Here is a 53,127-nt window from a genome sequence, read left to right as displayed (position 1 = left end):
TCAGAGATGTGTTTACTGAGGTAGATGGCCCAGGTGCCATTCCGAGAGAAAAGTTGTCTGAGTGATCGCAAGTGCATGACCACTAGGGTAATGCAGAATTGTCAGCACACTGTGAAGGTTAAGTCTCTTTGCTTTCGAGCGTAGCTCGCTCAGGCGGCTATGCCGCCGCTTGTGTCCTACCACCACGCACAATCATATAATGATTGGTACTGATGGCAGTGTGGTCCTTAACTGTTTGAAATGTGGTTCGTCACTCCCTGTATGGCGTGATATTTGGGAGGGCATAAAGCAAGGTGTTCAATCCTATTCTAGCGTGAGCTCATGTTAGAGCTCACGTACTCATTAATACTTACTAATAGCGGATACCCCGCGCGTTGCCAGTTCACTGGCAGCGCCAGAAGAATAAGCAACTCAACCTATTCTGAAGAGGTACTACTATGTCTAACCAACACTTAGCGTTAACGATTGTCGATTCTCAAGTGCAAATTGAAGCAGATTCTCTTGCTTCTGTATTTCTAAGCTTTGATCGTATGAAAAATTACGTGAGATTAGATAAGCAGATAGCCTATGAAATCTTGGACAAAATGTATAAGAGAGCGTGTGAAGCAGAAGAACGTTTTCCTGCTTTAAAAGGACCGTCGGTTAACAAGCGAACTTATCTGATGTCCGTTTGTGCCGATGTTCGAGAGTTCGCCATCGATATCGAGTTAGAAATGCAAGCCTACGAACACAAGCTTGCCTCTAACTAAACACAACAATATGAATAGACAACAAACAGCCCTTTAACGACTTATCGTTAAAGGGCTACAACCAATCATTACAGCGGTACTACTCCGCAGGCAACGCCAGTTCGACTGGCCGCAGCCAGCCGAATTAGCAAATTTTCATCAATTTACTAATTCAAGGAGTAGCGACATGGCTACAAAAAAAACAAACAGAGACTTTTACCAAGACGTCACCAATCAAATCATTGAAGCGTTAGAGCTGGGCATAAAGCCCTGGTCTTGTCCTTGGGATATGACTCAATCATCAGGCATTCCGAGTAATTCTGATACTGGTAAAGAGTATCAAGGCATGAACATCATGCTGCTTTGGATGAGTGCTCAAATGAACCGTTTCTCTTCTTCACAATGGTTGACCTTCAAGCAAGCGAAATCGCTTGGTGGCCAAGTTAGAAAAGGAGAGAAAGGGACGCATATTTTCTTTTACAAACAAGTAGAGAAAAAGAGCAAAGACCTGAAGGATGAAAATGACACCTACTCTATGTTGAAAACCTATGTGGTGTTCAACCTCGATCAAATTGATGGCATTGATAGCGAAAATAACATGGAAAATGTTGTTCGTGACGACGTCACATTAGTCGATGAAGTGGAGTGTTTTATTGACAGTTTGGGGGCGAAAATCAGCTACAGTGGTCAAAAGGCGTTCTATCGACCATCGACCGATGAAGTTGTGATCCCCGAGCGTCAGCGATTTCATTCTACGGACGATCTGTACGCCACCATTATGCACGAGTTAACGCACTGGACAGGTCATTCGACTCGTTTAGATAGAGATAACAAAGGCAAGTTTGGTAGCAAAGATTATGCGTTTGAAGAGTTGATAGCAGAGCTAGGAGCCGCGTTTCTAATGGCTGATTTTGGTTTCATTGGAAAGGTGCAACATGAATCTTATATTGCGAGTTGGTTGGAAGTTTTAAAAAATGATAAACGTTATATTTTTAAAGCCGCAGCACAGGCCAGTAAAGCACATCAATACCTAAAAGCGTTAGTTGAACAAGATATCTGTTTAAAAGCCGCTTAACTAAATTGCCCGATAACATCATTATGTTATCGGGTTTTTTCATTCATGGACGTCAGCTAAGTGCCTTTCGAGTGCAGAGACCAATCGGCAGTGTTCATCCGCCGTGAAGGGCTCAGCACTGTCTAAGATGGTGGCTCTTAATATTCGCTTGGTGGTTTCCTGTGACGTGTGGAGATACTGCTGGGTGACGAACATGAGTTTGGAAAACGAGGGGCGATTGAGAACGAGTGGTTTACGACCGTGAACTCGCAACTCAAATCGTTCGAGGACATAGTCATCTTCATCATCTTCTAAACACACCCAAGGATCGTGATTGTCTCGCATTTGGATAACGCTCTATCGTACTGGATGGGGAGGTGGTGTATTTATCTTAGCACCTTCCATGGCGCGAAGATAAATCAGCACTTTGAAGGAAGGTTAACATCATCACGCGCTGTGATGTTTGTTCAGTGTTAGAGTTCGCCTCGATCACGGTCAGGTTTGCCGTTTTGGTCAAAATAGCGCACCTTACATTTCGGAAAGCCACTGCATCCCCACCAAAATGATCCTTCTTTCTTGGCTGGTCTTCGCACAAGCGGATTGCCACACTGTTTGCAGAACTCTTCTGTGCTTGGCACAACGCTTTGGCGTGGCTTGGGGTTGACGTTTGGCTTACCGTTGTCGTCAGGGAACGTCGTCTTACAGTCAGGGTAGCGATTGCAAGCATGAAATGGTCCATGTTTACCAGGGCGTTTAATGAGAGAGCCTTGCTGGCAGGTTGGGCAAGTCACGCCGCAGCGCTTCACGAAAGGCACACCGTGCGTTTTGACGTGCTCGACTTGGAGATGGATATACTTGTTTACGTCACTTAAGAACGATTCAATATTGAGTTGCTGCTTCGAAATCTTATCTAAGCTGCCCTCCCAAATAGCGGAAATGTCTGGCCGTACAATCTCATCAGGGAGGAGGGCGCAGAACTCTTGTCCCGCTTCCGTCGTTTTGTAGACCGGGTTTTTGTAGCCTTTCTCTTTGCCTAAGCGAACAAGGTGTGTCAGCTTACCTACCTTTTCAATATGGCCGCTTCGCGTGGCTTCTGTCCCGATGGACCCGTTTTCCCCGGCCGTGTCTTTGTCTTTCGCCTCCAGTGTTTTGCGCAATTCGGGGTCTTTAATGAACTTGGCCGCTTGGGTCATGGCTTTGAGTAAGCTGGCGTCATCAAAGTATTTTGGTGGTTTGGTTTCACGCTGCTCCATATCCACTTGTGTACACGAGCCTTGCGTACCTTTGACCATCGAGGTGAGATCTAGGGCGTTTTGATTCGGTTCGTCTTGATGTTCACCTTTAAATAGCACTTCCCACCCTTGTTTGCTGAGTGTGGTTTGGGTGGCACGGTAGCAGCGACCGGTGCAATCCACATCGAGCGCCACTTTGTCGCGTACGGAGCCAGGATAGAACAACGCAATAAAGCGTTTGGCCACCAATTCATACAGGTTGCGCTCACGGTCGTTAAGCTCGATACCCGCGCCGCTTTTCTCGGTAGGTACAATCGCGTGGTGCGCTTCTATTTTGCTGGCATTAAAGGCTTTGTGACTAGAGGTCGTCGCGGCGTGTTCAATGGCGGTATCAAGGTGTGACAGTGTCCCTTTTATGGCCGCAAAGATACTGGAACGGTTCTCCAGATGCGCATCGGAAAGGTACTGGTTATCACTGCGCGGATAGGTCAGCAGTTTGTGCTTCTCATACAGCCCTTGCAAAGTATCTAGCACGTCTTTCGGTTTATAGCCCCATCGCTTTGACGCTTCAATTTGCAGCTTTGACAGGTTGAATGGCATTGGTGGTTGGCGGTGTTCCGTTTTTTGTTCAATGCTGGAGATATGCGCATTTGCTCCGGTGTCCGCTTCTTTGGTCGCCGCGACTTCCAGTGACGAAATCATACGACCTTTGTCATCGAGATCGAATGCTTCATCAGGAATGAGCTTGCCTTTGATTATGTTGCCACCTATATCAAAGTGACCAAATAACTCGTAGTAAAAGCTCTTCTGGTGATTTTGGTTTGCGAGGGTGCGCTCGTTAATCATGCCTATCATCGCCGTAATGACTCGGCCAATATTGAGCACTTCATCAAAACCTTTCTCTCTCGCTTTAAGGGTATAGGCGCGAGTCAGGTTATAACCGAAGGTTTGGTCGGCGATAGCGCGAGCTAACGCTTTTTGGGTCAGTGGTTGGAAGTGTTCATTCGGCTGTAAGTTTGCCAGCGCTGCTTTCACCGGCTTATCGTTCAAATCGGCAATCAAGACACGTTGCACCGGCTTGGTGTTGTTGGCGTAAGTCAGCACCTCATCGACCAACAAACAGCCTTCCGGGTCGGGGTCGCCAGCGTGAACAATGCTGTCTGCTTTGTCTATCCAGTTCAGCACGATTTTGAGCTGCTTCGCTGCGCCCTGGCGCGGCTTCATTCTTGGCGGGTAGTGTGTGCTCAAAGGTAGGTATGACAAGGCCCATTTTTTATGTTCAATGTTGTAATCTTCTGGGTCGCACAGGGCAAGTAAGTGACCAACGCACCACGTCACCACCTCTTGACCATGTTGATAGTATCCGTCTTTTTTTTCGGTGTTGACGTCACCGCCGAGACCTTTAAAGATGGCCGCCGCCAACGACGGCTTTTCTGCAATAAATACGCGCATGATGTTTTCTCCAGATGTCAGTGTCCCTCGATGCGACGCATCGATAGGGAGGCGTGAGTGATGAAATTATTGAAGGGTGAGGGTTTTGAGTTCGTCGAGCGTGAAGATACGCACGAGCTTTGAACGGTAATGTTCAAACGGGTGTTTCGATTCGCTAAAAGGAATGTATTCAATGCGGTCAAAGCGCTTGATTAATAGCTGGCGAATGTCGTTATTGAGCACCACATAAAACACCGCGCTCCAGTATTTTTTCTTTTGCGCGAGAACGTGGCTTTTAAGGATTGAGCGATAACGAGAGACCGTTTTTAGAGTGCGCTCTGTTTCAATGGCGATGGTAAATCCGTTAGGTGCTGTGATGGTGGCATCTGGGCGATGTTCGACATCATATTCTTTTCGAAAGGAATATTGATCGGCGTTACGCCAGTTCGTCCAGCCATTCCGCTGCAAATAAATCTGTGCTTTTTGATTCATGAGCTTGTGCTCCAGCGTACCGAATTTTACGCGGTAAGGATCGAACGCACGAAAATCTTCGTTGATGTTCTGAATGTTTTGTATCAGTCCTAAATCGGTGATCCCCCAGATTGAAATTTTACCGGTTTGAAATTCAAACTCATGTTTGTGGATATAGCCAAGGCCTACCAGTTTATTGAGCAACCGATATAAGGGATTTTTGTCCTTGTACTCCAGTAGCAGCATTAAAATTTCGAAGTTTGTGTATGACTCTTCTTTAAGGAATTGGATCACAGTCGCCATTTTTTCATAATGTCTTTGGTAGCGGTCAGCCTTTGAGGTGATCAATTGGCTCATATTGAAGCCTCCGCTTCTTTGCGCACTTTATGAAAAGAAAGACAGGTAACATTCACTTGGTTGAGGTTTCGAGTGATCTGTTTCGCCATTTTATTGCGTCGTCGATCGTATTCTGTTTCGGTGAGCTCGCCGTTCAATCTTGCCTTGTAAAGCGTGTCGAAATAACGGTCTGCGGCCATAAATACTTTCATGAGCATGACACTGCCAGGTGTGTATAACCGTTGTTCTGTTTCTGCCTCTTGGAACGCTTGAGTGGAGTGTGTGTTGATGTCGAGTTCGCCGATGTTATTAATGAAGTTTCGGTGGCGTTGATTGATGTCGTCACGTAGTGATCGTATTTTTTCTAACAAACTTTCGGCAGTGACCTTCGCCAGTTGTGTTGTCACGTTTTGAGCGGGTCGTGATGCGAAGGCTTCCACAGAAAAAAGACTTTGATAAACAAAAAGCCCGTCAATAGGTTTATCTAATGGACGGGCTCGATTGGTGTAGGTTTTATGATCCCAGAGAGACAGCAGTCGTTTAGTGCGTAGTTCCATTGGATAATGCCTCCTGTTTAGGTTGAGGTTTCTTTTTTGGTGTCCAGTTGTCGTCCATTGGGTGGACAACAACCGGTATCCCCATCAGTTCAATATCTTCTAATGCATACTCTTGGCTGTTACCCAAAATGGTTGTAGGCACCGTGACACGTTTTTCTTCTTGTTGTGAACCGAGAAATATTTTTCGTTTGATGTAGCGAAACCATGAGTGCCATTGTCTGGTGTTGACTATCATTTTTTGAGTCCTTCGATTTGTTGTTCTAACGTTTTAACTGCTGCCTCTATTTCCTTTTGTGATTGAATTGCCTCTGTCGGGTTCTTGTTAGGGGGCAGAGGAGTGACCGCATCCAGATCAAATTCTTCATTAGTGTCGAGAGTTTCTGTTTCTGAGAGCGATGCTGTTTCAACTTCAATGTTGTTCTCTTCTCCGATATCTTGGCGCTTTTTAGAAGCTGGCGCTTCATTGTGTTCTTCGACTTTTTCATCGTCACTGGCGGTATGAACTTGTGTTTCATCAAACGTGACGAGGGTTTGTTTTTGTACTTTGATCGGCGCAATCAAGGATGGTTTGGGAACGTCATTCATTGTGAAGATATAGCTCACAAAGTTGGGCAGGTTGAGCAACATGTTGGTATCGACATATTGTCTTTCGGCCATTCTGATGTTGCGTTTATCATCGACCACTTCATTGAGCGTTTTGCTGGATTCGACATAGCGAGTCTCGTCATCCACTAAGATGGTGCCGGACATTTTAGACACCCATTCGGCGGTGTCGGGATCTTGTAAGCGATACACCAATTTGAACTTGGTGTTCTCGACCACTGCACCTACCACGGCATCACCGTTAAGATCGGCCGGACAGTCTTTTAAATCGGCAATCGATTGGTGGGCAAGAAGCATGTGCACGCCTTTGTCGCGTGCGGCGCCTAAACCTTCCATCGCTGGTTTTGAAATGTGGTATTTCAATTCATCCAAGAAGATGGCAATGGGACGCGGCTTACCCGCCACACGGTCGCGCATTTCAGCAAGCTGAAATAAACGGATTAAGATCATCTTCTGCGTGATCAATATCTTCGAATTACGCATTGAGCCAATGACGTAACAACAGCCGCCATGGTCGAACACATCTTGCAGTCGCATGCCACCAACCGCATTAATGGACTCGACTAACGAGAGTTCTTCGAGTTTGCCGTAGAACGCTTTGATGGTGTCTTCAAGACCTTGAACATAGAGTGAACTGAACAGTCCTTTGAATGACTGACGCTCTTCTTCCGTTGCCTTCATTGGGGCTTCTCTGGCCGCTTTTCTGTCGTCGATACGATAGAAATCAGCCACGTCGCCTTTCTCGGCAAGGCTGAATCCAGCCACCATTATCTCTTCGATTTGTTCCGGCGTTGCATCCGCTAAGAGATCGAGTTGAGGCACTTTTTTATTCAGGTCAATCAGGTAGAAAGGTTTGCCCGCTTTTTCACAGGCGTACTTCATCAAATGCGGTGCCCATTCATCATTTTTAGGATCCATCACAAACACGCCTTCATCAGCAAGGATAAGTTGATACAAGATCAATCCTGAGGCGACCCCTTTACCGGCACCCGTGGTGCCGATGATGTCCGCGTGCTGTTTTTGGAAGTCAGCCAGTGGGATGTATTGCGGTTTATGTACGCGATCCAATCCGACAAACACGCCTTTATTGAGATCAATGTAGTCTTCGGGATCGTACGCCAGCGTTTCCGGTAAAAAGTGCTTTACCGTGCGCACGTCGGTGCGTTCATCACGCGCCATTTGCGTGCGTTTGGTGAACTTAGATTTAAGCTGGTTCAGATGTGGTGTCGCGACTCGGCGAATGGCAATGTGGGTGCCCGCACCAACGAAGAACAGCGGAATATAGAAGTACGAGATAAACGGATACACCAATTCTGAAACGGGTACGTAGCTGGCGGTTTGCACCACAGCAATCAGTGTTGGGATGGTGACGTTGGCGAGTGTCCCAAGCAAAAAAAGTAAGATCGCAACGAAGATAAACAGGCGTCGCAATAGGGATCCTTTTTCGTTTTTTTCCGGTTTATCAAAGTAGATCGTTGGGGAGATCAAACCGGAGAGAAAACTGAGTACGCTGGCATAGTAAAACGTCAGCAAATACAGTTGAGAGAGTGCCAGTAAAGACAGATCTAAAATGGGATTGATGATCATATCAAACATGATATTGATGCTCCTTAGTTGAATATCATCGGCTACAGTTATCGGCTACTCATATCGGCTACAGGGTGTAGCCGATATGAGTAGCCGATGGATGCCCAAGCCTTTACGCTGAACGCTCCAAGGCATGGGGTTATCCCGAAGGGGATAATCATCTCAAAAGCTGCGCTTTTTCAATGAATTAGAAGGCTCATGCTCGGGGCTGGACGCCCCTGTGCTGATCCTTCTAATTAAAGGCCGAAAACCGCCTCGCTACGCGAGACCAAGCCCCTCTGGAAGGTGAATTAACACTCATTTGGCAGTCGGCGAGCTCCTGTGCTCAAATTCGCGTTATTCAACTAACCAGACGAGCTTGGTCTCGCCTACTCAACGGTTTTCGGGGGCAAGCCCCCAAAACAAAATCGACCTCTGGGGAGGTCTCGCTTTAATCGCTGGACGCTGAGCGTTTTGTTTCGGCTCCCCCGCCTGAAACGGCGGTCGGGGACTCCCTTGTCTCAGGTTCTCCGCTGAACGCTACGACCCTAATTTTCATTATCAATCAAGCCCCGCAGAGGGGGCGCTCGGGCGATTGAATGAAATTAGGGCTAGCAATCTAGGCGCACTCAAAGCAGAGCTTTTCGTTTGCTGAGATTGAAAAAAAGCCCGCGCTGTTTCGCTCAATTTGTCTTGCCAAAGTGGGGCGTGGAACGCCGGAATCCACACTTTGGCGGCGACGCATTTCGCGTTTTTGCTGGCGGACTTTTTTAAGCGCTCACTCCTCGTGCATCGAATTTTCCTTTCTCTTTAACAATCCTTTGGGATTGAAATTTGAAAGGGAAATTGACACGATACGTTCACGAAAGGACAACACGTCCCATCCTCAAGGATGGTCATGTTGCGTGTTCGTCATTACCGCTATTTAACAATCCTAGGGGATTGAAATGGCGCAATGAGTGGTGCGCGTGAAGCGCGCATTGAGAGAGGGGAAGAGACGGTGTTAAGGTGAAAAAACGAAGTTAGGATTGCGCGATAAAGTCCGAAAGTTCGAAGCCTTCATCGAGTAAACTTTGCAATTCAGTTGGCACCTCACCCACGCCATCCCACGTTTTGTTGTCATCATAAACGTAGGTGTTTGATGGCGTGTTGGTGCTGCTTTTGCTTGCCTTACGAGGTTTCTTTTTCGGCTTCATTAGATCACACAACTTGTCAAAGTCGAGTCCCTTATTAATGATTTGCTCGCGCATCGCTTCGAGCTCTTGGCGCTCTTGCTGCTCTCGCTCGGCTTGTATTTGAGCTTCCAGTTCTTTCTCTTGTTTGAACTCAGTAATGACAGTTAAGACGCGTTCAAGCTGCTCAACACTGGCGTGTTTGAGCACCGTTTTCGCTTGCCTTGGGGTGCTGAGTTTTTTGATGATGTCTTGCATAGTCGATACTCTTTTTATGGATTAAGAGGTTGAGGGTTTGGGGCGGTTTCACGCAATTTAATAGCTTGCTCCATCGTCGCTTTATCTTGCTTTAAAAAGGATTCGGCTTGCTTTCCATATTCCTTGTCAAATGGTGGGTAATAGAGTTCATGCCAAGTGCCACAACGCAACTCTCGGTCGCTATACATGTCAATTTTGCTGCATGGTGGACGTTTTCCTTTGTATTCTTTTGCGCCAAATTGAGTGAGGAAATTCATGATCGTTTGGTGATCTAAACAGATGGCATCATCGAATAAAGCTTCCGCTTTGAACTGTAGATACACGGCCAAGTCAGTGGCGTTGACCCATTGTTTTGGAAACGTAAAGTATCGACTCTGATCACCAATATCATAATGATGATGAAGTTTATAAAGGCATTCGTTCAACGGTGGCTCTGGACGATAACAATCCTCAAAGGATTGTTCCGTTTGCAACCAGTGATCTTCAAAGGATTTTTTACCCTCATCTTTTAAAAGACGAAGTGCCAAAGCGGCAATGAACGCGTGAGAGTATTTTGGGGCGCAAAATCCGTTAGTGTTGAGCGCGCTGAAGGTATACTCACTGACGTCTTCATCCATTTGTAAAGCAAGCCCTAGCTGTTCAATTAGCGTTGCTCTTTCAAGGTTTACCTCACCAGTAGTGATGCTTTGATCAAATGTAAGGTTGACGACATGCTGAATGAGGGCGCCAGTGATGGTTGATAAATTGAGTGTTCGGTTATTTTTCATCTGATCCACTGCTCCATTTTGTCGCTTTCCTTCGCTTGTAAGAAAGGTGGTTTTGGACGAGAGCGATATTGCTGCATGGTTCGGGGGGCTGACCTTTTGTTTTCGAGAAGATGCTCAAGAAAATCATCGTGCAGTGAGGCATGACTTTTTGACCAGTGCGGCGCTATCTGTGTGAAGAAGTGTGTTTGGTGCTCTATCTCAAACAGCAACTCTCTGTACTCATCGAGGTGTTTTTCTAGAGGTATCTGATAATCAAGGTGTGAACTTGAGATCAAATCTGGGGCGATGATTTTTAGCTTTTGAAATAGCTTTAGCATGGTGGTTTGAAAATACTGAATACTCATAACTATTCACCTTTTATGGTCCTGTTTGGGGTTATGTTTGAGTTTGGCCGCTCACGCACTTACCCATCTCTCCACAATCGGCTGGAAATAAACCCTGGAGGTTTCCAGTCTTCCTCATGATGGATAGTTGGATAAGTGAGACGGTGGATGGAAAAAGTTTCGTGAGGTGCTAATCTGAGTGCGGAAGTTATCGCGCTGTGCATTTCGTTGATCGTGTTTTAACTCTCGCAGGGCGCGATGATTTCCACCGCGATATCGAGCGCTGGAAATATCAACGCATTGATACTACTGTTACTAGTGACGGTGTGGCTTGTTTCTTTCTCGCAACTCAGGGCAGGTTTCATCGTCTCCTTTATTTTGTTTGTTCATCCTTCCACAAGTTGATCTTACCGTTGGTTTCGTTTCCTTTCCGTGGGCGAGCTAGAAGCTGTTCATTCACTTCATTACAGTGACGTCCAGTTTTGATATGAGCGTCCAAACCGTGAATGATGAGGCTGGCTAAGTGCCATGCTTCCACCATGTCGTACACCTCAGGCTCGTTTAGATCTTCTAAATTTTGTTCGTGACAGGCCGTGATGGTGATAGGCATACATTGTGACTTGTCGTCACTGAACAAGTCACAAGACAACATTTCATATCCATCATGGCGATAGCCCCATAAGCGACACTGTATTGGTTTCTTCTGGAGCGTTTCTTTTGCTTCTGCTACCACTTTGCCTGCAAAGGCATGAAGTTCATCGTTGGTTTCAGTAAATCCCGATGGTCCTAGAGCGCTGATGAGAGTCATTTGATATTGCTGTTCTTCGAATGCTTGAAGTTCTTTCTCTTCTTCGTCGGTCAACTGAATGGTTGAGTTCATCGTGCTGTTTCCTTTATTGGTTACGTCACTCATTCGCCACACCCCGCTGGGCAGCAACCGAGCTCAATGCCGTGAGAACAATAGCGAGTGTCTTCATCCCATTCTGGCGTGGAATTTTGTACAACATTGGGTTGGTCACGCTCGTAGCCATGCCCCTCTGCAAGCGCTATCACGGTTTCTTTTTCGTCGTCAGGTAGACGTTCTAGAAGTGCATTTACAGAGGATTGAAAGCGTCTGCTATAGAGCTCAAAGCTGAGTCCACAGCCTCGATGAGCTTCCTTGGCTAACTGCTCAATGAGGGTTGCATAGTTTGGTTTATCGTTAGTCATTGTGACTCTCCTTTTTTGCTATGTTTTCTTGGCTTTGTTTATATTTTCTGCAATAAATAGCCTGAAATTGGGTGGAATAGGATTAAGTGATGGCATCTGTCGAAGAAGGTTGGAGTATTGAGTACGGAGATTTTTTAGACCCAGAGACGGCTTACGAGCTTTTTTGGGGTGGTGCTATCCGAGATAAGCAACAGTTCATTTGTCCATTTTGTGGTGCGGACATGACTTGCATTAATCTTGATGCGGAAGAACAAGATTGGATAGTTCATCCGCACTATAGAGGGCGGCCTCGGCATAAGGATGGATGTGAGGAAAACCGCTCTAAATCGTCAACGCCTTTACCTTATGAGAAACAGAGTAAAGATATAGATAAAACCGATGAGCTTTGCTTCAAACGACCTAACAGTTTCTTTTCTCCTCGGCAACAAAACCAACATCCGAACTCGTCAATTCGGTCTATAAATAAAAGGAAGCGTTCAACAACGCAGCGTCGATATTCGATTCGTCCTTTAGTTTCAAAATTCATTGCATACCGAACTCAAGGAACGGTGGCTGATAACTTTGTTTCTATCGAAGGTGAAAAGTGGACATATGAGTCGTTATTCAAGGGAGTTTATTACCAAGAACAACTTGTCACTGATCGTCCGGTCATTTATTGGGGAACGGCCCGAGTACAATGGATTGAAAAATCACAAAGCTATCTGCTGACCTTTTGTAAGCCTTTCGTACATCAAGGGCAAGAAATACACCCTTCTCTTTTTATACCTAAGTGGTTAATTGATAACTACCCTGTAAAACGTCTGCTTGAAAAACGGCTAAATAAGGCAATTGAGAATAAGAGTGACAATCGAGCTTTCACCTTTATTTACGGCCCACCTATTGAAAAAATGGAATCAAAATCTGGGCGTGTTTTCCTCAACTTTGAACTGAATAGTCTTGATTTAATTGAGATTCGAAGTTTGTCGTTATTTGACCATCTATGACGAGAAAGGGAGAAGTCAGCATATCTAAACACTTCAAGAGCTCTTGTATGCTGTCTATGTGTGTTATCAATAGGTCGTTTGTCAGAGGGGCGGCTATATCATGGCGATTGTGGGCTGCATTACATCTTAACTTTTCAAGCGAGATGAGAAGGCTTATGGAGGCTACCCAAGCCCCATGCTCGGCAATCATGCTGCTGTAACGATAAGCATAGGTTTTGAACCATGGCGTTAACTCAGGAAGTTGCAACAGCATTTTAATTTGGTTCGCTATTAATGTGAGAGAAAATGAACTTAAAGCGTTGCCTTCTGGGTGAAACAAGAGGGCATCATGGTGTGAGCAAAAGGGACAAACTTGGACGTAAATCGCACCCAGTATGTCTCTTAATCGGATAAGCCATTCATCTGTTATTGCATGATGGTTGAGGCGGATTGATATTGACAGTGTCGGTTGTCCATCAACCAAAATCCCCCCGTAATTCATCTGAGATTCTAGTCTTGTAAAGCGTTTAATCGGATCGGTGTTAATGAGAGCTGCGTTGATGTCAGTGATAAAACTACTACAAATTAACCACAGCTCCTCTAGAGAGTCTTGCTCGTTCGCCCAACGAAATTGATGCCCTACTGGGAGTAAGATTTCTGATTGATTGAGTAACCGGTTGACAGTTTCAGTATGCCTTTGAATATTGTGTCTGTGCATTGTTTAATCTCTCTTCTATCTCTATTGTGCACGGCGGGCTTCTTTGAGCATCCGCAGATGGTCAACGTAGTAGCGCCAATTCTTCTTCGTTAATGGCTCTTCTGGTGTGAAGCGTTTGTCTTCACTGGTGAAGGCAAACAACCCTTTTCGATTCATCAGTGTGGTGATGGCATCGATGCCATCCCAACGTAAATAAGCGGTGCGGGTTTGGTAATGTCTGTTGTCAATATCAAAGCACGCAGGTGCCTTGACCAGAGCGGCAAAGGCCACATCTTGAGTTTCTATTGGAGGGGCTAATGTGCTGCATTGGCGTTTGATGACGCTGTCTGAAACCACAATTGCCTTGATACCCAAATCGATGACGTTCTTGCCATCAATGTGAATAAGCCATTGGTCAATGGCTTCGCTGATGTCCGCTTTGACTTCTTCTGCGGTGTAGTTCGCGTGGGTCTGAGGCTTATAGGCGCCATACATGAGGCGATAGGTGAGGTGTGATTCATCAAACTTGGGTTGGTCTGTCACGCCTTCCTTGATAGCGATGATTTCCTTGCAATCGGCAAGAAAGGTTTGGTCGTTGGAGGTGGGAAGTAAAACGTATTGCATGGGGGAGCTCTTTTTGATTGAGATGTTAATTAAGAGAAGGTAGGGTGTTATGAAAGAGGTGGCACCAACACTCCAAGCGTGAAATTCATTCACGGTTTGGTGTCATTTCTTTTACTCGGCGCTGCGTGTGATGCGGTGACGGGGGTTTTATCACGCATGTCTGCCTCTTTTCTCACCCGTTGCCAATAAGCGGCAAACTCAGATGAAGCTTGTTTTAATGTGGTTTGGCTTGGCACATTGAGCCGTCTCATCAGCTCGATATCGCATTCTAAAATGGGGAATTCATTGTCCATTTCGTTCACATCCTTGATGTTGTTAGAGAAGAGCGGAAGTTGTTAGGATTTCGCGCCTTCTACAAGCGCGATTTCCATGAAATGTTCAGCCCAAATCTGGCGCTAATCATAAAGCCCTTGAGTTGAGATACTGGATGGTGCTGCGCGTACACGTCGGGTGATGCTGCTGTTGATGTACTTTTTGACGTATCCATTTCTAAAGCCGCGGTTAGGATTGCCAGTGTTGTAATAGGAGAGCGCGATTTGCAGCGCAGCGCCCGGCTCTGGATTTATTTTCAGTGCGCGTTGGTAGCTTTCATGAAGAATTTTGGAGCCAATCTGGATGTTTTTGCAGGGGGTAAACATCTCTTCAATTGTGACGCCGTAAGCCTTGAGGTTGCTTGTGTTGATTTGCATCAGGCCCAAATCAACAGAGTGGCCAAGAGAGAGGTAGTAGTTCGCCAAGTCGATGGCTTCCTCTTTTGTTCTCGGCTGTTTAAATTTGGGTGGGCTATGACCTGGAAGCTTATTGACGTTGATTGCGAAGGGTTTGAAGCTCGATTCGTTTTTTATGACTTGTTCGATGGTGGTCGGGTGGACTTGATAAATGCAGTCGGTGTATGGGGTGATGTCTATCATAGGAAGCTAACCTCCTTTAAAAGTCAGTATGGGTGTTGCCCGCCCGAGAATGGCCTCAGTGCTAACGGCGCCAAAGTAGCGGCCATCGAAGCTCTCAAAGGGAGCGAAATCTGAAAGCAGCAAGACTTCGCCTTTATTCAGAGTGAGGTCTTGAGGCTTAGGTAATGTTCGATGAAGACTATCTGCAGCATGGATTGGGTATTGCGTGAGTGCTTCACCGTTTATGCTGATAACACTATCGAAGGTAATGGTGTCGCCTTGAGTGGCCATGATTTTCTTGATGAGTGGTGTGCTGCCACTTGAGCAGGTGCCGTGCTTTACATAGCCTCGCTCTAAAGCAAGGTTTATTGCGTTGCCACTAGGGGGACAGAAAGAGACCAGTTCACCCCGCTGGTAGGGCGGGGAAGTCGTGATTTGGTACACACCTAGCGGATAGGAAGAGGTTAAATTAATGCGAAATCCCAGAATGTAGACTAGGCTCAGTCCAATAAACGTCGTGAGAAAAACGTTGGTTTTCATGTTTCTAAGCGCTCCCTGATGGCTAGGGAATAATAAGATAAACTGTGAATAAAATGACATACGATTAACACGGCAATATAACGGATGGGTACAATAGGTCTCGATTTTCTTGGCCCTATTAGAAAATCGCTTCTTGTTACTCTTTATTGATGTACTTATTATTCCGCATCTACCTCGGACTTCGGTTCGAGGTTTTTTTATGTCGTTAAAACAAGGTGATGGCTCGGGTAGCTACGCTACACTTATCATAAAAGAATGCGGAGACGTCGATGGGGAAACACAAGCAACAATATTGGGTATGGGTGACTGTTGGGGGGCTAGGCTTGTACTTTTTGCTTCTTGCTAATGGTTTTAAGCAGTGGGTTGGCATCCCTTTTGATGTGACATTAGAAATGCTGAACATCCATACCATAGCATTTGCGCTTCTTGTGTTTATCTTGTTCCATAACCCATTGGCGGAATATCTTCTGCCCATCTCTGGCGTCTTTTTCTATCTCGGCTTTGTACCAGTGTTGAACTACCTAGCCATTTTTTATGACACAGAAGCGTTAATCAGCGAACCTTGGTGGTCAACAACAAGGTTTCATGTCGCTGCGGGACTGATGATATTAATCATCGGTTATGCCGTGGTGATTTATCGTCGGCGCAGGTGAGCGTTAGTTTTGACTCTGATTGGCCTTCTTGTTTTTCCAATGAGCGTGTGCTCGATAATATCGACGCAGCGTGCCTTTATGTATCCCCAGTATCGCCGCCGCTTGGGTTTGATTGCCATAGGTATGGATGAGAACTGACTCAGTGAGGGTGCTCTGAATCAAAGGGAGTATCCAATCGAACTTAGGGTCTTCCGGTGAATTGACGAGCTCTTTTTGTATCAGTTCGATGATGGCCGAGCGGTCAATCAAAGGCGGAGGCGTTAAGCGCTTAATATCAGTATCTTGCATAAGTTATCCCTAAGTTGTTCATATTTTTTGTGGATAAGTTGGTGTGTAGAGATTTACTTACCCAATAAAAAGGCCAGCGTGAGCGCTGGCCAATATCAAATGAATCCGAAATCTTAGTACTTACGGCGTAGTGAGGCAATACTCAGTAAGAGTAGGCTCCAAAATCCCAAAGAACCGCCACTGTCACCGCCAGAACTTCCGCCACCGGCATTGTCTTCTGGCTTGTTGATGTGAACCGATTCAGAGTTAGACAAGAACAGTTTCCCTTCATCACCATTGCTTTCAATGACGTACGTGCACTGCTCAAAAGGTGAAATTGTCCCTTTCGTTATACAGGTACTCTCGTGAGTAAGGAGTGTGACATCGCCCTCTGTATAAGCAGAATCGATGACACTGCCTTGGTGTAGAGATTGTACGGTGATGGTCGTTCTTCCATTCGCATCGACTAAGGTTGGGTAATGCCATCCATCAATGTTGCTCGTTAAGAAGTCTTGTAGAGCGCGAATGTCCGTACCATAAGTTGGCCGCTCATTCGTTGAAGAGTTGAAAATACTACCGTTATGTACTGCGACGATCTCATTATTGATGGTCCATGCAGAACCGGAGTCCCCGGTGGTTGTATGAGAGTCAATATTTACCACATCAGCATACATAGAAAAGTTGTCTGCCCAATGATAGTGGCTGAATGTTAGGGAGGTTGCATTGAGTGTATCAATGGTGCCACCAAAACCCATGACAGTGATGGCATCACCTTTGTGGTGTTCTTGAATGTTGAAAAATTGAATGGCGTGATAATCAATGAGTGTGCTCGTGATAACCAATCCAGCATCTTCACTGGAAAAACTCTCATCTTCGAAGTAATTATCGTGTACTACATAGCTAGCGGATGAGTGGTTTTTTTCAACGGCAGTAGTAAAGCTATCAAGTTCTTCTTCTAATAAGCAATGGGCCGCGGTTAGCACGTAGCGCCCCGCAATGATGGTGCCGCTACATAAACCTTGACGCCCGGTTTGTTGGCTGTCGAATCGAACCGCATTATCGTGTTGTGACCAGTCTATGGGAGTTCCGTTTTCAACCGCAAACGCTTGACTGGATAAAAGAGCAAAAGAGATGAACGTAAAAGTTTTGTTGAGCATAATTTATCCTAAATCGAGTTCCTTCTTTAGTCGAATTGTATCAAATTTAACCATATGAAACGATATTAACATCTTGTTTTATCTATGATCATTTGTTCTATAAAACGCATTTTTATGATCGATCGGCATACTTGATTCTTGAAAAGAAGCGCCGTCAAAATACGGCGCTTTTGAAGGTGTATTAACGGCTACTCGCACTCGTAGTATTTGGTGCGGATATCACAATCAAAGTCGCCATTTCCAACGTGTGTGCAATCTTCATAATCTTGGCTGCCATAAGAGCCTTTAGGGGTGCACTGCTGTCCTGTCGGGTCTCCCTTGAACATCATTGAAGACTCGATGTAGTAAGGGTTTCCTGTGAATGTTGCCCAGGTTCCAAACTCTCCGTTTTCTGATGCATCTGGATCAAACTCAGCGCCGCTAAGTCCTCTATCATCTGGAGGGATATGAACCGCACCATTTGCTTCCGCATACGGTCGGTTGGATTCTATGGCGTCTTCGACAGTCACTTTAGCCAGAGCACTGGTGTTGAGGCACAGTGCTGAAACGATCATTAATAATAGATGTTTCATTGAATGGTTCTCCTTGGTTATTTACATTGAGTGAAAGCGGTTACTTCGCCTTCATTTCGGATAGATAAATCTCCGGTTATTAGAGATTTAACTCGGACTTCTAATCCCACTTGCCATGCGTCAGCACGCTCGCTAAGCAGGTAAGGTTTTTGGCTTCCGGTGAGCTCAAATTCTTTGCTGATATAGATATTCCCAATACCAAGTGCTATGTAAGGCTGAGTTCCCGTTGGGCAAGATGGCTTTATAACCCAGTCCTGATGCTTGACTGTGTAGATATCGACTAAGCCATGGCTAATAACCTTTTGAGTACCGTCAGAATTAAGGATGGTGACTTCTTTGGTGTTGGTTATGCCGTAATCCCCGCCTACATCCCAGTCGTCAGTGAGCTGAACGCTGCCATCACGTTGCAAGAACTCATCGTAAAGCTGTGAAAGGAGCGGGTCATAAACCATGACAGTAATATCGCCGTTACTGAGTGCCTTGGCATAAGGCACCTTGAGCAGTTCGGTAGCCCATTTTGCTCGATAGATGGGCGCGATGGCGCTGCCAGACAGTGGGAATGTTAACTGGGCATAAGCGATGTCTCTTAAATCCGAGCCGATGGTGACGGTTTTTCTGCCCGCCTCATACCCAATACGTAGCGAAGACCAAGGCAAGTAGTCCGGTCTGACGCAGCGTCTTGCGGCTTCATCGGCCGCGGTGCAGTTGATCCAAAACTGTTCGTCTGGGGTCACCAGATCGTTAAGGTTGGTTGGAAACTGGTCAATCACGGCGACGGGGGGCTTAATGGTCTTTTGTTGGTATTGGTACTTCTGCAGAGCTTCGACGACATGCTCAATCCGGTTACGGTAGTCTTGAGCCGCGTTTTTTTCTTTGTTGATGAGGGCCCACTTTGCGACGCCGGCATACACAAGGCCAAGCAACGCGATAGCAAATAACACATCAAGAAGACCAAGACCTCGTTGGTGTTTCATCATAAAAAGTCCTGTTGCATACAGCCGTTTTCACCATCGAAATACTGAAGTTGCAGCTGGGATTGAATGGTGGCCATCGACCGATAAAGTGTCAGGCGACGGCCTGTGATAAATACGTCTTGTGCGACCCGCATAGCGGGCTTTTTCAGTGAGTAACCCGTCATCCCTTGTGGGAGGCTGACGGTGACTTTGATGCCGACACTGAATGTTGACCCTGGGGAGGTTTGAAGGTCGATAGCGATAGCGTAAGGGGTGGTTAATAAGTAACGGGGCGCATCGTAGTCATTGACTAATTGCGACACCGTTGGCGAGATAAGCTGGGCGCGGCAGCCAGACGCTTCCCATTGCGCACTGATGGCGTGCTCCGTATAAGTAAACACATCCGTCATGGCCGAGGAAAAATCTTCTCGTAATGCGCCTTGTCGCAATAGGCTACTGCTTAAGGCGACGGTGATAGCCAGCGCACCGCCGGCTATCGCAAACGCAAATAAAAACGAGATCACAGAGGCGCCAGTTTGGCGCTGCATTACATGGTCACAGTGATGTCAGAGCCAGAGGTTTTAATGCTCGTGCAGCTTGAGTCCGCTTTTGGACAGCGTTCTGAGCTCACCGGCGCCAGTTTGTTGGCCAGTGCCAGGATGTTTTCGGCATCGACGTTGCTGATGGTGATGTCAATGAACGATTTGTTGGCACTGGTGGTGACCGTGTACGTGCCACCAAATTGGTTCGCACTGCACCACGTCGCTTTACTGTAGCCGTAGCCTTTTTTACAGATTTCGGTCAAGCTCACGCCGGTCGTATCGGTGCCCGCGCCGACCCAAGCATCGGCGCCCTGGCGAATTTCACTCACTTCCGTGAGGGTGGTGTTGACTTTCAGTTGTCCTTTCCCAGATGACGCCATGGCAACGATACCGGCGAGCACCAAGGCCGCGAGACCCATCCAAAAAATGAAGTCCATGAGTGAGGCGCCCAATTGCTTTTTAAATGAAGGTGGCGCAGACGACGGGGTATGCGTCTGCTTTACTGTCACGGGTTCATCCGTATTGTCCTGTGGCGTTTTTTTTCGAGAGGTTGGATTTGTGTATGTCATGCTGTTTTTTCCTTATTGAAAACTGAGGTAGAGTTGATAGGCGGCGCTGATAACGAGTGAGCCCAGCACCAAAATGGTGATGACCAATCCGGCTTTGGGAAGCCAGAGTTTCATCTTGGCGATTTGCTTATCGACATGCTGGCTATGGTTTGCGCCACTTTGACTGAGCAGTTCGGTGTAATTGACGCGCTCACCCAGTACCTTCATGGCACTGAGTTCGTCTGGAAGCAGTAACTGCGTATCGAGAATATGCCCCAAATTACTTTGTCCGATACTCTGGTCTTTCATGGCTTGAATGTGCATCTTGGCAAACGCACTGTTGCGAATTTCAGCTTGGGTGAGGGCATCGCTAAGTTTCATGCCACATTGAGTGAGGTTGGCTAAGGTTTTCAGTAACGTCGCGGCCACTGCCGCGCGATAAAGTGAAAACAGCGGCCATCGGTTCGTGATATGTCGGCTCGGGCCAGCCCAGTTTGGCAGCGCAATGGCTAAGGCCACGAGTAAACACGCGGACAATATCGCGACAAGTGGGCCATACCCCGCCACGAGATTGCGAACCGTTAACCCAATCCCATCGGCATGCTCTACGGCGCTTAACATCTTATCGGCGATGTACACGCCGTAGAGCCCCGTGCCCACCGTTAAGCCATAAGGGAAGGCCAGCATTTGAACCAGTTTGGTGACAATGTTTTCCCCGCCTTGCAATTGCTCGATGGCGGTCTGAATGCCAACGCCTCGTTGACCGGCGCTTTCTGCCGCGCGGATGGAGCTTAACACCACACTCGGAAACCAGCCTTCCAGCACATCGACAAAGCGTTTTCCTTGCTTTGGCGCCGCTTTTCCCGCAAGACCAATGGTCTGGAAGGTTGGCGTGCCATTATCGACAAGAGATTGGCAAAACTCTTTGGTGGTGAGGTTGTACTTATCGGCTTTTTGCCACTGCTGTAAAAAGGCGAGCCTTTCTTTGTCGCTAAACAGCCACTGCTCAAGGGTTCGACCAAGTAGCGTCATAATGCCTCCTTGAGTGCGCGATAGGTGTCACTGACCGGCGTTGGAACGAGGTCATCCACTTGCTCAGAGGCGGATAAAATGTCCACTTGCCCCCGGACAATGCGAGATTTACAGTGCTGTTTGATGTCGGGCCATCCTTGACTTTGCAGATGCGCTTTCCACCCTAAATCGTCTTCTTTGACGATAAACGCTCGGTCTTTGTCATCGAGAATAATCATCTCCATGACCACAAGGCGGCCTATTTCACCAATCACTGCGCCATCCCCAGTGCATCTATCACAGCCTTTCGGATTTAAGAGTTTGACGCTCTTTAGCTCCTCTTCATGACAAAGCTGCTTAAGTTGACGCACTTTAAGCGCAAGCTTGTCGCTTGCATTTGCATCGCGATAAGCACTGATCACCTCGTCGCTGTCGTGCTGGCTAAATTCAAACGCGCAGTCACACAGTTTTCTGATCAGTTTCACGTGAACAAACAGCGCCATCAGGTCGGGCGCACCAATGATGGCGGCGGGCATTTTGAGTTGTTGTATGAAGGTCTGAGGGACGCCGAGCGCACTGTTGGTGTGCAGCGTGGCCAGCGCCAAGCCGCCGGTTTCGGCTTTACGACAAAATTCGGCGGCCGTCGGGTTATCGCGAATTTCACCGATGTTAGAGATGTCAACGTCATGACGCAGCGTCTCTTTACAGTAAAAGGCGTAGTCGAGCTTAACGCCTGAGCCTTCCACCGTTTCGACGTCAGGTTGCACTTGGGTTTTGCTGACGAACGGCTGTGAAAACTCAACGGGGTCTTCTAAGGAATGCACGTTACGTGCAATGCGATCCACTTTTTCGAGGAGCGCATAGACCAGTGAGCTTTTCCCTGAGCCCATTGGGCCGGTGATGATTATTCCGCCTTGGCGTTTGTGGATCATCGCTATCAGTGTGCTTAAATAAGGCGCGGGTAAATCCATGTCCTCCAAAGACAGCGCTTTATCGCGAGGTGTCAGGCAGCGCAGAGTGAGCTTTGGTCCTTCTGCGGTTGGAATAAGCGCCGCTCGCCACTCAAACACGCGCAGCTCGTTATTGACCGTCAGCGTGACCTCAAAACGGTCTTGCGCGGGCATGGTGTATTTGATGTCTTGTCCGCCAAGCTCGGAGAACACATAGTCCATCAAGGAAAGCCCGACTTGGCGAGGTTGATTTTGCGCGCTTTGCTGGTTATGAAAGCGGCTGATCACGCGCCTGACGCCCACACTGCGGATCAAGAACAAGGTACTTTCTGCGGTGGTGAGCACATGGACATCGGAGCTATTTTCATTGACGGCGGTTTGGCACAGGGCCAGCAGTAACCGCTCCACCGTATTGGTCGCCTCTTGTGTCATCCCTTCCTTTCTTTGCTCGTCAGTGAAGGTAGAAAGCGTGTTATCGATGACGCTTTGAGGCACTTCTTCAATCATGACTGACTTGCCTAACATTGCTTCGCTGCCTTGCAGCAGATCAACGATGCGGCCAAGATTGGGCGCGTGTGGGTTCGCGGTTTGTATGGTGAGGTCGTCTGCGACGATGGTGTAACCATCATCGCGACACAGCGTTAATAACGTCTCTGCCTCAGCTTTGGTGAGCTTTGGTAAGTGATTCATAGTCCACCTTCTAACACTTTGGCTTGGATGCCTTGCATGAGTCGAACCCCATTGGCATTGATGTGGGTAATACGCACACCTTGAATGCTTTGCCCTTCACGGACTCGCACTGGCGCGCCGCCATCAAAGCTCAGATAGGCGCTCGCTTCTTGCTCGTCAACAAAAAGGCCACTGAGCGTGAAGCGGTCAATGGCCTTTAAGGTGCGGGTTTTTGATGGCGCCCTCGGTGGGGCGTAATCATCAATCACCGAGATGGCCGGCACGTAGTCAGCGCGCTCTTGTGACGGCTCACTGCGCGTTGCTTTGCGCGCTCTGGCCTGCTGCTCGGCGATGTTGGCATCAAGCTTGGCCAGCGCTAAGGTTTCTGAGCGGTCAATGAGCTGCTGCGCCTTCGCATCGATGACAAGCGCGGGGCTTACGCTTTTGGGTTTGGGCTTTCTTATGACGTTGTCTGGCTGTGGCGGCGGGGACGCAGGGCTTGCATTGACCCAGCTTGGTTTTGTCGTTTCAATCGAGCGTGGCGCCGTCGAGGTCGGCGTATTTTTGGCCAGCCAAAGAGTGGCAACAACGAGCCCGCCAATCACCAGAATGCCAATCTGGATATGGGCTTTCGTGATTTTCATATTACTCTCCAATGTATTGAAGGCGCATGACTGCGCGGTAAGTACCATCGGTGTTTGGGGTGAGCGTCAGCGCTTGAAGGCTCAGCGGCAACGGACGAAATAAGGTGGTTAAAGAGGGGAGCTCACTGAGCGCGACACTGTTTTTGTTCAACGTGACATCCAAGGTGCTCGCGGTAGCGGATTTGCTCTCGTTGCTGTTGCTGGTATGCCAGCCGAGGCCAGTGAGCACATCGACCAATTGAAAACCAAGTGAATAGGGCGCCAGTTCGTCTTGCCACTGGTTAAGATGCCCCTCCACCGGTTTGGTGAGCGTTAGCGCATCGAGGGTCAAGATGGACGTCGCCGATGAGTCGAGGCTTGCCAAGTAGTGTCTCGCGCTTGACATGAGTCCGTCGTCACCGCGCTCGATGATGGCGACCATGGTGTGGCCTTGAAGGGTCACCTTGCTTAAGTTCCAACCAGAGGGGGCGAGGGCACTCATGCTGGTGAGCAAAAGCGCGTCATTGAATCCCTCTGATGCGCTCACCGCCTGGGTCATGGTGTGGCGATAATCTTGATACACATCCACCACGTGCGGCTGGGGCGTGCCGGGTTTAGGCGGCGCACTGGTCAGCCACACGCTCAGCGCCAGGCAAACCATCAAAAAAGCGCCACTGATAATAAAGGTCGCGCTTTTGTTGGGTTTGAGTGGGTAAGGTCGCCAATCGCGCTCTTCCAGTGGTGGCACGCTTTCGCATGGCCACGACTGCCAACGCTCCTCCTCTGCGGCTGGCGTGAGATATAGCCTTTCACTGAGAGAGAGTTTGACGGCGTTGATGTCGTCTATTTTGAGCGTGGTGGCTTCTCGGACCACACCACTGCGCACTTGCATGAAAAAAACATGGTCGTGGTCGTGTTTATCCATCAAACACCAATGGTCAGGCGCATGGCTGTCGAGCTTGTGCAGCCAGGCCTCAGCTATCGCAAATCCCGCTTCTTGGCTCACATACCGGGTTAGCCAATGGCCCCGTTGTACGGTCAGGCTAAACTTGCCCGGCAGCTTACGAGAAAGCTGCCATTTTGAGAGCGTGTCGGCCTTTATTACCGCGTGAGTAGGGGTGAATGTGGTCATTATTTCACTCTCCTTGGGGTCAGTAGCACTAAGGTTTCAACGGTTTCTTGGCCGCTTGCTTGGCTCCCTAATCCATCAATGCCAAAGCTTGAGGATTTATTGGCGGTTTGGGTTTGTTGCTTCACTGAGCCAATCACCACCGTTTGGCCATAGCGCAGTTTGTTGGTGAATGATAAGTCAGCGCTGCGCGTGGAAATAAAGCGCAAGGTGGCCTCGTTCACCACTTCTGTGCTGTCGCCCGCGATTTTGGTGAGCTTGCCAGCAGTGCGTATCCAGACAAAGTCATCTTTAACGTTGGTATTGACCATCATATCGATGCCTTCCACCACATTACCGCGTGTCGTGCTCGTTGAGGTGGTGGTGTCGGTGATGTCGGTAGAGATATCGGAAAGGTAGGGGGTATCAACGGTTTGCGAGATACGAGCAGGTTGGGCGCTGAGCGTGAGTACGCTGATGGGGGTATCTGTTGATACCGTACCTTGTTGTTCTAGTGCTTTAATAAAGGCGGTGGTGCCATCCCATTTTCCAGAGCCTTGGAACGCTAAACCACTGCCTGAGCTGATAAGGCCAGAGGTGGTCGATGTCCCTGGAATGATGAAGTTTAACGTGCCATCGCCAATATCTCTCACGAGATCCCAATCGATGCCTTGGTCTTTACCAAGGTTTGAGCGAAATTCCAGAACGCGAACATCGAGCAGCACTTGTTTTTCGAGCTCTTTTTGGTAAGCCGCCACCACTCGATGCACCTGCGCCATTCGACTGGGTGTGGTGCGCACGGTGATGGCGGTCAGACCGGGCACCACCTTGACTGAGCCGACTAATTGCTCGCCGTCATCTTCACTTTCGTCATTCAGGACCGCTTTGAGGGCGTCGGCGACCTCAGACACCACATCGACCTCATTGTATCCGGTCGTGATGTACTGGCCGTCCACCTTTGTGCTTTCACCTTCTTGTGCGCTGCCACTGCTTTCGCTTTGACTGCCTTGCTGCCCCGAATAGACACCAGAAGGCAGGGTGAGCACGAAGGTTTCCGTTTGATAAAAGCCAACCGTGAGTTTCTTTTCTTCTGGCGTGAGGCCATATTGCGTCACGCTACTGAGCAGATTTAATATCGACTTTCTGGACGCCTCGCTGTTGATGGTGACGGGGCGATTGGGGTCGACGTCAGGATCGAAGGAGATATCGACCTCGGTGCCGCTAAGCAGTCTCGATAACACCAGTGATAGCGGCAATCTGTCGGCCTTAACTCTGACTTTTTGCTGCAACCATGGCGGCGACGTGTCCTTTTTTATCGGCGTCGGCAGGGCGGGTGGTTTGCTGAGGTATTGCACGTTACCCAGTGGCGTTGACGCCTTGTTACGTGCAGTGTCCATGGTGTTTTGAATGTGCTTCGCATTTTCCTTTCGGTCGAGATAATCTTGGCTGACGCAGCCAGTCATGACAACGGAAAACATGAGCAGGATAAAGTAAGCGGGTTTCATCATTGTCTCTCTCTGATAAAGATTTGGCGAGAGCCGGGAATAAGCTCTGCGCGAACGGGGTAGCCTTCAAGTACGGTGTCCAGCGCTAAGTCAAACGCGCCGCGCGGTGTCACAATGCCGTACTCGGCCATTAACGGGTAATCATCCTCACTCATCCAAGAGCGTCGTTCTCCTTCTTCTCGCCAATGCCACTGATAGGCGCGGGTAAGATTGGCAATGGCTTCTTTGAGCGAACGACCATGAACCCATCGGACATCAATCATTCCAGGCTGGGTATGGATGGCCGCAATCCCACGCTGCACATCAAAGCGCAACGGCATGTCAAGCTGCTGACCTAACGCTTCAATAGACTGCGGGAGGGTGCCAGTAAAATGAAGGTTGCTGCTGACCGGACGAAGCAGTGCGGCTTGCGCTTCTTCGCTCAGTGAAAACGCCACTTTCGTGAGGTTTTTCTTTTGCAACCAACGAGACAGGGCTCGGTACGGGGCTTCATTGGCACTGATGAAGAAGGTGGTTGGCTTGGTGTGCGCCGGAGTGATGGGGGGTAAAACGGTTGGCGTTGAAGTAAGTGAGCCGGTGGGTTTGCGCTTTTCGACGTTCACTCTTTGTACGGTTTTTTCTCCCACATTGACGATTTGAGGCGCAGGCGTTTGAATATCGTCTCTCACGTCTACCGCCCCCCGCCTTAGCGTGGCCGAATGGTCTTTTGCGGGAAGCGGCGCTGGTATGCCGGAGATGACCAGCTGGTTATCGTTTAAATGGCCGGAGGGCGCCGCCCAACACGCAGATGTGATGAGCCCTCCTAATATCGCGATAGGCATGGTTTTCATAAAGATTCTCGAAGTGTCTAACGAATGGAAGAGTAAGGCGGCAAGACGATGTCTTGGCTTACCATGATGTAAAATGGCTCGGCGTTGTCGATTTCAATGGTCGGTTGGATGTTCATGTTTTTGCGAATGAGCAGGTTGCCCGTTTCGGCGTACTGCTGGGTGACCCCATCCGCCACCGATTCGGCGGTGGAGCGTGAATCGTCATCCCCATCACTGACCCCCGCTTGTGTGAACCCTGAAATGCCGCCCAATAAGGTGGATTGTCCAAACAGGCGCCAGTAATGGTTGTTCACCTCTCCGGTTAACCCGCTCATGCCGGTGACATCTAAGCTGGCCATGTTGCCGATATCAAGTTTTGTTCCATCAGGGAAATTAACACGTGACCACGTCACTGGAAGGCGACGTTGCCCATACGCCACTCGACTGTCGTACGTGCCGTAGAGCCGAGTGCCTTGTGGAATAAGGATGGCCGAACCCGTGGCGCTGTCGTAGACGTGTTGACTGACTTGAGCCACCAAGTGTCCGGGTGTGTCCGAGTTGACGGCGCTGATAAGCGCGGCCGGTATCAGCGTGCCAACGGTGAGCTCGTATTCACTGGCAGGCAGTTCACGCCGCGCAGTGAGATACCCGGCTTGATGGGTGCTTGCCAAAAACGCGTCTTTGCTGGCTTGACTGGCGAGCGTGGTGTCTAAGGCGCCGCCTTGGCTGAGCGCTTGTCCGCTTGGCGTTGACATGGCTTGTTTTTTGGCGTGGTCGAGTCTTTGCTGCGCCATCGTCAGCTCGCGGCTTGGCGCTGGCGCCGTCGTTTGCCTTAGCGCCGCGTCGTCAATCTGAATGTTCATCCCTGAATAGACCGCTTCGGTTAGCATCGCTTGTCTGGCCTCAAACGCGGCCAGTTGACGCTTTTTCATCGCGGCGAGCTCGGGGGAAACTGACGGTGTGGCGGGCGCCGTTTCAACCGGGGTTATCGGTGTGGGTTTGACCACCGATGAGGTGGGCTTTTTGGCCAAGACAGAGTCCAAAGAGGACGCCGTGGTGGCGGTGTTGACCGTGCTTGGCGTGTCGGATGGCGCCGAGGCGCTGGCGCGCTGCCCTTTTTGAGCAATGACCAACACCACAAGCACCACCATCATACCCGCCAGCACCAGTCCGGCGATTTTCACGCTTTTTTTGATGTGCACCGAGCCCACACCAGAAAGCGGATTTTGCTTGAGGCTGAATTTAGTCATACGTCACCCCATAAGCCCGCGTTTTGAGCGGAATAAGGTGGTGGTTACTGACCACCCAGATGCGCGAGAGTATTCGGCCATCACTGAGCATAGCGGTGACCGCAAACTGAGTCGGATTGAGCTGCTTCACCCGATAATTGAGGCTTAAATAGTCTCTGGCATTGTCTTGTGCGACGCCAAGCCCCTGACGCCTGAGCGTCTCGATTAAGGTATTGGCAAAATCGCTGCCATCATGGTTGAGGTTCACTATCCGGCTTGCACCTTCGGATTGACGAAGAAAGAGCGCAATGTCTTGGCTGATGGCACGCATTTCCGTTGGGGTTAACACCACATCATTGTAATTGCCGTATTGATCCGGTTCGTAACTGGCGCAGCCGCCCAGCAGTAACATGACGATGAGACAAAACTGTTTCATGCTCCCCCCTTACGCTTGATGAGCACGGTTTGTTGATGTTTGCCTGCGCCGAGTAAGAGGGCGATTTGGTCAGGTAGGCCGTCCACGACAAACTTACCATCCCGGTATCGGTAGTTAATGAGCTCGCGCTGGCCGGCATTGATCACCAAAAGTGAGGGCAACTTGCCGGTGGCGACACTGCGAGGCATTTCCAATATGGTTTTGACGCTGTTGTTGTACACGCGAACGGGCGCAAACTTTGCGTTGCCTTCGATATCGTAGTCAAAATCGAGATCGTCAATGTTGAGTCCATTGCCGATGGATTTGGATTGCTTCTCGCTTTGCTGGCGGTCATACAGTGAGTCCATGGCCACTTGCAACGTTTCTGGATAGTCGAATTTCACGATAGGCATCCAGTCGTTGTGTTTGGCGGTGAGCTTGAGCAGATAGGCGCGGCGATTGGTGGCAATTTGCAAGGTGGTTTCAATATTGACATCGGTGGGCTTGACTAAAATGTGTGTCACCGCTTGGGCGCCTTGACCTGACACTGTTGGGGTGAAGTTCCATCTGACCGTGTCACCGGCGTTTAAGCCGTTTTTGCTGATTTGTTCGCCAGGCTCTAACTGAATGTCACAGGTTTTGAGCGGCGCGCAGACGACGCTCGGCAAAGCGCGGCCATAAAAGTAGGTGACGGCGCCATCGGGGGCGCGTATGGGCTTGTCTGTTCCGTTTATCCATCGCTTGGCTATCTCAACCCCCGCTTGCTCGGTTGGACTGAGCGGCGCGGCAAGCTCTATCAGTGAGCTGGTTGAGATGGCCGGGACGCGGCTCGCTAGGGCGCCGCTGCTCCAGAGCGCCACCCCTAATAAGGTGAGGCGCAGAAAGGGCGTATTCATATCATCCATTCCTTACTTAATTTGTACATCGTTGAACGCGTTGATCCACAGACCCAGTGGATTTTGCTTCATCTGCGTTTTGTTCTGGGGCTGTATCGTTTGGGTGTTGATGGTGGCTTTAAATCGTGGCGTATCGAGCAGTGCCCCTTGTCGGTCGGTGACGGTTTCTGTCCATTCGATTTGCCACGTGCTGTCGGATAGGGGCAGTGTGCTTTGAATTTCAACCTTCACCAGCTCTCGCGTCGCTCTCTCAAATGGGTTTTCTTTTTGAAACGCTTCGGCGATTTGAGTTTGAGCGGGGGAGTTGGGGATAAGCTTGGCGTACGCGCGTCGAACGGCTTTTTCTGCCGCTTCGGTATCAGAAAGCACGCTGCGTATGTCTTCAACAAACTGCTCTAGCTCTCTGACTTTGAGTGCATCGAGCTGCGAGGTGGGCAGCTTCTCGACGCTGGCCACGCCAATGATTTCCTCATCATTTTTCACCCCAATCACGTAGGGCTTAATTTTAGACTGCGCACCGATATATCCGACGCCGCCGACGGCGAGGGCGCTCACAAGCAGGGCTAAAAACGCAAACATCTTCCAAGCGTGCGCTTCTTTCACTGCGCTGCCGATGCGCTCATCCCACTCTTCGCGGGCGCGCTGATATAAAATGGAGTAGTCATTTTTTTCTGACATCGTGGGGTTCCCTTATGCTTTTCGAGAGGGTCTGTGCTGCGAGCGCTGCTGCTGCAATCGCGCTTTCAGAGCCTGATGATTTGAGGTGGTGGTGACAGGCTGCGCCGCTTGCATTGCCGCTTGGTCTGGAGATAGTCCTGCCGAGGAGGGCGAAGCGTGCATCGCCGCGTGCATTTTTTTATGGCTGTTGGGGGGCAGCGCGCTTTTTTTGGCAAGCTCGCTGAACGCGCGTCCAACCGGGCTTTGCTGCGCCATGGCGCCTAATGCGGCTTGGCCGAGTTTGTCCGCGCCTTTGACTAAAGCGCCAGCGCCTGTGGCGGCGCCTTTTAACATCGGTGCGGTTTTGGATAGCTGCGCTACTCCTCCTTGGGCTTTTTGGCCGAGTCCCGTCTTAGCCAGTTGTTTCGCCATCATTGTGCCGCTACCTTTGAGTAACGCGGACGCGGCTAAGCCAAGGCCTGCGGTCGCCCCAGCGGCGCCTGCCGCGCTGTTGACGGCGCGGCCGGTATCAAAGACAAATCGTCCCGTCGTCAGACTCGATGCCATATTGGGCACGGTCGTGACTAAGGCCAGATAGATGATGGACATGACCACCATCATCAAGTAGTCCGCGGCGCCTTCTGACGGCGTATCAATAAAACCGATGAACACGTCATTACCGATGATCACCAACAGTTGCATGATGAAGATTTGCACCGACATGCCGAGCACTGTGGTGAAGTAGTTGATGGCATGCTCACGTGTCCATTCACTGCCTAAAAAGCCCATCATGACGACCCCACCATTTAATATGACGTAGGCGCCGACGATAAGAATGGTCATTTGAGCGGCTATCAGTGCCAGGACCACTAAAACGATAAGGCCGCACAAGCCAATAATGATGTACTCTCCGACATCGAACCCTGAGCTCGACTCCCATATTCGCTGGGCTAACATCATGCCGATTTCAACGATGTTGGAAGGCGTCAGCGCTTGTGTGCCCCCAGATAGGCGCGTGGCGACGTCTTGAATAGAATGCATGATGGTCCAAGCCAGAGGGACGGCGTTATTGAGTAAATAAACCGAAAAACCAATGGTGATCACCCGCTCAAACATCTCAGCAACAAAATGATCGAGGCCTTTTTGATGCATCCAGAGCAAGATGGCAGACCACGTAAAGCTGAGGGTGACCAGCAGCCAAAACAGCCCCGTCACGGCATCAATGATGATGGGCGACCAACTGGCGGTGAGGTGGTTGAACTTATCAAGAATGGTGTCGAGGGCGTTGTTGTTGGCGGCAAAAGCGGAATGGCTAAAAAGGAGTAAAGCGGCAGTGATGCGCGTTCTCATGTGGCCTCCTGTTGGTCTTCGTATAACGTGGTGGTGTCGTAGCGCTCACCATCAAACCCATTGACTTGAACGAGCTCTCTCACGCGGCGCTGTCCAGTGTGGTCTCTTGCCATGAACACCAGTGCGTGGACGCTATTGGCGATCAACGTCGGATTTTGATGGGGCGAGACCTCGCCAATGCATTGCTCAAAACGGGCGAGCCCTTGGCGCGCAGAATCGGCATGAATGGTGGCCAGCCCGCCAGGATGTCCGGTGTTCCATGCTTTGAGTAAATCCAGCGCTTCACCGCCTCGAACCTCGCCAACGATGATGCGGTCGGGACGATAACGCAGCGTGGTTCGCAGCAGCGTTCTCATGGTCACATCGGCCTCGACGCTCGTTCGTTTGATGACATGATTGGGGGCGCGGCATTGCAGCTCATTGGTGTCTTCCAAAATGACCAAGCGTTCATCAGGAAACAGCAGCGAGATTTGATGCAGCAAGGCGTTCACAAACGTGGTTTTTCCTGAGCCGGTTCCGCCTACGGTGACGATGTTTCGGTGCGCCGCGATGAGCTTGATGAGGTGCGCGGCGACCTCTGGCGTCATGGCGCCGGACTGGAGGTAGTCCTCAAAGGTAAAAATGTGGGTCGCTCTTTTGCGTATCACAAAACTTGGATTTTCAACCAGTGGGGGAACAAGCCCCTCGAATCGACTGCCATCTAAGGGCAGCTCGCATTCTAAGATGGGACGTTTGACCGTCACGGTTTGGCGATGGTAATCACTCAACGCATTAAGAATGCGGGTGGCGTCTTCGGGGGCGACGGTGCCAACGCGTGCCATCGGGCAACCTTGTTTTTCTATCCACAGCGTTTTGTCGGGATTGAGCATGAGCTCGGTGACCGCTGGATCATCGAGGTAGCCCGCTAACCCGGCTTTTTCGAAGTGGTGGGCGATGCCTTGTAGTGCTCGGCTCATATGAAGGCTCCTCTAGGCTCACCAGCTCATGCTCGGATGTTGCCATTCTTGTGACCAGTCTTTGCCGTCAGTGGGGTCTACATCGAGCGGTTGGGTGACCATTTTTTCTTGAGCGACACGCTGACGCTCGGTGGTGTCGGCCGTCGCCGCCATGTGCGTGGCTTGCATCTGGATTTGCGCTTGCATCAAGGTTTGCAGTTTTTGCAATTGCGTGGAGAGCTGAGCCAGCAGCTCGGCGTTGGCCTGGGCAATTTCCATGGCGCCATTGGCGCCTCTGACGTGCGACTGGATACTTGATAGCGTTTGGTGGTCGTCTATTTGATATTGACTCATTTGACTTGCCAGCGCTAAGGCGCTTTGAGCGGTGTCGCGCAGCGCATCGCCTTGCTGCTTATAGGACTCCACCGAGTTCATCGATTCAATGGATTGGCTCTCGTAGCCGTCGATGCCAATAAACAGGTGGTTCCAGCGCTCAGTGACGTCGCCCATGGCGTACGAAATCGACTGACCGCGGGCAGCAATGGTGTTGAGGTTGCGCAGCTGCGATTGCACGTCCCCCCACTCTAGATTTTTTAGGTTTTCGAGGTTTTGAATTTGGTATTCCAAATTTTTTAACGAGTTAATGGTTTGCTGAACTTGCTCCACATAAGACTGGGCTTGGCTCATGTTCGATTGCGCCATTTGCATTACATTGGCGCAGTTTGAACAAAAGAACGCGTGGGTTTTTACTGGCAAGGTCGCAGCGCTGAGTAACGTTAAAGTGAGGGTAAGCGTTTTCATGTGTCCTCCAAAATGTGCTTTTGTTTGAGGTGGTGCAAATACCAGTTTTCCCCATGTGCGCTGACGAGTTCGCGAATGCCTGCGACGTCTTTTTTGTCCGAGACGCCCACAAACGCCAGCGCCAGTTTATCGAGCGACAATTCCACTAAACGCCCTCCGACCGGTTGGCTGATGTAGTAATCTCGCTTACGAATGGCGTGCGTGAGGAGTTCGATTTGTTTGTCATTGAGGCCAAACTGATGGTAGACATCGGCAAACTGCGGCGCTTTATCGTTTGGCAAGAAAATTTGAGTCGGGCAGGATTCGACCAGGGCGTCGAGTATTCCGGATTTGATGGCATCGGTGAGTGATTGTGTGGCCAGCAACACAAGGCAGTTGGCTTTGCGCAGCTCTTTTAACCACTCATACAACATGTCGCGAAAGACAGGATGTTTGAAGGCTACCCATCCCTCATCAATCACAATAAAACTGGGGTTGCCGTCGAGACGGCGCTCAATACATCGAAAGAGATAAACGAGCACCGGCACTAAATCGCGCTCACCTCGGATCATCAGTTGGTTCATCTCAAACACCGTAAAATCCGACAGCGACAAGGTACTGGTTTCCGCATCAAGTAAATCCCCGGCGCGCCCTTCGATGGTGTAATACTTCAATGCCTCCTTGATGCGAACATCTTGAACCTGAGCATGAAGCTCCGAAAGCGATTGGCGCTGGGAGCCTTTCATGTCGCTGAGCGCTTTAAAGATGGCGCTGCGCATGTCACTGGTGACGGTTTCCCCTTGCAGCACCACCAATTTTTCAACGTAGTCGCAGCACCACTCAAAATCCGAATCCAGATCGGACAAAGGCGCGAACGCAGGCTGTTCACGCGAGCCACTGGCGCCGATATCGAGATGAAGCCCACTGAGCTGACTCAACGCGTACATGGAGTATTTTTTATCAAAGGCAAAAATCCGCGCCCCTTGATAACGCATCATTTGCGCAACCAGCATGGCCAAAAAGGTGGACTTACCGGCCCCAGTCGGACCAAACATCAAGGTGTGGCCCACGTCGCTGACGTGTAAGTTGAGCCGAAAGGGCGTGTTGCCAGCCGCGGTGCAGACCATCAGTGGCGGTGAGTTTTCAGGGTAAAAGGGACAAGGACAGGTGGCTTCGCCCGTCCAAATGTTAGCCGTTGGCAGTAAATGGCACAGGTTTAACGTACTCAATAAAGGGCGTCGGATGTTGTGCAAGCTGTCGCTTGGCAGCGTGCCAAGAAACGCTTCGGTGGCGTTCACTGTTTCGACTCGGCACGCTAAGCCAAGCGTATTATTGAGAATGTTCACCACGTACTCGCTCATTTCACTGAGCACATCAAGGTCTTGGTGGCGCAAGATAAAGGTCGAGGTGTACTGCCCATAATTGACGCGACCCGCGGAGAGGTCGGTTTGCGCTTGCTTGTACTGCGCGACCATCTCTAGCGCATCCTCATCCACTTTCGGATCGGGATTTTTGAGCAGCTTATCTCTGAAAGACACCACCTTTTGGTCCCATTTTTTGCGCTCTTTTTCCAGCAACGCGTGCGCTTCATTGGTATCAAAAAAAACAAAACGGGTGTTCCAACGAAACTCGACGTTCATCAAACTTAAATGGTGCAGCATGTTCGGGTGGCTGAAGTCAGGAAAACCATCAATGCTGATCACACTGGTATAGTGCTCACCGATTTTTGGCTGAAATCCTGGCCAGCACTCCACGCCCCCAATGTGGCTATCGACAGGAAGCGGGGTATAGGCGGCAGCAATGGGGTGCCAAACGCCAGTCAGTGCAAAGCGAAGATAGGCCAGCATCTCATCGAACGCGTGGGCTTGTTTCTCTTGTAACCCTAAGCGGGTCAATGAAGAAAACACGCCAGAAAGACGGCCCTGAATGTCGGCCATTTTGTCTTTAAACAGCGTCAGGTTGCGTTCGGCCATGCTCGTGCGCTTGGCGCTGCCATGGTCGAACAGTAAATCGGTCACTTTAGAAAGGCGTTTTGATGTGGGGCGCCACGTAATAAAAATGGCGCTTCGCGTAGCAAACTTATCCCCTTGTGATTCAAAAAAAAGGCGTCTTGAGTCGTCCATCATCTGCATGACTGGGTGCTGAAAATGGGACTGCTCTGGCGCGGGGTAGGAGGTGGCGAGCTCTCGATTGGTATCGACGTGCACCATGTAACCGGTGCCTAATGAGGATAACGCTTGGTTTAAGCGGCTCATCATGGCGTTGCGCTCCATGTTGGTGGCGGTATCGACATCCATACCAGAGAACAGCCAACCTGCGGTAAATGAGCCATCTTTGCCGAGTAATATGCCGTCATCCACCAAGGCGGCCCAGTTCAATAAATCAGGCAGCCCTTTGGCTTGCTCACGATAGGTTTTCATAGACAACATAGACATGTCCTGTATCGGAAACGAAAAAGCGCACATTAGCGTGCGCTTTTTTGGTTGGGTTTATGTAGGTATTTGACGCTGTGCGCGGGGTAATAACGTTGATAGCGGGCGTAACGTTTATACACCTTGGTTAAGATGGGGTCGCTTTTCGCCATGGCTCTTGCAATAACCAGCATCGAGAACAGCACGATGACGCCAAGCGCGGCGGTATAGAGGTTTTGAAGGACCATCAAGACCAAGGCCAGTAACATCGACACCATGACAATCTCGCGCTCGCCTCCCATCACAAGGTGCGCACGGTTAAACGCGTAAATGGGGGTGAGCTGTAATTCATCGTCCATTGAGCGCTCCTTTAAGCAATGAGCGCTCCAGAGACGCCGAACAGCATCGTCAGCAAGTTAACGGCCCCCACAATGATTGACACAATCAGTGCAATCATCATGATTTTTTGCACAAAACCGTCCATCTCCCCACCAAACACGAGCGTGAGGCCCGCGACTACAATGCCAAGCACTGAGCCACCAAAAGCAACCGGCCCCGTGATGGAGTCCACGATTTTAGAGAGTGGGTCTTCCCAGGGGAGACCGGTGCTTGAGGCGTGGGCGCTGAGCGAGCACGCTAGGGTGAAAGACGCGACGGCGAGTTGTTTGCCGCGGCGTTGGATGTTTTTAAATAAAGACATAGGTTGGGTTCTCCAAATTGAAATAACGCTGCACTCAAGCAACAGGCTTACACGCAGATGGGGGGAAAGCGACGGCTTTCTAACTGGTTTAAAGTAAGAGGTTGAGTTAGCAAGGGGCTCTGACGATAGTGCATTTTTTCGGCCTGATGGTTGGCAGAAAAGAGCGGCAATATCAGAAGAAGGATTGTTCGTAGGCTTTTAAAATGTGTTTCGGTTTAATAAAGCGTGTCCAACTTTGCTCAGAAAGTGCGGTCATCTTGTCTTTTTGCCTGCGGCGCTTGAGGTTGCGCTTTCGCTCGTGGCTTAAACCCTGTTGCTGGCGGCCACACGCGTCGAAGTATGGGGTTAACATTGTTTTTTTTGAAGGACGCGGCCGAAGCATCACGGAATGGATGGCAAAGCCTTCAAACTCCGCGTGAGGTATTGGCGCGGTAATGGGGGTTGGAGCATCAATTAAAGCGGCAAACAACGTGTGCTTCGCTGTCCCTCTGTAGACTTTGACTGCCTTAATGTGCGTATGAGCATCGATGGGTTGGCCGACCAACTGATGTGGATCAGCGCAGTGAGATTTTGCAAAGAGAATACTGAGCATGGTAGTGCCTCCTGTCGAGTTTTCCGATACGTTCTCTGTGAAAACGCATCGGAAACGAGCACGTTGCTGTGCTCGCACCACGCAATGGGCTTGTGAGTGTTGCGTACAAACTCGCTGTGCTAATCAGTCCTTGCCAGAACTGACCTACTTGACATACTCCCGACCCTGACAGTATCGGCCAGCGCCTGCCCTAATCTCTTTTCAGATGGCGCTCACATGCTCGTTATTTTTTTAGGTTACTTTAAGGTCTTCCCAAGCCCGCGAAGCCACGTCCTTTGACCACATCTTGTATCCTGCTTGCCCCTCGCAGCCCACGATAGGTCGAGCAGGAAAATTTACTTAATTGAATGAACTAGGCTAAGTGACACCTAGAGTCTGAAAGGCGAGCCTTGCACCACGGTGTGGTTACGGACGCCAATCAGGAAAGCGCAGTAAGTGATCTTCTAAACGAAGTTTTGCTTCCGCTTTCTTTGTTCGCTCTGCTTTCTTGGCTGAGCGTTCTAACACCTGATTGGGTTGAAAAGCCACCTTAAAGGCTATCCCTGTATCAGGTCTTGTGTTAATAGGTTTGAGTTCCGAACTCATATTGACCTCATGAAATAGTGTGGGGCGAAGCCATCGGGTAAAGAAAATACAGATAGTTACCAGCTATCTGTATTTGATGAAAATAACAAACACAAGCAAGATGTGTCAACAAAGTTAACATGTTTCTTGTTGGTGGGTTGATAATGTTTATCTTTCAATGGGTTGGGAGTAAATGAAAGTGACCAAAATGCAATGTTGTGTAATAATAGCTATGTAAAAAAGTTTATTTTTGTGAGTTTCATCATGACATTCTACATGTGAAATTTAGTGAGTATAAGAGTAAGATGTTCCGCGTGAGGGAGTTGGATGCTATTTAAAAAACAAACCCTGACGACTCTAGGGAGTCGAGTAAAAATGGCAATCCATGCAAGGGGAAAAACACCAGCAGATATTGAGCGTGAAACAGGTGTCGCGAAAAGTTATATCTCTAGGGTAATCAACAATAAAATATCGAACCCCAAAAAATTCATAAAGACAATATCTGCTCACCTATTAATTTCAGAGCGTTGGCTAATTGAAGGAACAGGCTCTATAGATATTGATCCTGATAGTACGATTAAAATATATGATGTAGTAGAACAAGAATATGATGGTGCGTTAGTTGTTCACGAAAGGTATGAAAATGTTATGGAAGGTCTCCAAGCTTGGAAAGGTTTTGACTGCTCTCCGTACACAAAGGATTCAATAATAATAACTACAAAGAAGTTTGATAACGTAAATGGAGACTATTTAATTAAGAAAGCCGATAAATTTTATATTGCCTTACGAGTTAACGATGAATACTTTGCAAGATGGTTTTATCGACATGATGTAAAAGAAGTCAATAATATAAGAGAGTATAAAATTATAGGAATGATTGTTTTAAACATTATAAGTAACAATTATAAGAGTATAGAGTTTATATAATGAAGTTAAGCATATACAAAATAGATAAAAATAAAATTGAATATTCAGATGAAAGAGGAAAGGAATTTAAATCATCTCTTCAGTTCATAGTTGAAAGTCAAATGATAGAATATTTTGAAAATGAAGATAAGTTAAAGCTCTGCTCTCTATACAAAGATAATTATGAGTCAGACCTAGTTATAGAAACTGGGCTGTGGGGAGGGATGTCAATATATAAAGTGAACAATATGGCATATTTAAGCATATTAAGATGTATGTTCTATATGTGCATGATAATGTCGGTACTCTTGGCTCCTAGAGAGGTTGAAATACTAGGAATGAATCAGCCAGGAGGAATTGTATTTTTCTGCCTTTCATTTCTTTTTATTGATACAATATGTCAATCATATGGGTATTATTCTGCAAGGAAAACTTTATGGATCAATGCATTGCTGATGTTTTCTTCAGGTGCCCTGATTTACGTATCATCAAATTTACCGGCGATATCGAATGACGAACATTACCAAAAAGTCGTTTTTGGAGGAATGGTAAAACTCTGCTTTATAAATGGTATTTGTTCACTAATCGCAGACCAAATTAATGCTTTGGTATTCAGAAGAATAAAGTATATAACAAGAAATAAGGCACTATGGCTAAGATCTATATTTTCTACTATAATTAGTCAGTTTTTCTTTACTATATTATGGATATCATTTTTTAAGTATGAGAAATTATTGGATATAGATACTTACTTATTCATTGTTTCTAATTTTCAAATAAAAGTGATATTTTCAGTTGCTTTAATTCCAATGCTTTATTTTACTACCAATTATTTATCAAAAAGAATTAAGTTTTGATTAAAATTGTTTTAAAATAGCAAAAAATCGAGGCATGTTGATAGTGACTCTTTTATTGTAATAATTTGAGGCAAACTTGAGTAATTTGTCGTAGAAATCCTGAGGAAGTAAAATAGAAAAATTTTCTTCACTAGAGTATGCCTTTATAGCACCAGACTTAAAAATTTTAATAAAGTCAGAATTATCTACGTTGTATGAGAAGGTTTTACTATAGATTTTTTCGGTGTTGAGGTTTGCATTGTTAAATAACTCAACATACTCATCAAGTGTTTCTAAATGAAGGCAAGGGAAAGAAAAGTGATTTTTTAGTTCAGGGTAATTTTCATCAAAAAAATCATCAATCATCAGTGTTATTTCCGGACACCAATTTTGGCGAAACGGAGCTTGTACATAGAATCGACCATTGTCAGATAAATGTGCTTGTATATTAGATAGAGATGTTTTGATATTTTTAAACCACTGTAGCGATGAGTTGGAAATGATGACATCAAACTTTTTTTTGAAAGAAATATTTTCAATATTGTAGTTTTTATAATTAATCTTTGTTGATTTATGAAGGGAAACTGCTTCCTTGAACATTTCAAAAGATTTATCAATTGCAATCATTTCTAGAGGACTTGTTTTCTTGTAGAAAAGTTCAGATACTTTCCCTGAGCCGCAACCAACATCAAGAACGTAAGATGAATTAACAGGAAGAAGCTCTACTAACTCTAACGCTGCGTCATGTTGAACAAGTCCGTTTTGATAGTAGTCTTTTACATATGTTGAATCTTTCATCATTACTCCTTGATTCGAAATCAGTTAGATATGCTACATTATTTTTTGGTAAACGTATTGAAATTTTAATAAACCTATCTTAAAATGCTCGAAGAGACTGGAGTAAAGTGCATTACATAGCACGCTACTACATAGTTTTCTATGTAGTGTATTTTTCGGTTTTAGAGTGTGTTAGGGGTGGTACCCTAATGTAAAGCATTCGCAAATAAAAGCACCTTCCAACTGGGGTGCTTTTTTTGTATCTAAAGTAAGTTGTTGATCTTTGCAGATCATTCTTCTATAGTAAAGCTGCTTGTTTGGATTTACCACCCAAACATATCAAAATCAGTTGGAATCAAAATATGAAATTATCTATTTTCCCGCACTCTAGGTGCGATGTATCACAGTACGCCCTCAGTCCAAGCAACCATAATGCAAATGATCTTGATTCATTTATTCAATGCTTGAGTTCTGTGGGGGTGTACTATGCCGTCCTCTGAGCATTACACTCCTTCTCAAACACTTTCAGAGCTTGCACAAGAAGCGCAAGAGCATATTCGTGCTCAACGAAAGAAGACGAGCGCTGCGTATCGAGCTGCACGGAAAGCGCGTGTTGAAGAATGTATTGATATCCACCACGCTGCCATTGAAGCGGAAAAAGCACGTCTGGAAGCCAAAGGTAAGCCAAACCCGAACTATCAAGTCGGGTTTACTAAACGCCGTGTGTTACGTGACAAAGAAAATCCAAGGGTGGTAGATCTTCCGACTGAGTTTGCAATGATCCTAAAAGCGTGTGAGGAATTTATCGATAACCCTAGACGCTTTCCTGAATTGTATACGTGGGTGCCTGAAATGAATAATCGTCAGGCGCGTGAACTCGTCGCGAGGGTACTCGCTTGTCTTTTGGTTAACACTGATATTATCAGTGGCCGTGTCGGTGAACCCTCACCACAAGGTATGAAACCATTAAGTTATCACCAGTTTCATGAAGATCATGCTTTGCGGTTTGGTAAGTACATTGCGCCGAAATCCTTTAATAAGGCCATTAGTTACCTTAAACGAGCGGGTTACTACAACTCCGAGTCCATTAACATCCCTATTGGTGATGTTGAGGGCACTGTTCGTGGTGCTCCTGCGTATAAGCAATTCTCTGAAGTGTTCTTCAATGATCTGAAAGTGGTTCGTTACAGAAACATTGCTGAATCCATTATCGAGACTCGTAAGCGTCAAATTAAAAATGGGCTTCGTCATGCCTGGATTAGTTTTAGAGACATGGCAAACGGCGTTGTACAACGCTATTTGAATGCAAATAAGTTTGAGCTCGTAGCTGAATCAAATTTGCGGGTATTCGAGGCTTATAGTCCCCAGGTCTCCCTCAATCCACACTAACTCTTATCAATGAATCCGCGCAAGCGGAGGGTTCAGCACGTCTATACAAGGTTGAATGTGATCTAAGTCATGGTTTTGTGCTGGTGTTCACCCCATTTCTATCGTTGTTACCACCCACAGTGAACGCAAATGGTCGATTTTTCCCTAAAAAATAGTATTCACAGAAAAGATACCTATAGAATACCACTGTTAATTTTACCTGTAAAAGGTCCTCTAGAGACATACCGTTCTTATGAGAATAAATATGTAAACTACGTATATGGAATAAATATAAGAATAAATATTTAAAAAAAAGCTATCGCTTCGCTCAAAGGAACCTCCCATCAAAAGCAATTAACATCACAGTACAATTCAGAATAAACAAATGCTTTTGACGGGCCCCAACAGCCAGCTTTAATTACCTACGACAAAACAAGACCCAATATCTAGCTGGCTGCGCTGAACATTTCTTTTGTCATACGACAGGAAACTATAGAGCATATACGTATGATTCCGTGAAAAATCTTACTCGCTACGCTCGCGCATTCTAGCAAGGCGAAGGGCGATTTTTGTACCGGAATCACTGCGAATAAAAGAAAGCTTTTGAGAGCTCGGGCAAGACGTTTCTTACTCACTTCGTGAGCGCGTTCTAGTATTCGTCGCACAGCGACTCATGAAATGAATGGTTACGGCGTCACAATTTGCGGTTAAAAAAATGGCGAAATGTCATTAACACTTCGCCATTATGTCGGAATGAAACTAAATCATTAGTTGATGAGTTTTGAGATCTCATCTTCAGTAAGTTCTGTCGTTTGGGCGACTAAGGCAATATCAATGCCTGCTGAAAGCATTTTCTTTGCTATTGCTAGTTGGGTTTCTTGACTACCTTGTTTGCGACCTAATTTTTCGCCTTCTTGTCTACCTTGCTGTAAACCTTGTTCGCGGCCACGCGCTTCTAATTGTTCTGCTACTGTCATGAACCGTTCCTCATGCTCTGGCACTTGCTTCGCTAAAGTTCGCATTAAATCTTCCAGATTTGATGTTTCCCCTACTCTAAGCAAATACTCCACTAAACTATCTAACTGTTTGCTGGTTATTAAACGCTCTAATAACAGTGTAACCAGTGTGTCTGTAAAATCCAACAAATCTCTTTGTCGTACATGTTTCTGTACCAGCTCTAACAAGGCCACTCGTTTATGTCGAATGATGTCATCATCCGGTATCACGGTGACATCCACCAAAGGGAAAGATTGACCATAAAGCAACTGAGCTATCTCTGGTTTTTCAAATTCATCCAACCAATTCGTGCTGTATGGGTAAGGTGACGTTTTACCGTGATAAAACAACAGTGGTACGACTAAAGGTAACTTCTCATTTCCTGCATCAAGGTGTTGTTGCATCGCGGCAATAGCGTACCGCATCAATCGAAAGCCCATGTGCTTGTCTGGGCTGCTTTGATGCTCTATTAAAGCGTACACATACCCTACTCCACTGTCCGTCTCCATTGAGTACAGCACATCGGAATAATACGGCACTAATTCATCTTCTAAAAATGAACCTGATTGAAGCTGGAGCGTATCGAGGTTGCAGATTTGTTTGATGTGTCCTGGTAAGTGAATATCGAGAAAGTCTCTCGCTGTCTCTGGTACGGTCAGGAACGTCTTAAACAATCCATCATGTATTGACGTTGGTGTCTTCATTTCCATTAACCTGTTTTAATTTTCCGCATTATATCAAATCTATTTCAGAAACATTGGTTTCCTGTTCACTTCCGATAATTAATCATTATTTTCCGATTTAATGTAATACTTTTAGTATTACTTTCTTGCTTTGAAAGGTTTCTTATGGCAACCTCTAGTAATACTAAATGTATTACTAGAGGTGTTTATGTCAAAAGTTATAGCCTTGTTGAATCAGAAAGGAGGGGTAGGGAAAACAACTACCGCCATCAACTTGTCTGATATCTTGGCAAATCAAGGATTTAATGTTCTTGGGATTGATCTTGACCCACAGGGAAATTTTTCGAAAGTGATTTCTGGAGGGGAAGTTCGGTTTCAAAAAAATGTAATGCAACTGTTCTTAAAAGATAGCAGTGTTGATATTTCTCAATTAGTTATAACGTCTGAGTGTAATGATAACTTTTCTTACATCCCGACAGATATTCGTTTGAGTAGAGTGATTGAATCCGGCTTAACTCTTAGTTTTCGAGAACACCGTTTAAGTAAACATCTCGAAAAAGTTAAGGATCAATATGACTTCATCGTCTTGGATTGTCCCCCTAACTTATCGTTAACTACAACAAACGCTATTGTTGCTGCTGATTTATTTTTGATGCCTGTTAATAGCGGTGTTTTTGCGTTGGATGGTCTTGAGGATCTTTTAGATGCGTTGAACGAGGTTGGTCAAGGTGCAGAGCTTAATTATTATGTTTTTCGGAATGAAGTTGCGGTAAAGAATAAAAAAATCAACTCTGCGATTGATGAAGACCTGTTAGATATTGCAAGCAGTCGAGTTCTAAAGACATCTATTCGAAGGTGTGAAGATATTGGACAGGCTTCTTTTATGTCGCTCCCACTAAGCAAATATAAGAAAGGTTCTGTTGCTATTAATGACTACAGAGCCTTAGTTAAAGAAATTTTAGAATTAATGTAATACTAATAGTATTACATTAATTGTGGAGGGTAATACTAATAGTATTACATCGCTATGGATTTAAGTAATCGAAAGAAACGAGGCAACCGAGAAAAGGTTGCAGAGCCAATAACGACTATTACTAATGTAAGTAAAAAGCAAGCAAAGCAAAGTGCACCTACATGTTATCGCTTTAATGATTATGATAAGGCTGAAATTGCTTTAGCTGTTGCTAATGCAAAGAGTTTGGTTACTACGAAAGTTACTCCGGCAAAATTGCTTCGTGCTTTAGTTCGTTTGAACAACGCTGGCTCTATTAACCAAGAAGATCTAGCTAAAATGATTGATTCTTTGTAATACTTTTTGTATTACAAAGGTGGAGTTTAAAAGCCTCCTAGTACTGTTTGGAAGACGGAGACTAGGAGGCTAACACTAAAACCCTAGGAGGGAATTTCAATGCAAGTGAATTGTAGCATTAACCACACCCTAAACCAAAACGCTACTGATGATGAACTCAGGTTACTCGCCAGTCTCATTGAGCGCGATTTTTTCCAACCAGCTCAGCGAACCGTCGTTGAGTCCTTCGTCTCTCGCAAAAGTATTGAGAACTATCTAAGTACTCATGCGAATCTGGAAGGGGAGGGAGGTGGATATTTCTAAGCGTTGTTTGAAAAACACCTTACGGGATGTCGTTCTGTTGGGCGTATTATGGATGTGATGTTAAATAAGTGACTGCTAATAAATAAGGCTTGCTATAAAGCAAGCCTTTCTAGTACTGACACAACTACTCTTTAGACCCACTCACCCCACAAAGCGTAGTTGCCAAACCACGGGTTAACTCTGCCTCAGCACTCTTCGCATAACACATCAAAGTTTTCTCTGCGTCACTCGAGCCTGAACAAAGTTTTATTGCTAGAAAACGAGGAATTTCTTCATCGATAAGAGAGGCTCCCAGATAACATGTCGCGGGCTCTTTCGTCCAAGCTCCTGAACAAAGTTCAGTTGCCAAGCCAATTGGGATGCCTTTATCTACTTCAGATACATCTGACAGACAGTTATAGGGGTCATATGCAATAGCCGAACTGCTAATTAGCGCTCCCAAAATATAAAGAATTCTCACTACTTAAAGCCTCAAAAAATTAACCCTCAATATTGTACGGTATTTGTATGAGGCCTCATAGCCTTAAGCTTTCTTACGGGCTTTTATTGAGCGGAGCCGTATGCAGGGTGGTGTGGGGCTGGAGGCTAGATATCTCCGGCTACCCGATATGAACTATTCACGCACAAAGCTCGCAATTAGCTTGGTTATATTATCTTTGGTGTAATCAAGCCCTGCTTCTGCAAATGTATCCAAAGACATTTCTTTAAATGACGGTTCTATATCCCTTAATTTTTTTATTGCATCAGGATCAAATGCTAGCAACTCTCGTACAAGCCTAGCAGCCTCAATATATGAATCTCGATTGGTAAATTTGGAATAATCGGTTATTCCATAGTTGGCAGATAGGTAATTTTCTGAATACATAGTTGCTAACCCCTCCTCTATTACTGGAGCGCCCCTTTCACCACTAGGAGCAAGAAGATGTACAACTTCATGTGCAAGCTGATAATGAGCTAATACTTCATCATTAATAGCATTTGTATTTAGTTGGATAGCTACATTGCCGCAATTGCCAGGAAACCAATTTTGAGGTCCATTTTCTTCAAATTCTAGCCCTACAAATGTCCACGACTTATCACGCTCACCATACAAATCCTCAACTTCAGTTAACATAGTCCCCAAACGGCTAGCTAAAGTCCATGTGTAACCATCTTTGCTTGGTAATTCTTGAGTTATAAAATGTTTTTCGAGCACTCGAAATCTCCTTTTAGTTCTAACGCTTTTTATAGGGAGTCCACGCCCGGAACCGCCGTTTTTTCTGATTTGATAAAAATCAGTGTCCGATAGACCACTGTTAAACGGACACACTTACTAAGTAATATCAATTGGTTACGAAGCCTTTTTGAAAGTTAGACGGCGCGTCTACGGTTAATTTCTTTACTGCCGCAATCGTTGAACGACTGCATCCCAATAGTTCTTGTATTTGCGACCAGCTCTTGCCCTCTGTAAGTAAAAGCTGGATGTTTTCTCTCAGTTTTAAGTCTGGCTTTCGACCCTGGTATTTTCCTAATGCTTTGGCTTTTTCTATCCCTTGAGCTTGGCGTTTTCGCCGAGTCTCATAGTCGTCTCTGGCCATCGCTGCGGCTAAGTCGATCATAAACTCTGTTAGCACTCGTGAAATCATGGATGTTTGTTGATCGCTATGGCTGAGAACAGCGTGTGTCATCGGTTGATCGAGTACAACAATGTTAATACCGGCTTCTACTAACTTTTGTTTGAGTTCCTTCCATTGTTCAAAGGGGAGGCGAGATAGGCGATCTACTTTTTCGATGAGTAAAACATCACCTCGATGCGAATCTTCAATTAAACGTTCTAATTCAGCTCTTTCTAATTTAGCTCCTGATAATTGTTCAGTGTAAAAACTGGCAATACGTAAGTTGTGTTCGTGAACAAAAGCTTGCAGTTCATTTTTTGCTCGATCGGCATCTTGGTCTGTGGTGGAGGCGCGTAAATAGGCTCTTATAAACATGGTTGCTTATCGCCGGTTCGATTTGAGTATGGTGTTTGATTTTGGTGTGCATAGGGTTATAAATCAATAGTTATCGAACCAAATTACAGTGTCTTTTTAATGGTTCGCATAAGGTATACTCAATTCGAATTGAGAGTGTTTAAATATATATGTTTATATAGACAGTATTGCAAAACGGAGTGCTTATGTATTGTTTAATGCAGTCTTTTTCATTTGCGTTGGTTACTAAACATGTCTCAAGAGCGGTTGTATGATTTTGCAGTAGGGCTACTGGCAAAGCGAGATTACTCATCAGGCGAAATGCGCCGCCATCTTTCTCGCCAAAACAATAACGACGAAATTGTTGATCGAGTGATGGAACGCCTGTTATCTCATCATTACCTTGATGATGCGCGATTGGCGGAAAAAGAGATATCAAAACAGTTGAGGAAGCTTCATGGGATGTCGCGTATTAAGCAGGAATTGCGACAGAAGGGGCTTGACCCACTCATGATTGAACAAGTTCTTGAAGATACCGATGTAGATTGGTTTGAACTTTGTTTTAAAGCGAAAGAGAAGAAGTTTGGCGATGGTCTACCTCAAGAGCAAAATGAGAAGGCGAAGATGATCCGTTATCTTCAGTACAGAGGGCATTCACTGTCTGTAATTTTAGAGTGTATAAGTTAACTCTTCTCGATATTTCACTGGTTTTCAAAGAGAATAAAATACCGCTTGCGTACATCGTATAATGGCTATTACCTCAGCCTTCCAAGCTGATGATGCGGGTTCGATCCCCGCTAAACTCAACGGCTCTTGTTGAGCGCACCTAGGGTAAGACATAAACAATCGAAAATTCCATAGACACTACTTATTACGATTTGTAAAAGGTAAACTGTTACTAACTTCCTTAACCGTTTTATGACTATGAATACTGTGACCGTATCTTCTTTAACAACTCTCTCCGATTCGAAAAAGAAAAAGAGTAAACTCAATCAACTGTGGGAGGAGGTAGAAAGAAAACAACGCCGTAACGAGCGATATCAGGCCAAGTTAGACAGTTTTTATCTCGAGTTTAAAGCGAATGCTGAGCCACAAGAGCAAGCGGTTTGTTTAGCGACAGAAAAGTGGATACATCATTTAATTTCCTTTACTCAACGTAAAACGATTAAAGGTGCACAACGTGAAGCACTGTATGATTGGATACTAGAAGAATTGAGTATTTTAGAAGCCAACCCATTTAACCCGATCAATACCGATGAACTGCGCCACGCCCTTGATGAAGCGTTGATGTCCGATGTTACCAATCAACCGACTACGGACTCGATGACTGAAGAGCAACTTAATGAGCTTCGAGAAGATATTTCTATGATGCTCGGTGATGATATCAACATTAGTAACGAACAGCTGTTGGAGATGGTTGAGGATCCTCGTAAGTTTCACGACTATCTGCAAGCACTAATGGCTGAAAAAGTCGAAAAAGAGTCGTCAGAAGAGGACGATGGTATTGATTGGGGAGCTGATAACTTTTTTTCTCAGGACAATGAGCCAGTAAACTCTAAGTCGCCTTATAACGAAAACAGTCAAGCGCTATACAGTGATAAGCAAATGACAAAACTTTATCGCCAGCTAGCAAAGCAGTTGCATCCAGATAGAGAAACGGATGAGAAAAAGAAGATTGAAAAAAGCGCTTTAATGCAACAGTTATCACAAGCGAAGAAAGATAAAGATGTCGTAGCGTTACTGTTAATGGCTCAGCAATACTTACCAGATCACGAGATGATAATGGATAGTGACATGATTGAGCGCTTACAAGCGACGCTCGAAGAAAAACTTCGGCACTTGAATCTGACGTATCAAGAGCTCCAACATGGTCATGACCTAAAAAGCATTATTTGGCAAAAGTTTGGTGGGAGCAACAAAGCCAGACGGGAAGAAGGCTTAAAACAGTATCGAGCAACATTAGAAAGAGAAACGATAGAGTTACATGAAAAATGCCAAGATGTAAAAACTGTTAAGCAGTTGCAGGTGTATTTAAAGGAAAAAGTTAAAGCTTCGCGCTTTGAAAATCAGCTTTTAAGTATGGCTTCATCCGAGTTATTTTCCTTTGAAGATGATTGGTTTTAGTTTGTTTTCAATCTAGTCGCTCTCATAGAACATTAGAGTCTAAGGTTTCAACATATTTCCCATACAAGTTGGAACCTGAGCAATTATCTGGCTGGCTAATCTCTGCCCCAAAATCATTTAGATTAAATACTCTATTCCATTGAAAGGGCGTGCGTTTAGCCGATTATAACTTATTCGATTGGGTGGGCTGCTGTTCGTTCTCGTCATTAGGTGACATCTTGCAGACTGGCTCACTCTTAAAGCGGTGAACAGCGCTTCATACGACTTCACGAAACACGCCTAAAAACAAGTTGCAAGTGACTCCTGAGCGCAGGTATTGCCAGTTGGGCAACCATGTGGCTCGGCTGGGATAAGCTACAGGATATGCTCAGTGGCTACTATTTGAGCAAAGAAACTGCGTCATTGCTGAATTATTAGACCGAGATCTGATCAAGAGACAGGTTGATATGTAGTTATGTAATTGAAACTCATAGTATAAATTAAATGTAAATACGGCCGTGCATTAAATGAACTTTGTTGATTAGCTGGTTTGTGATAAAGTCACCTTAAAACTAAATATAAAAAACATATAGAATCTGCGTATTTTTAATTTAATTAAAGTTTAATATATGTCAAAGAAAAATCAGTCAAAAAGATTAACGGAACAACACAAGGTATCACAAGGTGTTGTTGGTATTTTTGGTAGTGATGCAAAGTCGCATGATCTGAAAGTGGGTGAAATATCTCAAGAGGTTATTAAACTTCTTGAGAATAAATACCCTTATTTATCTTTTAGATATAGAAATAGTATTACGAAACAAGAGATAAATTCCTATCTTAACAGTGTCGATAGTGAACTTGGTTGTACACTGTTTGTTCCAAATTCTAGTATTAAACCTGATGGTGGAGTGATAGAGGTAAAGGATGATGATGACAAATGGAGAATAATTTTAGTCTCTGAAGCAAAACATCAAGGTAAAGATATTGAGAATATCAAACAAGGAAAACTTGTGGGTTCAAAAAACAATCAGGACTTGATGGCTGCTGGAAATGCGATAGAAAGATCCCATAAGAACATATCTGAAATAGCCAACTTTATGTTATTAGAATCGCACTTTCCATACGTATTATTTTTGGAAGGTTCAAACTTTCTAACAGAAACTCTAAAAATAGAAAGACCTGATGGTAGGGTTGTAACGCTTGAGTATAACTCTGGAATGCTAAATCGTCTAGATAGACTAACTTCAGCAAACTACGGAATGTCTATTAATGAAAACTTGTGTAAAAACAAGTTTGTTAAGCATAAAGATAAAAATATTATGCTTCAAGCTGCATCTATATATACACAAGGTGATGGAACGAAGTGGGCTTCAGAGAATATGTTTAATGTTATGTTTGAAGTGGCTGAAACATCTTTGAAAGAACTAGGACGAGATTTATTTGATCAGCTTAGTCAAAAAAATCAATAATTAACTCTTAATAGATTATATATAATGTCGAGAAAAGCAACAAATAAATTATTGCAAAAAGCAAAAAAGTCTAAAAGCGATGAATTTTATACTCAACTCTGTGATATAGATAGTGAGTTAAAACATTATAAATCACATTTCAAAGATAAGGTTGTGTATTGTAATTGTGATGACCATAAGATCAGCAACTTCTTTAAGTATTTCTATGATAATTTTGAATCACTTGGAATTAAAAGATTAATCGCTTCGTGTTATAAAGACCAGGATGATACTCTTCTAAACAAGAATGGAGAAAAAGGTTTTTTTATTGACTATCGTGGAGATAAATCTAACTTTTCACCTCAAGATTTTTCGTATTTTGATGGGGATGGTGACTTCCGAAGTACAGAAAGTATTGAGCTACTTGAACAAGCCGATATCGTTGTGACAAATCCGCCATTTTCTTTATTCAGAGAGTATATTGATCAATTGGTTACTCATGACAAAAAGTTTTTGGTTATTGGAAATGTAAACTCAATAACGTACAAAGAAATCTTTAAATTGATTCAAGAAGACAAGGTTTGGCTTGGTGTTAACCTCGGTCGTGGGGTTTCAGGATTCATTGTACCTGAGCATTACGACCTTTATGGAACAGAAGCTAGAGTTGATGAGGAAGGTAACAGAATTGTATCACCTAACAATTGCCTGTGGCTAACCAATTTAGATTTGTTAAAGCGTCATGAAGATATACCACTTACAAAAAAATATTATGGCAATGAAAGTGAATATCCAGCCTATGACAACTATGATGGAATCAATGTTAACAAAACTAAAGATATACCATTAGATTACACTGGTGCGATGGGAGTACCAATTACTTTCCTGCATAAATATAACCCAGAGCAGTTTGAAATTATAAAATTTAGAAAAGGTGATGATAACAAAGACTTATCGATAAATGGTAAGCCACCATATTTTAGAATACTAGTAAAAAATAAAAGATTAAAAATGAATGAACAGATGAGTTTGTTTAACTAATATTATCAATCTGATCTAAATTAGCTTGGTCATAGTAAAAATAGGAATTTCTGGGAGTCAATATGAGTCACGATAGGGCAACCAGATCTTCGTTTGATAAGTTAGGATTATCAAACGTTGATGCATTAGAGCTTTTACTCTGTCTTACTTTTGTCCAGAACCTTCATCGGCTAAGTTTTTTACCCTTGTGTGCGGTCAATAATCTATAACACTGAGCGTCAATTAGCTGAGTTTATAACTAGCCATCTTTCGAGACGTACCAGTAAAATTGTCAGAGACCTCGAAGCGCGTCATATTGATGTTGATATGTGGTTCTGCCTTTTTCAGACGCGATATGTCGCTGGCAATACGCTTACAGTTGAGAAATAACAGGCCATCCAGTGGCGTAATGATCTCACCAGCTTTTAGGCAATCGATGAGTGATGGAGAGGATAATGGCCTGGTTAGGCCATTGACGTAACGCGTGGCCAAAAAATGATTGGTGTAGTGGATTTCTTTTGGTAGCATTTGCTCACTTTTTGCATACACGATGCCGCTTTGTCTGCCGTTGATAACGCGATGCTCTTTATAGACTTTTACTTCTTCACCGATGGCCGCCATGGCTTGGGGAGCTCGAGTGATGAGCAAACGAAACGGCAGATCTTCACTGGTGATGTAATCGACAAGGTTAAACGCCAGCCTCGCTCGCGCCATTTCACCAAGAAACTCATCACGGCAAATTTGTATCACTTGTTGCCATTGCAGGGTCAACTGAGCACTTTCTTTATCGCTTTTGACTTTCATATGTTGAATATCATAGTGAATTTTTGCTGTCATCGGGGATCTTAACCTCAAGATATTTTTTCGAATGATTGCTTAATAGTCTGTTTTTAATAACATCAAAACAGTTATCAACAAAATTTGGGTATAAGCTGTGTGAAGAGGGCGAAACTTTAAATGGTTTTGTAGCTGCATTTATCCCGTTCACTTTAACTGCTGTGACTGAGAAAGAGCGTGAGCCCCCTGATGTGTTGGTAGGTCAATTAGATCATAGTCACACTTTTGCCTTTTCTGACATTTTTAGTGTTCGAACGCAATCACTAGGGTATTCGTCTTATTGCCTGGCTCATAGGTTGTCATGACCAGTCAAGCAGACAGATTGCCTGCATTTTCATCCGTACTCGTCAATAAACACTGAGGCTATCTTCCTCATTTCATTGTTAAAATCCTGCGTTATTTTCTGACAGGAATAGGATAATGCTTGATTCTAACCCCTCATCATCCCCCGTAGAACTCTACTCTCGAACAGGGTGGATCAATGAAGTTCATCCCGATAATCGTCATGTCAAAGTCGATTTTGAGGGAAATCCGCTTAACCAACCGGTATGGGCAGTGCTCGGTCGTTTGTTTACGAAGGCAGACTTACAGCTTGCGATAGATCACCGTCTGGATTGCCGCATTGAGTTCGTGGCAGGAGATATCTACACGCCGATGTTAACCAATATTTATTCTTCACTTTTGGATGAAGAGCTTATCGTACTGCGCGCGAAAAAGGTAATCATAGACGGGGAGGAATGTGTTGAACTCGGGTCTGGTGAGGCTAAGACCTCTATGATTGCGAAAAGTGGTACGGTTAAAACCACCGCCCAAAACATCAATACATCGGCAGATAAGCTACAAAAAATTCAAGCGACCAAAGTGCGTTTAAACTGATTGAAAAGGAAAAAATTATGGCATCAACCATCGGCGCTAATGGGCTGAGTATTGTACATAAAGGCTCAGGCGGTGAAGCGAATGCGTCTGTGCCGGACGTCTGTTTGACCAAAGTCGGAAAGCCTGTTGTTCCTATTCCGTACGGCAACAGCGCTAAATCTGCCGATTTGGTGGACGGTTCAACCAGTGTTACAGCCGATGGTGGCAATAGTATTGCCTTGCAAGGCAGTAAGTTCTCAAAAAGTACAGGTGATGCCGCTGGTACTCAACAACAAAAGCAAAACGTGTTTGATGACTTTATTGCCGCAGCGGAATACTTGATTGAGCACGACTACACCAGCTCAGAGCGTCTTGCGATTCGTGGCGGCTCAAATGGCGGCTTGTCGGTCGGTGCGTGTATGAC

The 53,127-nt window shown here is 46.2% G+C and carries 58 protein-coding genes, 1 tRNA gene and 2 pseudogenes; 17 read left to right on the top strand and 44 right to left on the bottom strand.

From position 1 onward, the window contains the following. Positions 1 to 437: 437 nt before the first annotated feature. Positions 438 to 749 carry a hypothetical protein gene (locus tag KIO97_RS01980; protein WP_285380749.1) on the top strand — a complete coding sequence of 104 codons (312 nt, stop codon included), beginning with the start codon at positions 438 to 440 and terminating at the stop codon, positions 747 to 749. 166 nt (positions 750 to 915) lie between these two features. Next, positions 916 to 1,803 (top strand): ArdC family protein, encoded by an 888-nt coding sequence (locus KIO97_RS01975; RefSeq protein WP_285380747.1) that lies wholly within the window; start codon positions 916 to 918, stop codon positions 1,801 to 1,803. A 452-nt stretch (positions 1,804 to 2,255) separates the two neighbouring features. Here KIO97_RS01975 and KIO97_RS01965 read toward each other — a convergent pair whose 3' ends face one another. The 10 genes from KIO97_RS01965 to KIO97_RS01920 all read right to left on the bottom strand — a co-directional run bounded on the left by KIO97_RS01965 (position 2,256) and on the right by KIO97_RS01920 (position 11,707). Next, a complete protein-coding gene (locus tag KIO97_RS01965; RefSeq protein WP_285380745.1) occupies positions 2,256 to 4,466 on the bottom strand; it encodes a DNA topoisomerase in 2,211 nt (736 codons plus the stop codon). Between the two features lie 66 nt (positions 4,467 to 4,532). Next, positions 4,533 to 5,273: a MobC family replication-relaxation protein gene (mobC, locus tag KIO97_RS01960; RefSeq protein ID WP_285380743.1), complete on the bottom strand. Its 741-nt coding sequence runs from the start codon at positions 5,271 to 5,273 to the stop codon at positions 4,533 to 4,535. After that, positions 5,270 to 5,809 (bottom strand): hypothetical protein, encoded by a 540-nt coding sequence (locus KIO97_RS01955; RefSeq protein ID WP_025789707.1) that lies wholly within the window; start codon positions 5,807 to 5,809, stop codon positions 5,270 to 5,272. The genes mobC and KIO97_RS01955 overlap by 4 nt, the downstream gene beginning before the upstream one ends. Then, positions 5,793 to 6,044: a hypothetical protein gene (locus KIO97_RS01950; protein ID WP_061010322.1), complete on the bottom strand. Its 252-nt coding sequence runs from the start codon at positions 6,042 to 6,044 to the stop codon at positions 5,793 to 5,795. Before KIO97_RS01950 ends, KIO97_RS01955 begins: the two co-directional genes overlap by 17 nt. After that, positions 6,041 to 8,008, bottom strand: coding sequence for a type IV secretory system conjugative DNA transfer family protein (locus KIO97_RS01945; RefSeq protein ID WP_285380741.1), 1,968 nt, complete (start codon positions 8,006 to 8,008; stop codon positions 6,041 to 6,043). Before KIO97_RS01945 ends, KIO97_RS01950 begins: the two co-directional genes overlap by 4 nt. 992 nt (positions 8,009 to 9,000) lie before the next feature. Beyond that, positions 9,001 to 9,408, bottom strand: a complete 408-nt coding sequence (locus KIO97_RS01940; protein WP_061010326.1) for an H-NS family nucleoid-associated regulatory protein — start codon at positions 9,406 to 9,408, stop codon at positions 9,001 to 9,003. Between the two features lie 14 nt (positions 9,409 to 9,422). Continuing rightward, positions 9,423 to 10,175 carry a hypothetical protein gene (locus KIO97_RS01935; protein WP_285380739.1) on the bottom strand — a complete coding sequence of 251 codons (753 nt, stop codon included), beginning with the start codon at positions 10,173 to 10,175 and terminating at the stop codon, positions 9,423 to 9,425. Continuing rightward, positions 10,172 to 10,519, bottom strand: a complete 348-nt coding sequence (locus tag KIO97_RS01930; RefSeq protein ID WP_061010329.1) for a hypothetical protein — start codon at positions 10,517 to 10,519, stop codon at positions 10,172 to 10,174. The genes KIO97_RS01935 and KIO97_RS01930 overlap by 4 nt, the downstream gene beginning before the upstream one ends. A 352-nt stretch (positions 10,520 to 10,871) precedes the next feature. Beyond that, complete coding sequence (locus KIO97_RS01925; RefSeq protein ID WP_285380737.1) at positions 10,872 to 11,411, bottom strand: hypothetical protein; 540 nt, start codon at positions 11,409 to 11,411, stop codon at positions 10,872 to 10,874. Next, positions 11,408 to 11,707, bottom strand: coding sequence for a hypothetical protein (locus KIO97_RS01920; RefSeq protein ID WP_285380735.1), 300 nt, complete (start codon positions 11,705 to 11,707; stop codon positions 11,408 to 11,410). Before KIO97_RS01920 ends, KIO97_RS01925 begins: the two co-directional genes overlap by 4 nt. Before the next feature lie 89 nt (positions 11,708 to 11,796). Between KIO97_RS01920 and KIO97_RS01915 the strand changes: the two genes are divergently transcribed. Continuing rightward, positions 11,797 to 12,690, top strand: coding sequence for a hypothetical protein (locus tag KIO97_RS01915; RefSeq protein WP_285380733.1), 894 nt, complete (start codon positions 11,797 to 11,799; stop codon positions 12,688 to 12,690). On the opposite strand, the gene KIO97_RS01910 is transcribed toward KIO97_RS01915, so the two are convergent. The 5 genes from KIO97_RS01910 to traF all read right to left on the bottom strand — a co-directional run bounded on the left by KIO97_RS01910 (position 12,623) and on the right by traF (position 15,420). Further along, on the bottom strand, positions 12,623 to 13,387 hold the full coding sequence (locus tag KIO97_RS01910) for a hypothetical protein (RefSeq protein WP_285380731.1): 765 nt from the start codon (positions 13,385 to 13,387) through the stop codon (positions 12,623 to 12,625). The two genes, KIO97_RS01915 and KIO97_RS01910, sit on opposite strands and share 68 nt — an antisense overlap. Positions 13,388 to 13,408: 21 nt before the next feature. Further along, positions 13,409 to 13,990, bottom strand: coding sequence for a hypothetical protein (locus tag KIO97_RS01905; RefSeq protein WP_285380729.1), 582 nt, complete (start codon positions 13,988 to 13,990; stop codon positions 13,409 to 13,411). An 89-nt stretch (positions 13,991 to 14,079) separates the two neighbouring features. Next, positions 14,080 to 14,283, bottom strand: coding sequence for a hypothetical protein (locus tag KIO97_RS01900; protein WP_285380728.1), 204 nt, complete (start codon positions 14,281 to 14,283; stop codon positions 14,080 to 14,082). Between the two features lie 102 nt (positions 14,284 to 14,385). Continuing rightward, complete coding sequence (locus KIO97_RS01895; protein ID WP_285380726.1) at positions 14,386 to 14,901, bottom strand: lytic transglycosylase domain-containing protein; 516 nt, start codon at positions 14,899 to 14,901, stop codon at positions 14,386 to 14,388. Positions 14,902 to 14,907: 6 nt separating this feature from the next. Further along, positions 14,908 to 15,420 carry a conjugative transfer signal peptidase TraF gene (gene traF, locus KIO97_RS01890; protein WP_285380724.1) on the bottom strand — a complete coding sequence of 171 codons (513 nt, stop codon included), beginning with the start codon at positions 15,418 to 15,420 and terminating at the stop codon, positions 14,908 to 14,910. Positions 15,421 to 15,689: 269 nt separating this feature from the next. Here traF and KIO97_RS01885 point away from each other — a divergent pair, with 269 nt between their 5' ends. After that, positions 15,690 to 16,073: a hypothetical protein gene (locus KIO97_RS01885; protein WP_285380722.1), complete on the top strand. Its 384-nt coding sequence runs from the start codon at positions 15,690 to 15,692 to the stop codon at positions 16,071 to 16,073. A gap of 3 nt (positions 16,074 to 16,076) precedes the next feature. On the opposite strand, the gene KIO97_RS01880 is transcribed toward KIO97_RS01885, so the two are convergent. The 24 genes from KIO97_RS01880 to KIO97_RS01765 all read right to left on the bottom strand — a co-directional run bounded on the left by KIO97_RS01880 (position 16,077) and on the right by KIO97_RS01765 (position 37,337). After that, entirely contained in the window at positions 16,077 to 16,361 is a 285-nt protein-coding gene (locus tag KIO97_RS01880; protein ID WP_102388090.1) for a helix-turn-helix domain-containing protein, read from the bottom strand. A gap of 113 nt (positions 16,362 to 16,474) precedes the next feature. Continuing rightward, positions 16,475 to 17,497 (bottom strand): serine protease, encoded by a 1,023-nt coding sequence (locus tag KIO97_RS01875; protein ID WP_285380721.1) that lies wholly within the window; start codon positions 17,495 to 17,497, stop codon positions 16,475 to 16,477. Positions 17,498 to 17,685: 188 nt separating this feature from the next. Beyond that, positions 17,686 to 18,069, bottom strand: a complete 384-nt coding sequence (locus KIO97_RS01870; RefSeq protein ID WP_104036753.1) for a hypothetical protein — start codon at positions 18,067 to 18,069, stop codon at positions 17,686 to 17,688. 17 nt (positions 18,070 to 18,086) lie between these two features. Continuing rightward, positions 18,087 to 19,046, bottom strand: a complete 960-nt coding sequence (locus KIO97_RS01865; protein ID WP_285380719.1) for a type II secretion system protein — start codon at positions 19,044 to 19,046, stop codon at positions 18,087 to 18,089. Beyond that, a complete protein-coding gene (locus tag KIO97_RS01860; RefSeq protein ID WP_285380717.1) occupies positions 19,043 to 19,570 on the bottom strand; it encodes a hypothetical protein in 528 nt (175 codons plus the stop codon). Before KIO97_RS01860 ends, KIO97_RS01865 begins: the two co-directional genes overlap by 4 nt. Further along, positions 19,570 to 19,944 carry a hypothetical protein gene (locus KIO97_RS01855; protein WP_285380715.1) on the bottom strand — a complete coding sequence of 125 codons (375 nt, stop codon included), beginning with the start codon at positions 19,942 to 19,944 and terminating at the stop codon, positions 19,570 to 19,572. Before KIO97_RS01855 ends, KIO97_RS01860 begins: the two co-directional genes overlap by 1 nt. 201 nt (positions 19,945 to 20,145) lie before the next feature. Then, positions 20,146 to 21,144: a hypothetical protein gene (locus tag KIO97_RS01850; protein ID WP_285380714.1), complete on the bottom strand. Its 999-nt coding sequence runs from the start codon at positions 21,142 to 21,144 to the stop codon at positions 20,146 to 20,148. Then, complete coding sequence (locus KIO97_RS01845) at positions 21,141 to 22,763, bottom strand: GspE/PulE family protein (protein ID WP_285380711.1); 1,623 nt, start codon at positions 22,761 to 22,763, stop codon at positions 21,141 to 21,143. The genes KIO97_RS01850 and KIO97_RS01845 overlap by 4 nt, the downstream gene beginning before the upstream one ends. Beyond that, on the bottom strand, positions 22,760 to 23,386 hold the full coding sequence (locus tag KIO97_RS01840; protein ID WP_285380709.1) for a hypothetical protein: 627 nt from the start codon (positions 23,384 to 23,386) through the stop codon (positions 22,760 to 22,762). Before KIO97_RS01840 ends, KIO97_RS01845 begins: the two co-directional genes overlap by 4 nt. Position 23,387: 1 nt before the next feature. Further along, complete coding sequence (locus KIO97_RS01835) at positions 23,388 to 24,497, bottom strand: hypothetical protein (RefSeq protein ID WP_285380708.1); 1,110 nt, start codon at positions 24,495 to 24,497, stop codon at positions 23,388 to 23,390. Continuing rightward, complete coding sequence (locus KIO97_RS01830; RefSeq protein ID WP_285380706.1) at positions 24,497 to 25,729, bottom strand: type II secretion system protein GspD; 1,233 nt, start codon at positions 25,727 to 25,729, stop codon at positions 24,497 to 24,499. The genes KIO97_RS01835 and KIO97_RS01830 overlap by 1 nt, the downstream gene beginning before the upstream one ends. A gap of 248 nt (positions 25,730 to 25,977) precedes the next feature. Continuing rightward, entirely contained in the window at positions 25,978 to 26,646 is a 669-nt protein-coding gene (locus KIO97_RS01825) for a hypothetical protein (protein WP_285380704.1), read from the bottom strand. 179 nt (positions 26,647 to 26,825) lie between these two features. Next, positions 26,826 to 28,037, bottom strand: coding sequence for a TrbI/VirB10 family protein (locus tag KIO97_RS01820; RefSeq protein ID WP_285380702.1), 1,212 nt, complete (start codon positions 28,035 to 28,037; stop codon positions 26,826 to 26,828). Continuing rightward, the gene (locus KIO97_RS01815) at positions 28,030 to 28,452 is read right to left on the bottom strand and encodes a hypothetical protein (protein WP_285380700.1); all 423 of its coding nucleotides are present in this window, start codon (positions 28,450 to 28,452) and stop codon (positions 28,030 to 28,032) included. Before KIO97_RS01815 ends, KIO97_RS01820 begins: the two co-directional genes overlap by 8 nt. Next, positions 28,449 to 29,327 (bottom strand): P-type conjugative transfer protein TrbG, encoded by an 879-nt coding sequence (gene trbG / locus KIO97_RS01810; RefSeq protein ID WP_080637468.1) that lies wholly within the window; start codon positions 29,325 to 29,327, stop codon positions 28,449 to 28,451. The genes KIO97_RS01815 and trbG overlap by 4 nt, the downstream gene beginning before the upstream one ends. 12 nt (positions 29,328 to 29,339) lie before the next feature. After that, entirely contained in the window at positions 29,340 to 30,005 is a 666-nt protein-coding gene (locus KIO97_RS01805) for a VirB8/TrbF family protein (protein WP_285380698.1), read from the bottom strand. 12 nt (positions 30,006 to 30,017) lie between these two features. Then, on the bottom strand, positions 30,018 to 31,334 hold the full coding sequence (gene trbL / locus KIO97_RS01800; protein ID WP_285380696.1) for a P-type conjugative transfer protein TrbL: 1,317 nt from the start codon (positions 31,332 to 31,334) through the stop codon (positions 30,018 to 30,020). Continuing rightward, positions 31,331 to 32,290 (bottom strand): P-type conjugative transfer ATPase TrbB, encoded by a 960-nt coding sequence (gene trbB / locus KIO97_RS01795; protein WP_285380694.1) that lies wholly within the window; start codon positions 32,288 to 32,290, stop codon positions 31,331 to 31,333. The genes trbL and trbB overlap by 4 nt, the downstream gene beginning before the upstream one ends. Before the next feature lie 18 nt (positions 32,291 to 32,308). Further along, the gene (trbJ, locus tag KIO97_RS01790) at positions 32,309 to 33,070 is read right to left on the bottom strand and encodes a P-type conjugative transfer protein TrbJ (RefSeq protein WP_061010366.1); all 762 of its coding nucleotides are present in this window, start codon (positions 33,068 to 33,070) and stop codon (positions 32,309 to 32,311) included. Continuing rightward, positions 33,067 to 35,478 (bottom strand): conjugal transfer protein TrbE, encoded by a 2,412-nt coding sequence (locus tag KIO97_RS01785; protein ID WP_285380691.1) that lies wholly within the window; start codon positions 35,476 to 35,478, stop codon positions 33,067 to 33,069. Before KIO97_RS01785 ends, trbJ begins: the two co-directional genes overlap by 4 nt. A 35-nt stretch (positions 35,479 to 35,513) precedes the next feature. Continuing rightward, on the bottom strand, positions 35,514 to 35,819 hold the full coding sequence (trbD, locus tag KIO97_RS01780; RefSeq protein WP_045417669.1) for a conjugal transfer protein TrbD: 306 nt from the start codon (positions 35,817 to 35,819) through the stop codon (positions 35,514 to 35,516). Positions 35,820 to 35,830: 11 nt separating this feature from the next. Next, complete coding sequence (locus KIO97_RS01775; RefSeq protein WP_045500167.1) at positions 35,831 to 36,160, bottom strand: TrbC/VirB2 family protein; 330 nt, start codon at positions 36,158 to 36,160, stop codon at positions 35,831 to 35,833. 172 nt (positions 36,161 to 36,332) lie between these two features. Next, positions 36,333 to 36,752, bottom strand: a complete 420-nt coding sequence (locus KIO97_RS01770) for a hypothetical protein (protein WP_104038625.1) — start codon at positions 36,750 to 36,752, stop codon at positions 36,333 to 36,335. Between the two features lie 405 nt (positions 36,753 to 37,157). Further along, positions 37,158 to 37,337: a TraY domain-containing protein gene (locus KIO97_RS01765; protein ID WP_104038624.1), complete on the bottom strand. Its 180-nt coding sequence runs from the start codon at positions 37,335 to 37,337 to the stop codon at positions 37,158 to 37,160. Between the two features lie 306 nt (positions 37,338 to 37,643). Between KIO97_RS01765 and KIO97_RS01760 the strand changes: the two genes are divergently transcribed. Both KIO97_RS01760 and KIO97_RS01755 read left to right on the top strand, forming a co-directional pair. Further along, the gene (locus tag KIO97_RS01760) at positions 37,644 to 38,243 is read left to right on the top strand and encodes a helix-turn-helix transcriptional regulator (protein ID WP_258106085.1); all 600 of its coding nucleotides are present in this window, start codon (positions 37,644 to 37,646) and stop codon (positions 38,241 to 38,243) included. Continuing rightward, positions 38,243 to 39,079: a queuosine precursor transporter gene (locus KIO97_RS01755; RefSeq protein ID WP_104038233.1), complete on the top strand. Its 837-nt coding sequence runs from the start codon at positions 38,243 to 38,245 to the stop codon at positions 39,077 to 39,079. Before KIO97_RS01760 ends, KIO97_RS01755 begins: the two co-directional genes overlap by 1 nt. Here KIO97_RS01755 and KIO97_RS01750 read toward each other — a convergent pair whose 3' ends face one another. Then, positions 39,080 to 39,856, bottom strand: coding sequence for a methyltransferase domain-containing protein (locus KIO97_RS01750; protein WP_285380680.1), 777 nt, complete (start codon positions 39,854 to 39,856; stop codon positions 39,080 to 39,082). 465 nt (positions 39,857 to 40,321) lie between these two features. Here KIO97_RS01750 and KIO97_RS01745 point away from each other — a divergent pair, with 465 nt between their 5' ends. Then, the gene (locus tag KIO97_RS01745; RefSeq protein ID WP_285380678.1) at positions 40,322 to 41,224 is read left to right on the top strand and encodes a hypothetical protein; all 903 of its coding nucleotides are present in this window, start codon (positions 40,322 to 40,324) and stop codon (positions 41,222 to 41,224) included. 746 nt (positions 41,225 to 41,970) lie between these two features. On the opposite strand, the gene KIO97_RS01740 is transcribed toward KIO97_RS01745, so the two are convergent. Continuing rightward, the gene (locus tag KIO97_RS01740) at positions 41,971 to 42,909 is read right to left on the bottom strand and encodes an Rpn family recombination-promoting nuclease/putative transposase (RefSeq protein WP_285380676.1); all 939 of its coding nucleotides are present in this window, start codon (positions 42,907 to 42,909) and stop codon (positions 41,971 to 41,973) included. Between the two features lie 181 nt (positions 42,910 to 43,090). Between KIO97_RS01740 and KIO97_RS01735 the strand changes: the two genes are divergently transcribed. Both KIO97_RS01735 and KIO97_RS01730 read left to right on the top strand, forming a co-directional pair. Further along, positions 43,091 to 43,855: a ParA family protein gene (locus KIO97_RS01735; RefSeq protein WP_285380674.1), complete on the top strand. Its 765-nt coding sequence runs from the start codon at positions 43,091 to 43,093 to the stop codon at positions 43,853 to 43,855. Between the two features lie 54 nt (positions 43,856 to 43,909). Continuing rightward, positions 43,910 to 44,191, top strand: a complete 282-nt coding sequence (locus KIO97_RS01730; RefSeq protein WP_285380672.1) for a hypothetical protein — start codon at positions 43,910 to 43,912, stop codon at positions 44,189 to 44,191. A gap of 916 nt (positions 44,192 to 45,107) precedes the next feature. Here the strand turns inward: KIO97_RS01730 and KIO97_RS01725 are convergent. Both KIO97_RS01725 and KIO97_RS01720 read right to left on the bottom strand, forming a co-directional pair. Then, positions 45,108 to 45,689: a hypothetical protein gene (locus KIO97_RS01725; RefSeq protein ID WP_285380670.1), complete on the bottom strand. Its 582-nt coding sequence runs from the start codon at positions 45,687 to 45,689 to the stop codon at positions 45,108 to 45,110. A gap of 127 nt (positions 45,690 to 45,816) precedes the next feature. Continuing rightward, complete coding sequence (locus KIO97_RS01720; RefSeq protein ID WP_285380668.1) at positions 45,817 to 46,464, bottom strand: recombinase family protein; 648 nt, start codon at positions 46,462 to 46,464, stop codon at positions 45,817 to 45,819. Between the two features lie 231 nt (positions 46,465 to 46,695). On the opposite strand from KIO97_RS01720, the gene KIO97_RS01715 reads away from it, so the two are divergent. From KIO97_RS01715 to KIO97_RS01695, 5 genes are all read left to right on the top strand, one after another. After that, entirely contained in the window at positions 46,696 to 47,130 is a 435-nt protein-coding gene (locus KIO97_RS01715) for a regulatory protein RecX (protein WP_285380665.1), read from the top strand. A gap of 47 nt (positions 47,131 to 47,177) precedes the next feature. Next, positions 47,178 to 47,249 (top strand) — tRNA-Gly (locus tag KIO97_RS01710). A gap of 118 nt (positions 47,250 to 47,367) precedes the next feature. Then, positions 47,368 to 48,567 (top strand): J domain-containing protein, encoded by a 1,200-nt coding sequence (locus tag KIO97_RS01705; protein WP_285380663.1) that lies wholly within the window; start codon positions 47,368 to 47,370, stop codon positions 48,565 to 48,567. Between the two features lie 608 nt (positions 48,568 to 49,175). Then, on the top strand, positions 49,176 to 50,015 hold the full coding sequence (locus KIO97_RS01700) for an EcoRI family type II restriction endonuclease (protein WP_285380661.1): 840 nt from the start codon (positions 49,176 to 49,178) through the stop codon (positions 50,013 to 50,015). A 24-nt stretch (positions 50,016 to 50,039) separates the two neighbouring features. Then, complete coding sequence (locus KIO97_RS01695) at positions 50,040 to 51,032, top strand: adenine-specific methyltransferase EcoRI family protein (RefSeq protein ID WP_285380659.1); 993 nt, start codon at positions 50,040 to 50,042, stop codon at positions 51,030 to 51,032. Positions 51,033 to 51,254: 222 nt separating this feature from the next. Here the strand turns inward: KIO97_RS01695 and KIO97_RS01690 are convergent, their stop codons facing one another. Then, positions 51,255 to 51,848 carry a hypothetical protein gene (locus KIO97_RS01690; RefSeq protein WP_285380657.1) on the bottom strand — a complete coding sequence of 198 codons (594 nt, stop codon included), beginning with the start codon at positions 51,846 to 51,848 and terminating at the stop codon, positions 51,255 to 51,257. A gap of 420 nt (positions 51,849 to 52,268) precedes the next feature. Here KIO97_RS01690 and KIO97_RS01685 point away from each other — a divergent pair, with 420 nt between their 5' ends. The 3 genes and pseudogenes from KIO97_RS01685 to KIO97_RS27020 form a co-directional block, all read left to right on the top strand. Beyond that, a complete protein-coding gene (locus tag KIO97_RS01685; RefSeq protein ID WP_285350219.1) occupies positions 52,269 to 52,724 on the top strand; it encodes a hypothetical protein in 456 nt (151 codons plus the stop codon). A 17-nt stretch (positions 52,725 to 52,741) separates the two neighbouring features. Then, positions 52,742 to 52,933: pseudogene (locus KIO97_RS27025) on the top strand (PAAR-like domain-containing protein); the annotation flags it as partial. A 48-nt stretch (positions 52,934 to 52,981) separates the two neighbouring features. After that, a pseudogene (locus KIO97_RS27020) lies at positions 52,982 to 53,127 on the top strand (prolyl oligopeptidase family serine peptidase); the annotation flags it as partial.

Origin of the sequence: Vibrio sp. B181a (genome assembly GCF_030248375.1) — a bacterium.
Classification (GTDB): Bacteria; Pseudomonadota; Gammaproteobacteria; order Enterobacterales; family Vibrionaceae; genus Vibrio; species Vibrio campbellii.
The sequence above is the reverse complement of the archived record's forward strand: the minus strand, read 5'-3'. Positions and strand labels throughout refer to the sequence as shown.

Excerpts from the sequence above, each read along its gene's own strand:
- KIO97_RS01980 (WP_285380749.1), top strand. The coding sequence starts at position 438 with ATGTCTAACCAACACTTAGCGTTAACGATTGTCGATTCTCAAGTGCAA.
- KIO97_RS01975 (WP_285380747.1), top strand. The coding sequence starts at position 916 with ATGGCTACAAAAAAAACAAACAGAGACTTTTACCAAGACGTCACCAAT.
- KIO97_RS01965 (WP_285380745.1), bottom strand. The coding sequence starts at position 4,466 with ATGCGCGTATTTATTGCAGAAAAGCCGTCGTTGGCGGCGGCCATCTTT.
- mobC (WP_285380743.1), bottom strand. The coding sequence starts at position 5,273 with ATGAGCCAATTGATCACCTCAAAGGCTGACCGCTACCAAAGACATTAT.
- KIO97_RS01955 (WP_025789707.1), bottom strand. The coding sequence starts at position 5,809 with ATGGAACTACGCACTAAACGACTGCTGTCTCTCTGGGATCATAAAACC.
- KIO97_RS01950 (WP_061010322.1), bottom strand. The coding sequence starts at position 6,044 with ATGATAGTCAACACCAGACAATGGCACTCATGGTTTCGCTACATCAAA.
- KIO97_RS01945 (WP_285380741.1), bottom strand. The coding sequence starts at position 8,008 with ATGTTTGATATGATCATCAATCCCATTTTAGATCTGTCTTTACTGGCA.
- KIO97_RS01940 (WP_061010326.1), bottom strand. The coding sequence starts at position 9,408 with ATGCAAGACATCATCAAAAAACTCAGCACCCCAAGGCAAGCGAAAACG.
- KIO97_RS01935 (WP_285380739.1), bottom strand. The coding sequence starts at position 10,175 with ATGAAAAATAACCGAACACTCAATTTATCAACCATCACTGGCGCCCTC.
- KIO97_RS01930 (WP_061010329.1), bottom strand. The coding sequence starts at position 10,519 with ATGAGTATTCAGTATTTTCAAACCACCATGCTAAAGCTATTTCAAAAG.
- KIO97_RS01925 (WP_285380737.1), bottom strand. The coding sequence starts at position 11,411 with ATGAGTGACGTAACCAATAAAGGAAACAGCACGATGAACTCAACCATT.
- KIO97_RS01920 (WP_285380735.1), bottom strand. The coding sequence starts at position 11,707 with ATGACTAACGATAAACCAAACTATGCAACCCTCATTGAGCAGTTAGCC.
- KIO97_RS01915 (WP_285380733.1), top strand. The coding sequence starts at position 11,797 with ATGGCATCTGTCGAAGAAGGTTGGAGTATTGAGTACGGAGATTTTTTA.
- KIO97_RS01910 (WP_285380731.1), bottom strand. The coding sequence starts at position 13,387 with ATGCACAGACACAATATTCAAAGGCATACTGAAACTGTCAACCGGTTA.
- KIO97_RS01905 (WP_285380729.1), bottom strand. The coding sequence starts at position 13,990 with ATGCAATACGTTTTACTTCCCACCTCCAACGACCAAACCTTTCTTGCC.
- KIO97_RS01900 (WP_285380728.1), bottom strand. The coding sequence starts at position 14,283 with ATGGACAATGAATTCCCCATTTTAGAATGCGATATCGAGCTGATGAGA.
- KIO97_RS01895 (WP_285380726.1), bottom strand. The coding sequence starts at position 14,901 with ATGATAGACATCACCCCATACACCGACTGCATTTATCAAGTCCACCCG.
- traF (WP_285380724.1), bottom strand. The coding sequence starts at position 15,420 with ATGAAAACCAACGTTTTTCTCACGACGTTTATTGGACTGAGCCTAGTC.
- KIO97_RS01885 (WP_285380722.1), top strand. The coding sequence starts at position 15,690 with ATGGGGAAACACAAGCAACAATATTGGGTATGGGTGACTGTTGGGGGG.
- KIO97_RS01880 (WP_102388090.1), bottom strand. The coding sequence starts at position 16,361 with ATGCAAGATACTGATATTAAGCGCTTAACGCCTCCGCCTTTGATTGAC.
- KIO97_RS01875 (WP_285380721.1), bottom strand. The coding sequence starts at position 17,497 with ATGCTCAACAAAACTTTTACGTTCATCTCTTTTGCTCTTTTATCCAGT.
- KIO97_RS01870 (WP_104036753.1), bottom strand. The coding sequence starts at position 18,069 with ATGAAACATCTATTATTAATGATCGTTTCAGCACTGTGCCTCAACACC.
- KIO97_RS01865 (WP_285380719.1), bottom strand. The coding sequence starts at position 19,046 with ATGATGAAACACCAACGAGGTCTTGGTCTTCTTGATGTGTTATTTGCT.
- KIO97_RS01860 (WP_285380717.1), bottom strand. The coding sequence starts at position 19,570 with ATGCAGCGCCAAACTGGCGCCTCTGTGATCTCGTTTTTATTTGCGTTT.
- KIO97_RS01855 (WP_285380715.1), bottom strand. The coding sequence starts at position 19,944 with ATGGCGTCATCTGGGAAAGGACAACTGAAAGTCAACACCACCCTCACG.
- KIO97_RS01850 (WP_285380714.1), bottom strand. The coding sequence starts at position 21,144 with ATGACGCTACTTGGTCGAACCCTTGAGCAGTGGCTGTTTAGCGACAAA.
- KIO97_RS01845 (WP_285380711.1), bottom strand. The coding sequence starts at position 22,763 with ATGAATCACTTACCAAAGCTCACCAAAGCTGAGGCAGAGACGTTATTA.
- KIO97_RS01840 (WP_285380709.1), bottom strand. The coding sequence starts at position 23,386 with ATGAAAATCACGAAAGCCCATATCCAGATTGGCATTCTGGTGATTGGC.
- KIO97_RS01835 (WP_285380708.1), bottom strand. The coding sequence starts at position 24,497 with ATGACCACATTCACCCCTACTCACGCGGTAATAAAGGCCGACACGCTC.
- KIO97_RS01820 (WP_285380702.1), bottom strand. The coding sequence starts at position 28,037 with ATGACTAAATTCAGCCTCAAGCAAAATCCGCTTTCTGGTGTGGGCTCG.
- KIO97_RS01815 (WP_285380700.1), bottom strand. The coding sequence starts at position 28,452 with ATGAAACAGTTTTGTCTCATCGTCATGTTACTGCTGGGCGGCTGCGCC.
- trbG (WP_080637468.1), bottom strand. The coding sequence starts at position 29,327 with ATGAATACGCCCTTTCTGCGCCTCACCTTATTAGGGGTGGCGCTCTGG.
- KIO97_RS01805 (WP_285380698.1), bottom strand. The coding sequence starts at position 30,005 with ATGTCAGAAAAAAATGACTACTCCATTTTATATCAGCGCGCCCGCGAA.
- trbL (WP_285380696.1), bottom strand. The coding sequence starts at position 31,334 with ATGAGAACGCGCATCACTGCCGCTTTACTCCTTTTTAGCCATTCCGCT.
- trbB (WP_285380694.1), bottom strand. The coding sequence starts at position 32,290 with ATGAGCCGAGCACTACAAGGCATCGCCCACCACTTCGAAAAAGCCGGG.
- trbJ (WP_061010366.1), bottom strand. The coding sequence starts at position 33,070 with ATGAAAACGCTTACCCTCACTTTAACGTTACTCAGCGCTGCGACCTTG.
- KIO97_RS01785 (WP_285380691.1), bottom strand. The coding sequence starts at position 35,478 with ATGTTGTCTATGAAAACCTATCGTGAGCAAGCCAAAGGGCTGCCTGAT.
- trbD (WP_045417669.1), bottom strand. The coding sequence starts at position 35,819 with ATGGACGATGAATTACAGCTCACCCCCATTTACGCGTTTAACCGTGCG.
- KIO97_RS01775 (WP_045500167.1), bottom strand. The coding sequence starts at position 36,160 with ATGTCTTTATTTAAAAACATCCAACGCCGCGGCAAACAACTCGCCGTC.
- KIO97_RS01770 (WP_104038625.1), bottom strand. The coding sequence starts at position 36,752 with ATGCTCAGTATTCTCTTTGCAAAATCTCACTGCGCTGATCCACATCAG.
- KIO97_RS01765 (WP_104038624.1), bottom strand. The coding sequence starts at position 37,337 with ATGAGTTCGGAACTCAAACCTATTAACACAAGACCTGATACAGGGATA.
- KIO97_RS01760 (WP_258106085.1), top strand. The coding sequence starts at position 37,644 with ATGCTATTTAAAAAACAAACCCTGACGACTCTAGGGAGTCGAGTAAAA.
- KIO97_RS01755 (WP_104038233.1), top strand. The coding sequence starts at position 38,243 with ATGAAGTTAAGCATATACAAAATAGATAAAAATAAAATTGAATATTCA.
- KIO97_RS01750 (WP_285380680.1), bottom strand. The coding sequence starts at position 39,856 with ATGAAAGATTCAACATATGTAAAAGACTACTATCAAAACGGACTTGTT.
- KIO97_RS01745 (WP_285380678.1), top strand. The coding sequence starts at position 40,322 with ATGCCGTCCTCTGAGCATTACACTCCTTCTCAAACACTTTCAGAGCTT.
- KIO97_RS01740 (WP_285380676.1), bottom strand. The coding sequence starts at position 42,909 with ATGGAAATGAAGACACCAACGTCAATACATGATGGATTGTTTAAGACG.
- KIO97_RS01735 (WP_285380674.1), top strand. The coding sequence starts at position 43,091 with ATGTCAAAAGTTATAGCCTTGTTGAATCAGAAAGGAGGGGTAGGGAAA.
- KIO97_RS01730 (WP_285380672.1), top strand. The coding sequence starts at position 43,910 with ATGGATTTAAGTAATCGAAAGAAACGAGGCAACCGAGAAAAGGTTGCA.
- KIO97_RS01720 (WP_285380668.1), bottom strand. The coding sequence starts at position 46,464 with ATGTTTATAAGAGCCTATTTACGCGCCTCCACCACAGACCAAGATGCC.
- KIO97_RS01715 (WP_285380665.1), top strand. The coding sequence starts at position 46,696 with ATGTCTCAAGAGCGGTTGTATGATTTTGCAGTAGGGCTACTGGCAAAG.
- KIO97_RS01705 (WP_285380663.1), top strand. The coding sequence starts at position 47,368 with ATGAATACTGTGACCGTATCTTCTTTAACAACTCTCTCCGATTCGAAA.
- KIO97_RS01700 (WP_285380661.1), top strand. The coding sequence starts at position 49,176 with ATGTCAAAGAAAAATCAGTCAAAAAGATTAACGGAACAACACAAGGTA.
- KIO97_RS01695 (WP_285380659.1), top strand. The coding sequence starts at position 50,040 with ATGTCGAGAAAAGCAACAAATAAATTATTGCAAAAAGCAAAAAAGTCT.
- KIO97_RS01690 (WP_285380657.1), bottom strand. The coding sequence starts at position 51,848 with ATGACAGCAAAAATTCACTATGATATTCAACATATGAAAGTCAAAAGC.
- KIO97_RS01685 (WP_285350219.1), top strand. The coding sequence starts at position 52,269 with ATGCTTGATTCTAACCCCTCATCATCCCCCGTAGAACTCTACTCTCGA.